This window comes from Aeromicrobium erythreum (assembly GCF_001509405.1).
GTDB lineage: Bacteria > Actinomycetota > Actinomycetes > Propionibacteriales > Nocardioidaceae > Aeromicrobium > Aeromicrobium erythreum.
Genome location: NZ_CP011502.1, coordinates 3,383,758 through 3,441,428, shown reverse-complemented (window position 1 = coordinate 3,441,428; position 57,671 = coordinate 3,383,758). Strand labels below are relative to the sequence as shown.

Genomic DNA, 57,671 nt, shown 5'->3' with positions numbered 1-57,671 from the left:
CCACCTACTCCGAGATGTGGTCCGACGTCGCCGACCCGCGCGACCTCGCCGAGCTGCGCGCCGCCACGGCCTTCACGCAGCCCGTCAACCGTGCCCTGACCTGGTGGGACTCCCTCGAGGGGGCCACCGACGAGGAGTGGCGCGAGTGGGGCGAGATGCCCGCGCACCACCTGAGCCGCGTGCTGGAGGCCTGACGTGCCCGCCGTCCCGCTGCCGCCGTCCCCCTGGGAGTTCCGGCCCGAGCTGTGGCCGCGGTCCGACTGCGTCGCGGCCGGAGCCGACCTCGAGCCGTCGACGGTGGTCGAGGCCTACCGGCACGGTGCGTTCCCGATGCCGGACGAGGGCGACCTGCTGTGGTGGTCGCCGGTCGAGCGTGGCGTGCTGGAGCCGTCGGCGCTGCGGGTCTCACGGTCGCTGCGCCAGGCGGTGCGCCGGCTGACGGTCACCGTCGACACCGCGTTCGCCGAGGTGGTCGACGCGTGCGCCGACCCCCGTCGGCCCGGCGCCTGGATCGACCGCGGTATCCGCGACGCGTACGTGCGCCTGCACGAGCTCGGCTGGGCGCACTCCGTCGAGACCCGCGACGCCGACGGGACCCTCGTCGGCGGCCTGTACGGGCTCTCGGTCGGACGCCTGTTCGCGGGGGAGTCGATGTTCCACCACGCGCGCGACGCGTCGAAGGTGGCCCTGGTGGCGCTGGTCGACGCCGTCGGGCCCGAGGGGCTCGTCGACGTGCAGTGGGCGACCCCGCACCTGGAGTCGCTGGGGGTCGTGCGATGGCCCCGGGAGAGGTACCTGGGGGCGCTGCACGGACTGGTCGACGCTCCTGGACCCGACTGGGATGCCCTCCGAGGCCCGATATCACGGGCAGAAGGCACGCCGTAGGGGCCGGGGTGCACCGGAATGTCGGGGTTTCCTGCCTAGACTGCTGAGCGCACAACATCCGAACTCTCTAGGAGTCCCCGTGGCTATCTCCCGCAGCGACCTCGTCTCGGCCCTCGCCGAGAAGGCCGACACCACCAAGTCCACCGCCGACGACGTCCTCAGCGCGCTGGCCGACGTCCTCATCGACGCCGTCAGCAAGGGCGAGAAGGTCGCCATCCCCGGCATCCTCTCGGTCGAGCGCGTCTCGCGCGCCGCTCGCACGGGCCGCAACCCCGCGACCGGTGAGACCATCGACATCCCCGCCGGCTACGGCGTGAAGGTGAGCGCCGGCTCGAAGCTCAAGGCTGCCGCCAAGTGAGCTAGGCCCGTCAGCCACGGAGAGGCCCTCCGGACCACACGGTCCAGGGGGCCTTTCCGCGTCCGGGGACGCTCAGCTCTCGGTGGGTCGGCCGGCGGCCTCCCACGCGTCCATGCCACCTGCGAGGTTGACGACGTCGTGCCCCTGCTGCCCGAGCCACGCCGTGGCCCGCGCCGAGCGACCGCCGAGGTGGCAGACGACGAGCGTGCGCGCCTGCGGGTCGAGCTCGCCGACGCGCGTCGGGAGGTCGCCGAGCGGCACGTGCACGGCGCCCGGGACGTGCCCCGCGTCCCACTCGTGGGGCTCGCGGACGTCCAGCACGACGAGGTCGTCGGGCAGCGGGTCGGGCAGGTCGGCAACGGTCGTCGTGGGCACGTCCACAGGGGGCTCCTGGAAGGTCTGGCGCCCGTGCGGAGCAGGTCTCGCGCGGCGTCCGCGGCGGGAGGTGGGCCACACGGGCTGGATTATCGGCTGCTGACTGGTTACTTTGGACTATATGCACCCGGGCGGAGAACAGGTCGACGGCAACGCCGCAGCGACCACCCGTCCGTCCGCGACCGTGCGTCTGCCGTTCGAGCCGTCGACGCCGAGCATCGCCCGCACCAAGCTCGCCGGCTTCCTCACCGTGCACCGTGCCTCGTCCAGCGTCATCGACGACGCGCTCATCGTGCTGAGCGAGATGGTCGCCAACGCCGTCGCGCACGGCCAGCCGTCCGACGACGGCACGATGGAGCTGGCGTGGACGATCGACCCTGAGCGGCAGCTGCTCGAGATCAGCGTCCACGACGACGGCCAGGGCGGGTCGCTCAAGCCGATCGACTTCGACGAGGACTCCCTCAGCGGCCGCGGGCTCTCGATCATCAACCGCGTCGCCGATCGCTGGTGGGTCGACATGTCCGCCGGCACCCGCGTGGGCGCCGAGCTGCCGCTCGCCCGCTGACTCGATCGGTCAGGAGCGACCCTGCGGCCTGCCGCCGCCCGCACCTCTGGCTAGGGTGCGACCCATGGGAAAGAAGTCGCGCCGCACCAAGGCGCCGAAGCCGGCCCGCATGCCCTTCGTCGCCCGCACCTTCGAGGGGCTGCCGCACGAGGGTGACTGGATCGCGCTGCGCGAGTTCGTGCCGTCCGCGACCGCCACGGTCACGCTCACCGACGGCGAGCGGGTGCGCGTGTGCTCGCTGCTGCCCGGTGGTGGCGCCGGCATCCGTCGCCCCGACGGCGAGATCTGGCTCGGCCTGCAGGTGCTGCACAACTACGGCGACGTGAGCCGCGACCTCGCCGGCGCCATCGAGGCCGCCCGCGAGACCGAGCCCGGCAACCCGGTGCGCCTGACCGACCCGGGCTTGGGCGACCGGCTGCAGCAGATCGTCGATCCCGCGTCGTCGTTCGACGTGGAGGTGCACGACGGCTTCGACTTCTGGGTCGAGGGCACCGACGCCGAGGGCTCCGACGCGCTGGCCGCCGCCAACGAGTCCATCGCCCCCACCGAGCGGCTGACGTCGGTCGAGGCGGCCTACTGGGTGCGCATGGGCGACAAGCGCTACCTGCGCTGGGTCGTCACGCAGAGCGAGGCCACGGTGCTCGACGGTTTCGCCCGTCTCGCGGCCGCCGGCGAGGAGACCCTCGGCGAGGGCACGAAGCTCATCGGCATGTTCCGCGCCCACGGGCTGCTGGTGCCGGTGTGGGAGATGGACCCCGCCGTCGTCGACGACGGCGCGGCCGCGCTCGAGGAGCCCGTCGCGGCCCTCGCCCAGCGGCTGGAGGCTGCGATCGCCGACGACGCGCCCCTCACCCAGGAGCAGCGCAACGCCCGCGCCAACCTCACCAGCCGTCAGCTCACCATCCGGTGACCCCGGCCCGTTTGCGTGGGGCCCCACGCAAACGGGCTCGCCCCCACGCAACGGTGCGCATGATCCGCACGTTTGCGTGGGGGAGACGCGCCGCCCCCGACGTGGGACGCTGACCCCATGAGCGAGCTGGACGCGGTCCGACGGGCCGGCATCGAGGTCACGGGCATCGAGATCGTCGACGAGGCGGAGCGCACCGCGAAGCCGTCCGACCTCTTCTGGCCGTGGTTCGCCGCGAACGTGTCGGTGTTCGGCATCTCCTACGGCAGCTTCGTGCTCGGCTTCGGGCTCTCGCTGACGCAGGCGGTGCTCGTGACCGTCCTCGGCGTCGTGGTGTCGTTCGCGGCCTGCGGCCTCGTCGCGATCGCCGGCAAGCGCGGCTCGGCGCCGACGATGATCCTCAGCCGCGCACCGTTCGGCGTCGTCGGCCAGAAGCTGCCCGGCGTCTTCAGCTGGCTGATCTCGATCGGCTGGGAGACGTTCCTGGCCATCACCGCGACCCTGGCCACCGCCACGGTCCTGCGCGAGCTCGGCTGGGGTGGCGGCACCGCCACGAAGGTCGTCGCCTGCGCCGTCATCGCCGCCCTGATCGTCGCCGCGTCGGTCGCCGGGTACCACGTGATCATGCGGATGCAGTCGGTGCTGACCTGGCTCACCGGCGCCGCCACCATCGGCTACATCCTGCTCACGTTCGACCAGATCGACCTCGACCGCGTCACGTCGCTGCCCGGCGGGTCCGGCCAGGCCGTGGTCGGGGCGTTCGTCATGGTGATGACCGGGTTCGGCTTCGGCTGGATCAACATCGCCGCGGACTGGTCGCGGTACCAGCGGCGCGACACGTCGGGCGCGCAGATCGTCGCGTGGAACACGCTGGCCGGGGCGCTCGCACCTGTCGTGCTCGTGGTCTACGGCATCCTGCTCGCGGGCTCGTCGGACACCCTCAGCGCGGGGATCGTGAACGACCCCGTCGGCACGCTCGCGTCGGTCCTGCCGACCTGGTTCCTCGTGCCGTTCCTCGTCGCGTCGGTGCTGGCGCTCGTGTCGGGCGCCGTGCTCGGCATCTACTCCTCCGGGCTGACGCTCCTCAGCCTCGGCGTGCGCATCCCGCGCCCGGCGGCGGCGCTCGTCGACGGCGTCATCCTGACGGCCGGGACGGTGTACGTCGTGTTCGTCGCGCAGACGTTCCTCGGGCCGTTCCAGAGCTTCCTCATCACGCTCGGCGTCCCCGTCGCCGCGTGGGCCGGCATCATGATCGGCGACATCGCCCTGCGGCGTCGCGACTACGACGAGGCGGCGCTGTTCGACGCGTCGGGACGCTACGGCGCGGTCGCGTGGACGTCGGTGGCGACGATGGTCGTCGCGTCGGTCGTGGGCTGGGGCCTCGTCGTCAACCAGATCTCCGGGACCGCGTGGAACGACTGGCAGGGCTACCTGATCGAGCCGTTCGGGCTCGGCACCCGCCTGCCCGACGGTGCCGGCTGGGACGGGGCGTGGCCGTACGCGAACCTCGGCGTGCTGGCCGCGTTCGCGATCGGGCTGCTCGTCACCCTCGTCGCGCGACGGTCGGCCGTGCGTCGCCAGGAGGCCGGTGCCGCGTGAGGGTCGGCGCATGACGCAGACCTGGCTGGTGGTCGTCGACCCGCAGCGGGTCTTCGCCGACGTCGGCTCGCCGTGGGGGTCGCCGATGTTCGCGGCGACCCTCGAGCCGGTGCGCGCGCTGGCGGCGACGCTGCCGACGATCGTCACGCGCTGGGTACCCGCGCCCGACGCCGAGCGAGTCGGGTCGTGGCACGCGTACTTCGACGCGTGGCCGTTCGCCGACCGACCGGCCGACGACCCGATGTTCGAGGTCGTCCCCGAGCTGGCCGACGTCGCGGCCGCGGCGACCGTGGTCGACGCGCCGACGTTCGGCAAGTGGGACGTCGTGCGGACGGTGACGGGCGAGGCGCCCGACCTCGTCGTCGCCGGCGTCTCGACCGACTGCTGCGTCCTGTCGACCGTGCTCGCCGCCGCCGACGCGGGAGCGACCGTGCGGGTGGCCGTCGACGGGTGCGCCGGCTCGACGCCCGAGAACCACCGTCGCGCCCTCGACGCCATGGCCCTCTACGCGCCCCAGGTCACCCTCGCCTGACCCGCCGTTGACGTGGGGCCCCACGTAAACCGGCTCTGCCCCACGCAAACATGCGCCGGGAGTGCGCGTTTGGGTGGGGCCCCACGTGAACCGGCTCTGCCCCACGCAAACATGCGCCGGAAGTGCGCGTTTGGGTGGGGCCCCACGTAAACCGGCTCCGCCCCACGCAAACATGCGCCGGAAGTGCGCGTTTGGGTTGGGCCCCACGTAAACGCGCAAGCGCGGCGCGGGGGGAGGGGGGTCAGTCGCGGAGGACGGGGCAGGACATGCAGCGGGGGCCGCCGCGGCCGGAGCCGAGCTCGGAGCCGCTGATGGCCACGACCTCGATGCCGTGCTCCTCGAGGCGGGCGTTGGTCTGCTCGTTGCGCTCGTAGGCGACGGCGAGGCGGGCGTCGATGGCGAGGGTGTTGTTGCCGTCGTCCCACTGCTCGCGCTCGGCGGTCACGGGGTCGAGACCGGTGTCGATGCGGTGCAGCCGTTCGATGCCCATCGCGTCGGCCGCGGCGTCGAAGAACGACCGCTCCGGCGCCACCGCGAGCGAGCCGTCCGCGTCGAGCGTGACCGCCAGCGCCCGCAGCTGGTCGGCCATGTTGGGGTAGATGACGACGGTGTCGACGTCGACCATCGTGACGATCGTGTCGAGGTGCATCGTGGCGCGCTCCTGGGCGATCGGCACCGCCAGCACCGACTCGGCTAGACCGGCACGCAGTGCGGTGGACGCGAACCGCTCGAACCCGGCCGGCGTGGTCCGCTCCCCGACGCCGACCGCGACGACACCGGGTGCGAGCAGCAGCACGTCGCCGCCCTCGAGGTGCTCCAGGTGCGGACCGTGGACGCGCTCGACGCCCGCGAAGCGCGGATGGTGGGCGTACACGAGACCGGTCAGCTGGGTCTCGCGGACGCGCGCCGGCATCGCCAGGCTCGTGACGGCCACCCGGTCGGGCAGCCACACGGAGGAGTCGCGCGTGAAGAGCAGGTTGGGCAGCGGGTCGACGAGGAAGTCGTCGGGGCGCAGCAGGCTCGTGACGATGCTGCGGTGCGCGACCTCGTCGTTGCGCAGGCCCGCCGTCACGACCGCGGCGAGGTCGGCGGGGGCGAGGTCGGACAGCGTGGCCACCAGGTAGCGACGCAGGCTGTCGCCGAGGTGCAGCGTCGACGTCGTGCTCTCGACGATCTCGGCCCGGGCGTCGGCCTGCTCGAGCGTCTCCGTGAGCAGCTCGACGAGGTACAGCACCTCGACGTCGTGGTCGCGCAGCGCCTGGGCGAACGCGTCGTGCTCGTCCTGGGCGCGCCCCAGCCAGGGGATGCCGTCGAACAGCAGTGAGTCGTTGTTGCGCGGCGTCAGCCGCGCGAGCTCCTGGCCCGGCCGGTGCAGCAGCACCGTCCGCAGGCGGCCCACCTCGCTCGAGGCACCCCACGTCGTCATGGGGCCCACCCTAGGTGGCGTCGGGCTCCAGCCAGAGCACCCCGGCCGGGGGGAGCTGGACGAGGGCCGACGCCGCGAACCCGTGGTGCGGGATCCCCTCGGCCTCGACCGAGCCCAGGTTGCCGACGCCCGAGCCGCCGTACGCCTGCGCGTCGGTGTTCAGCACCTCGCGCCACCGGCCCAGCAGCGGCAGCCCGACGCGGTAGTCGTGGTGCGGCGCGCCGGAGAAGTTCGCCAGGCACGCCAGCTGCGACCCGTCGCTGCCGATCCGCAGGAAGCACACGACGTTGCCCGCGACGTCGGACGCGTCGATCCAGCGGAACCCGTCGGGGGTGGTGTCGGCGGTGTGGAGCGCCGGCGTCGCGCGGTACGTCTGGTTCAGGTCGGCGACCAGCTCGAGGACGCCCGCGTGCAGCGGGTCGCGCAGCTCGTCCCAGTCGAGCCCGCGGGCCTCGGCCCACTCGCCCTCCTGCCCGAACTCACCGCCCATGAACAGCATCTGCTTGCCGGGGTGGGCCCACATGAACGCCAGCAGGGCGCGCACGCCGGCTGCCTTGTTCCACGCGTCGCCCGGCATCCGGCCCCACAGCGAGCCCTTGCCGTGCACGACCTCGTCGTGCGACAGCGGCAGCACGAAGTTCTCGGTCCAGGCGTAGTCGATCGCGAACGTCATCTCCCCGTGGTGGTACGAGCGGTGCACGGGGTCGTGGCCGAGGTAGGAGAGCGTGTCGTGCATCCAACCCATGTTCCACTTGAAGCCGAACCCGAGACCGCCCGCGTCGGTGGGGGCGCTGACGCCGGGCCAGGCCGTCGACTCCTCGGCCACCATCATCACGCCGGGGTGGTGCTTGTAGACCGTCGCGTTGAGCTCCTGGAGCAGCTGCACGGCCTCGAGGTTCTCGCGGCCGCCGTGCTTGTTGGGCACCCACTCGCCGTCGTTGCGGGAGTAGTCGAGGTAGAGCATCGACGCGACGGCGTCGACGCGCAGGCCGTCGAGGTGGAACTCCTCGAGCCAGAACAGCGCGTTGGCGACGAGGAAGTTGCGCACCTCCGGGCGCCCGAAGTCGAACACGTAGGTGCCCCAGTCGGGCTGCTCGCCGCGGCGCGGGTCGGGGTGCTCGTAGAGCGCGGTGCCGTCGAAGCGGGCCAGGGCCCACTCGTCCTTCGGGAAGTGCGCGGGCACCCAGTCGACGATGACGCCGAGGCCGCGCTGGTGCAGCTCGTCGACGAACCAGCGGAAGTCGTCGGGGGAGCCGAACCGCGACGTCGGCGCGTAGTACGACGTGACCTGGTAGCCCCAGGAGCCGCCGAAGGGGTGCTCGGCGACGGGCAGCAGCTCGACGTGGGTGAAGCCCATCTCGAGGAGGTAGTCGCCCAGCTCCTCGGCGAGCTCGCGGTACGTCAGCCCGGGACGCCACGACCCGAGGTGCACCTCGTAGATGCTCACGGGGGCCTCGGCCCAGCGGGTCGCGTCGCGCTGCTCGACCCAGGCGTCGTCGCGCCAGCGGTGCGTCGGTTCGACGACGACCGACGCCGTCGCGGGCGGCACCTCGGTGCCGAAGGCGAGCGGGTCGATCTTCTCGTGCCAGGCGCCGTCGGCGCCCTCGACCCGGAACTTGTAGCGCGCGCCGGCGCCGACGCCCGGGACGAAGAGGTCCCAGACGCCCGGTCCGCCGAGCGGTCGCATGGCGTGCGCGCCGCCGTCCCAGCCGTTGAAGTCGCCGACGACCTGCACGCTGCGGGCGTTCGGGGCCCAGAGCGCGAACGAGGTGCCCTCGACGGGTCCGTCGGTGCCGTCGTGGGTGCGGACGTGGGCGCCCAGCACGTCCCAGAGCCGCTCGTGGCGACCCTCGCCGATGAGGTGCAGGTCGAGCTCGCCGACCGCGACGGGCCAGCCGTCCGCCGGCTCGGCGCTCGCGGACGCGCTGGGGGTGGGGGTGTCCTCGGACGTCATGTCAGGCCTCCTCGGTGAGGATGCGGGCGATGGAGCCGAGCGGCACGTCGGTCCAGTCGGGCCGGTTGGCGTGCTCGTAGCCCACCTCGTAGACCGCCTTGTCGAGCTCGAGCCCGCGCAGCAGCACGGCCTCGTCGCGCGGGTCGTGCCCGGCCGCCTTGGCGTAGCCGTCGCAGAACGCCGTCCGGTTGTGGACGGCCCAGGCGTCGGCACGCTCGCGGCGGGCGTCGTCGTGGGGCTGGCCGACGAGCAGCTGGTGGGCGGCGTAGTCGAACGAGCGGAGCATGCCGGCGACGTCGCGCAGCGGCGACCGCAGCGCCGAGCGCTCCGCGAGGCTGGCCGCGGGCTCCCCCTCGAAGTCGAGGACGAGCCACCCGGAGACGGTGCGCAGCACCTGGCCCAGGTGCAGGTCGCCGTGGACGGGCTGCAGCGGCAGCCTGAGCTCGACGTCGACCACGGCGTGGAACGCGTCGCGGATCCCGTCGGTGTGCTCGCGCAGGGCGGGGACGGCCGCGGCCACGCGGTCGAGCCGGCGCTCCATGGCCTCGACCGTGCGGGCGAGGTCGTCGCCGGCAGCCGTCTCGGTGCCCAGGGCGCGGGCGAGGTCGGCGTGGACGTCGGCCACGGCGCGACCCAGCCGATAGGCCTCGCCCGCGAAGTCGCCACCGAGGTCGCCCGGCGGCAGCCCCGCGTCGTCGGCCATGTAGTCGCGGACGCTCGTGGTGGCCATGACCCAGCCGTCGGCCGCGTCGGGCAGGAAGCGCTGCAGCATCGCGAAGGTGACCTCGTCGTCACCGAGCGTGCCGCTGATGGCGCCGAGCGGCTCGGCGACGTGCGACGACCCGACCTCGCGCAGCGCGCGGTGCAGCACGAGGTCCTTGTTGGTGCCGGGCGTGAGCCGACGGAAGAGCTTGAGGATGTACTGGCCGCCGTAGACGAGCGAGGTGTTGCTCTGCTCCGACGTGATCGGGTGGGCACGCAGGCCGGTCACGAGCTCGGCGCCCGGCTCCGGCTCGAACCGCAGGTCGCCGACCACGTCGCCGGCGGCCACGTGGTCGAGCAGCACGCCGGTCAGGTCGGCGTCGCCGCTCGCCTCGTACCAGACGGGGCCGTCCTCGACCCCGATCGCGGCGGTCGCCGGGACGTCCGGCAGTCCGTCGCTGCGCCGGCCCAGCAGGAGCTGGTACGGCTCGGTGCGGTCGTCCTGCCCGACCTCGACGACGAGGTGCACGAGGGCGGGGTCGCCGTCCTCGACGACCGTCCAGTCCAGGGCGCGGACGGAGGTGACCTCGCGGTCCTTGCCGCCGAACCACCGCTGGGAGGGCAGCCACCCGGGCAGGGCGGCCGCGACCTGGTCGACGTCGTGCTGGGTCACGGGCTGGCTCACAGCATGCTCCTTCGTTCGCCCTCGTCGCCGAGCTCGACCAGCTGGAACCAGTAGAAGCCGTGACCCGGGAGGGTCAGCAGGTAGGGCAGCTCCCCGACGCGCGGGAAGCGCACGCTGCCGGTCAGCTCGACGGGGGTGCACCCCTCGTGCTCGCCGAGCTCGAGCTCGACGGGCTGGGGGAAGCGGGACAGGTTGTTGACGCACAGCACGACGTCGCGCTCGCCGTCGGGACGGGTCCAGACGCGCTGGTAGGCCAGGACGCTCGGGTTCGAGCCGCCCAGGTCGACGAAGTCGCCCTCGGCGAAGGCCAGGTGCTGCTTGCGGACCTCGATCATGCGCCGCGTCCACGACAGCAGCGACGCGGAGTTGCCCATCTGCGCCTCGACGTTGACCGCCTCGTAGCCGTACGTCGGGTCCATGATCGGCGGCAGGTAGACGCGACCGGGGTCGGAGCGCGAGAAGCCGGCGTTGCGGTCCGGCGACCACTGCATCGGCGTGCGGACCGCGTCGCGGTCGCCGAGCCAGATGTTGTCGCCCATGCCGATCTCGTCGCCGTAGTAGAGCACCGGGGATCCAGGCAGGCTCAGCAGCAGCGCGGTGAACAGCTCGAGCTGGTTGCGGTCGTTCTCCAGCAGCGGCGCGAGCCGGCGCCGGATGCCGATGTTGGCCTTCATCCGCGGGTCGCGCGCGTACTCGCGGTACATGTAGTCGCGCTCGTCGTCGGTGACCATCTCGAGGGTCAGCTCGTCGTGGTTGCGCAGGAAGATGCCCCACTGGGTGCCGGCCGGGATGGGCGGCGTCTGGGCCAGGATCTCCGAGATGGGGAACCGCGACTCGCGGCGCACCGCCATGAAGATGCGTGGCATGAGGGGGAAGTGGAAGGCCATGTGGCACTCGTCGCCGCCCACCTCGGGGTCGCCGAAGTACTCCACGACGTCCGACGGCCACTGGTTCGCCTCGGCGAGCAGCACCCGGCCGGGGAACTCGCGGTCGATCGTCGCGCGCACCTCCTTGAGGTACTCGTGGGTCCGCGGCAGGTTCTCGCTGCTCGTGCCCTCCTCCTCGAACAGGTAGGGCACGGCGTCGAGCCGGAAGCCGTCGATGCCGAGGTCGAGCCAGAAGCGCAGGACGTCGAGCATCGCCTCGCGCACGGCCGGGTTCTCGAAGTTGAGGTCGGGCTGGTGGCTGAAGAAGCGGTGCCAGAAGAACTGGCCGCGCACGGGGTCGTACGTCCAGTTCGACGTCTCGGTGTCGACGAAGATGATCCGCGCGTCGCTGTACTCGGTGCCGGTGTCGCTCCACACGTAGAAGTCGCCGTAGGGGCCCTCCGGGTCCTGGCGCGACGCCTGGAACCACGGGTGGGCGTCGGAGGTGTGGTTGAGCACGAGGTCGGTGATCACGCGGATGCCGCGGCGGTGCGCCTCCTCCAGGAGGTGAACGAAGTCCTCGACCGTGCCGAACTCCGGCAGGACGGCGCGGAAGTCACTGATGTCGTAGCCGCCGTCGCGCAGCGGCGACGCGTAGAACGGGGGCAGCCAGAGGCAGTCGACGCCGAGCCACTGGATGTAGTCGAGCTTGTCGGCGAGGCCGCGCAGGTCGCCCGTGCCGTCGCCGTTGGAGTCGTTGAACGCCCGGACCAGCACCTCGTAGAACACTGCGCGCTTGAACCACTCCGGGTCCGAGGGCGCCTGCTCGGCGTGGTCGAAGTCGTCGGCGCTCGGCTCGGAGAGCGTCCCGTCGGCGGCGACGTCGTCGCCGGTGTGGGGGGTCTGCTCGAGCCCGTCGAGCGCAGCGTCGGGTGCTGTCGCCTCGGGTGGTGCGTCGGCCATCTGGTCTCCTCCCGGGAGGGGGCGCGGGGTCATCGGGGGTCACGTGCAGGATGTGCGCGGGTGCGCGGGCGGGGTCGAGGCGCACGTACGTGGCCGCACCCCACGGGAAGGTCTCGCCGGTCACCTCGTCGTGCGCGACGAGCTCGGTGTCGGGCGACAGGCCGATCGCGTCGAGGTCGAGGAAGACCGTGCCCTCGCGGGCCTCGTGCGGGTCGAGCGAGAGGACCACGACGACGAGGTCGCCGGTCTCGGGGTCCTGCTTCGACCAGACGAGCAGGGCGTCGTGGTCGACGTGGTGGAAGTGCAGGGTGCGCATCTGCTGCAGGGCCGGGTGGGCCCGGCGGATCTCGTTCAGACGGGTGATCCACGGTTCCAGCGAGCGCCCCTCGGCCAGGGCCGCGGCGTAGTCGCGCGGACGCAGCTCGAACTTCTCCGAGTGCAGGTACTCCTCGGCGCCGGGGCGGAGCGCCTCGGCCTCGAACAGCTCGTAGCCGGAGTAGACGCCCCAGGTGGGGGCGAGCGTGGCCGCGAGCGCCGCGCGCAGCGCGAACATGCCCGGACCGCCGACCTGTAGGTGCTCGGGGAGGATGTCGGGCGTGTTGACGAAGAGGTTGCCGCGACCCTCGTCCCAGTGGTCGCGCAGGTCCTCGCCGAACTCGACGATCTCCTCCTTCGTCGTGCGCCACGTGAAGTAGGTGTAGCTCTGCGTGAAGCCCAGCCGCGCGAGCCCCCAGAGCCGCGCGGGACGCGTGAACGCCTCGGACAGGAACAGCACGTCGGGGTGGCGCTCCTTGACCTCGGCGATGAGCCACGCCCAGAAGCTCGGCGGCTTCGTGTGCGGGTTGTCGACGCGGAAGATGCGCACGCCGCGCTCGACCCAGTGCAGCGTCACGCGCAGCACCTCGGCGTAGATGCCGTCGGGGTCGAGGTCGAAGTTCAGGGGGTAGATGTCCTGGTACTTCTTCGGCGGGTTCTCGGCGTAGGCGATGGTGCCGTCGGGCAGCGTCGTGAAGAAGTCGGGGTGCTCGCGGACCCAGGGGTGGTCGGGCGCGGCCTGCAGGGCGAGGTCGAGAGCCACCTCGAGCCCGAGCTCCTCGGCCCGTGCCACGAAGGCGGCGAAGTCGGCGTCGTCGCCGAGCTCGGGGTGGATCGCGTCGTGCCCGCCCTCGGCGGCGCCGATGGCCCACGGCGAGCCGACGTCGTCGGGGCCGGGGGTGAGCGTGTTGTTCGGGCCCTTGCGGTTCTCGCGCCCGATCGGGTGGATCGGCGGCAGGTAGACGACGTCGAACTGCATGGCGGCCACCCGGTCGAGCGCGTCGGCGGCCGTGCGGAGCGTGCCGTGCACCGGGTGTCCGTCGGCGTCGACGCCGCCCGTGGACCGCGGGAAGAGCTCGTACCAGGACCCGAACGCCGCGCGGCGACGGTCGACCCACACGCGACGGACGGGGCCACGGGTGAGGAGCTGGCGCACGGGGTGGTCGTGCATCACCGCGCGGACGGCTGCGTCGAGCGCGGGGCCCACGCGGGCGCCGAGCGGAAGGGTGTCGTCGCGCAGCGCCGCGGCGGCACCGCTGAGCGTGCCGGCCTCGGCGCGGCGGTCGCGGCGGGCTGCGACCTCGTCGAGCAGGCGGGCCGCGATCTCGAGGTCGTTGGCCAGCTCGGCGGGGGTCTGGCCCGCCGCCAGCTTCGCCTCGAGGGCGTGCACCGCGGTGGCCCACGGGTCGCTCCAGGCGTCGACGCGGAAGGTCCACAGCCCCGGGGCGTCAGGGACGATCGTGGCGGCGAAGAGGTCGAGGCCGGTGCCCTGCTCGTGCATCCGGACGGTGCGGTCGCGCCGTTCTCCGGGACCACGCCAGGCGACGGTGGCCGCCACGGCGTCGTGGCCCTCGCGCCAGACCGTGGCCTGCACGGGGACGTGCTCGCCCACCACCGCCTTCGACGGGTAGGTCCCGTCGCCGGACAAGGGTCGGACGTCGTCGATGCCGATCCGGTCCGTCATGCGGTGCACTCCCGTCGCTCGCGTCGGACGACTGGTCCGTCGTCGTCTCGAACGTACCCAGGATCGAGGGGTTGCGCGATCCGCCGACGGCTCAGTCCTGGCGCGGGGCCTTCAGCAGCAGGAGCGACCGGCCCTGCACCGTCATGCGTCCGCCGGCCGGGAGCGGGTCGGTCGTGGCGGGCGACCCGTCGGGCGCCGTCGTGTCGAGGGTCGGCTCGAACGTCTCCCCGAACTCCGGCCCGGGCAGGACGACCTCGAGCGGGTCCGCGCCGGCGTGCAGCAGGAGCAGCCAGGAGTGGTCGGTGAGCAGCTCGCCGTCACGGGTGCGGGACTGGCTGTGGGAGCCGTCGATCCACATGCCCAGGGTGCGCCGCTCCGGGTCGAGCCAGTCGGGCTCGGTCATCTCCTGGCCGTCCGGTCGCAGCCAGATCAGGTCCGGTCGTCCGCTCGGCGTCGTACGGCCGTCGAAGAACTCCGCCTGCCGCAGCGCAGGGCTGTTGGCGCGCAGGTGCACGACGCGTCGGGCGAAGGCGAGCATCGCGTCGCTCTCGGGCGTCGACGTCCAGTCGACCCACGAGGTCGCGTCGTCGAGGCAGTAGGCGTTGTTGTTGCCGCCCTGCGTGCGCCAGCGCTCGTCGCCGGCGACGAACATCGGGGTGCCGGTCGACAACAGGAGGGTGGCCAGCAGGTTGCGCGCCTGGCGCTCCCGCAGCGCCCGCACCTCGGGGTCGTCGGTCTCGCCCTCGACGCCGTGGTTCCAGGAGCGGTTGTCGTCGGTCCCGTCGCGGTTGTCCTCGCCGTTGTCCTCGTTGTGCTTGTGGTCGTAGGAGACGAGGTCGCGCAGGGTGAAGCCGTCGTGGGCGGTGACGAAGTTGATCGACTGCCAGGGTCGGCGCAGGGTGTGGTCGTACAGGTCGGAGGAGCCGGACAGCCGGTACGCGAGCTGGTCGACCCCGCCCGACGCGCCGCGCCAGAAGTCGCGCACCGTGTCGCGGTACATGCCGTTCCACTCGGCCCACTGCGCGCCGAACGCCCCGACGCGGTAGCCCTCGCCGGTCGCGTCCCACGGCTCGGCGACGAGCTTGCACCGGGCGAGCACCGGGTCGGTCGTGATGGCGGTCAGCAGCGTGCTGTCGCGGTCGAACGCTCCGCCGCGCGGACGGCCCATCGTCGAGGCGAGGTCGAAGCGGAACCCGTCGACGCCGAGCTCGGTGGTCCAGTAGCGCAGCGAGTCGGTCACGAGCCGGACCACCGCGGGCGACCCCGCCTCCAGCGTGTTGCCGCAGCCCGTGATGTCGGCCATGTGCCCGTCGTCGTCGTGCAGGTAGTACGCCGGGGCCTCCAGCCCGCGCAGGCTGAGCGTGGGGCCGTCCGGACCGCCCTCGCAGGTGTGGTTGTAGACGACGTCGACCAGGACCTCGATGCCCGCGGCGTGCAGCGCGGCGACCATCGTCCGGAACTCCTCGACCTCGCGTCCGGGCTCGCTCGCGTAGCCGGGGTGCGGCGCGAAGTAGCCGAGCGGGGAGTAGCCCCAGTAGTTGTGCCGACCCGCGGCCACGAGCGACGGCTCGTCGGTGAAGGCCTGCACGGGCAGCAGCTCGACGGTGGTGACGCCGAGGCGCAGCAGGTGCTCGACCACGGCGGGGTGGGCGAGACCGAGGTAGGTGCCGCGCAGGTGCTCCGGGACGTCGGGGTGCTGCTGCGTGAAGCCCTTGACGTGCAGCTCGAGGACGACGGTCTCCTCGAACGGCACCTCGGGCTTCGTGCCGGTGTCGGGGCCGCCGGGGCTCGTGACGACGGCGAGGGGCACGTGGCCGAGGGAGTCGACGGTCGACATCTCGACCCCCTCGGGGTCGTCGGCCCAGCCGCGGGCAGCCTCCATGTCGGTGAGCGCGCCGGTGACGCGCCGGGCGTACGGGTCGAGGAGGATCTTGTGCGGGTTGCAGCGCAGACCGGTCTTGGGCTCGTAGGGGCCGTGCACGCGGTAGCCGTAGGTCTGCCCGGGGAGCACGCCCTGGACGAGGCCGTGCCACACGCCGAAGGTGCGCTCGGTCAGTTCCACGCGCCGCTCGCTGCCATCGGGGTCGACCAGGCACAGCTCGACCCGCTCGGCCACGCTGCTGGCGACCGCGAAGCGGACACCTCCCGCCTCAGGGTGGGCCCCCAGCGGGAACGGGCGGCCGGCGAGCACGGGCAGGTCCTGCGGGCTCGACAACGTCATGCGCCCCAGTGTCTCAGGCGGTGGGTCCGGTGCAGGCTGATTCGCCTGCGGGGCGGCGTGCGTCGGGTGGGCGTGACGGTGCTGCGCGCCGAGCCGTTGGCGGGTGGTCTCGACACGACCCTCCGGGCTCGTACGTCGCAGGAGTGTGCTCGACCAACGGGGGGAAGGCTCAGGTGTAGGGGCCCGAGAACGGGGCGGGGGCGTCGGGGTCGTCGACGTCGCCCTCGACGCCCGGGTCCTGCTTCTTGTGCTTCTGGTCGTCGTCCCAGTCCTCGCGCTTGCGCGGGTCCTCGCTCGGCATGTCGCTCATGCTTCAGTGTGCGGCGGGCGCGACGTCAGCGCTCGTCGTCCCGTGCCGATGCTGGATCGACGAGGGCCGCACCGACCTCATGCCGCAGTCAGGACGACCGGCCTGGATCTATGTTCGGAACGTGGGCACCTCAAACTTGTACGGCACCCCGCTCTGCCGAAGGAGATCGCCTATGTGGCTCGTGGCGCCGACCCGCCGCGTGAGGATGATTCCACGTCGCCCAAGGGACGCTTCGTCCAAAAGGGCTGCCAAAGTCTGAAGGCCATCGCTGGGATCGAACCGGATCCAGTCTTCCAATGCGGCGTGCGCTGCCGGCGTGGCCGGAGGAGCAGCGAGAAGGTGAAGTTGCAGTACCCAAACCTGCTGCCCGTCCCAGGCCCATTCGATGCCGACGGGTTGAGCCAACTCTTCACGGACCATCCCCAGCGTCTCCTCGACGGACCTGCGAACCTGGGCCGGGAGCTCGGTAGGGGGCTCAAGGCCCAACATGAAAGCATCTCCAAAACCACTTACACCTTCGACGGTCGTCTGATCACCGCCCAAATCCGTTGCCGCACCGCTGAAAAGCGCGGGAATTTCGCTCTGTGCGAGGATCGCCGGGATCTGAGACCCGTGCGGATCCTCTGTCTGCAGAAGTTTGAAGGGATCGATCCAACGGCGTGAAGTCGTAAACCTGCCCTGCTGCTGCACTCCCGGAGCGGTCCGGAGCCAACGCGTTGAAGAACCTGTAGGTCTTCCGAACTCAAAGGGGCTAAGGCGTCTAGTTACAACTCTGGCGTGAGCTACCGGTACGCCAATGGCATCCGCGATAAGAAGGCCACACGTCTTATCGCCCACGACGGCAGCGAAACTAGTGGGCCAAGCAGCGGGCGTAGGTTCCGCATCCTTCAGTTCGCTATCGCCTTGCTCCCAGACAATCACGTGTTCGCCGCGCGTGCCCACGGGTTGAGGATGGATACTGAACTCGACGCGACCTACATCGAGATTTCCCAGGGGCGCGGAAACCTCGTAAACTGATTCGAGGATGGAGTTAGCGACTTTTCGAGGGAGTGTTCCGAATTTGTCCGATTCGACTCCGCGAGGGGTTGCGTCGGATCCGAACTCCACCACGCCATTATCGAGCACCCCGGACACGCCCCCATCGTTGACATCGATGGTTTCGTTCACGATCGAATACAAGCCATCGTTCGCGTTCGCTTGCACGCAGTCGAGAACGGAGTCCGAGGTTTCAATTCCGTACACGAATCTCGTGCTTCTGGAGGCGCTAAGGGGATCAAATGACCTAACATTCACCGAGCCTGTCTCGATGAGTAGGTGCTCGGCAAGTTCACGGACGGTCAAAGTCTGCAAATTCTCCGTGGCCCCTATTTCTGCGAAGCGGACATGTGCTGCGCTGTCGCAACTGAAGAAGCGGGCAACGTTGAATGAGGCGGCGAGTTCCTTCAGGCGTGCGTCCTTCTTCATTGCAAATAGTTCCGTGACGGGTGTTGTTGATGTGCCGACGACGATCCTAGGGCAATGAAAGCGCTAGACCAGGCTGCCTTCAACGATTCGAAATCTGAGAATGAACTCACGCGTGTGATTGCTTCCCGACCCTTCTTCTCAATGGCAGCTGGATCAAGTTCTTGGTAAGTAGATGACAGGAGACCAATACGATTCTGTAATCCGCAGGCGAGCTCTAAAACTGCACCTGTGCTGTACTCCCAGCCGTCGACAAAGACGATCGTGCTCACGAACTCCTCTACGACGTGTGTCCAGAAGGCGTGGTAGTCGGGCTGTGTCCAACCATCAACGTCCGGCAAGGCTGTTGGATCGATCAGGGGAGCCCCGAAGTGGGAACGGGAGTTTTGTACGGTCGCTTCTGCTTCGCGGATGTTGGCCTCGACCACCCGCCTGCGGTAGTCCGAAGGATCTCCACCCTCGTTCATCCAAGCGATGTATCTCGAACCGGTCGTGATCGGCGCGCTGACATAGATCGCGGACCGCGAGCGCATCCCGGTGCACCGGAACACCTCGGCCATTGCCGATCCTCCGGGCGGGAGAGGCTTTCGGGTCCGGGTCTCAACAGATGCGGTCATCGAGTGCCTCGCTTCGGGAGATGCGCGGTGGTACTGGGTCTTCGAGCCTGATCCGCGCGAACGTGCAGGCGCCGCGTGGACCAGCTAGCTGCTGTGAGCTGCTACTCGCCTAGCCTATCGTCGCACCATCATGACTGACTCAGATTCCTCAGGGTCTGTGGACTCCCACACGGCAACCGACGAGCGACGGCGGAAGCTGCAGCTTGCTCGCGAGACCTATCTCGAAGTTCTCGATGCGACGAAGCATCAAGACGACAAGATTGGGCGCTACCTGACGGCGCTCGCGTTCCTAACGACGGGTGCCATCACGCTGTTGTTCCGGGGTGACCTTCTGCGCGTGAGGGTTGCGTTTGAGGAGCAAGGTAGCTCGTCGCCAGCGGAGTACCCACTCGTCGGCTGGCTGACCGCACTCTTCTTCGCATGCATCCTCGGCTCGGTGATTCTGCTTCTCCTAAGTTTGAGCAGTCCACTTCGGATACCAGGACGGGCGGCTGAGGCGGGGCCGAAGCTGGACGGCTCCCTGCTCTTCTATGCATATATCGGATCGGAACGAGTCTCCGCTTGGCAGGATCGATGGAAGGACGATACTGCGAAGATAGAAGAACAACTTTCGAATCAATATGTGCTCGAATCCCACAATCTGGCGGAACGGGCACGTACTAAATATCGACATACCAATGAGGCGTCGACGCTGTTCGTTCTAGCGCTCTATTTCCTGGCTTTTGCGGTTATGTTATCGATCAAGACCGCGATTGTCGGCGGAGGGGTGGGCGTCGTCACCTTCGGCCCTCGAAGTGCCTTCGTCTTCGGCGCCGTCGGTGCGGCCTTTGCGGGAGTGCAGATCTACGTCCGTTACGCACATGACGTGAGATCGTTTGAGCTGGTCTTCGCGGCTTCCCGAGAAGGCGGTAACTCGAGATCCGGCCGGGACGAGCGCGCTGCGAGGAGTATCCGCTCGCTCCTACTCACCGTGCCTGCGTTCGTCCTGGCGCACGCACTTGCCTGGGAGTACACCTGCTTGCGACAGATTGGATTCTTGGCAGCGACAGTGCTTGTGGTCTGCTCATTCGTTGCTACATGGCCACGATGGGGAGAAGCTTCCCGCCGGAACAAGGTGGTGAAGATCGCCTCGTTCGGCGTTCTGCCCACGTTCGCCAGCGCGGTGGGTTTTTACTATGGAGGTTTAGTTCAAATCGGAATGGTCATAGCGCCGGGTGCTATTTTCTCCGTGTGGGCACTCTGGGAGATTTTTCGGCGTGAACGTGGTCTCGTGCGGCGAGAACGTTTCCTCGGGCGAAGCGCGGATCGGGCGAAAGATTGATGGGCGCGCGAAGAATTTAGGCGCGGCACGACGACCAGACCACCTCATCGCCGCGCCGCACCTCCGCCCGCTCGGCGCCCAGGCCGACGTCGACGACGAACGGGCCGCGGTGCAGGAGCACGCGGCGGTCGTCGTCGGAGACCTCGACCCTCGTGTCGACGAGGGAGGGGTCGCGCAGCTCGGGGTGGGCGCGGCGCAGCGCGACCAGCGAGCGGTAGACCTCCAGCACGCCACGGTGCCGGGGCTCGTCGAGCTCGTCCCACCGCAGCGTCGAGCGCTCCAGCGTCGCCGGGTCCATCGGGTCGGGCACCTCGGACTCGCCCCAGCCGTGGCGGCCGAACTCGCGCCGCCGCCCGGTGCGCACGGCCTCGGCCAGCTCGGGGTCGGGGAACGACGCGAAGAACTGCCACGGCGTGCTCGCGGCCCACTCCTCGCCCATGAAGAGCATCGGCGTGAACGGTCCGAGCAGCACCAGCGCGGCGCCGCACGCCAGCAGGTCCGGCGAGACGGAGTCGGAGATGCGGTCGCCCGTGGCCCGGTTGCCGACCTGGTCGTGGTCCTGTAGGTAGGTCACGAACGCGTGCCCCGGCACGGCGTGGACGTTGACGGGACGACCGTGCGTGCGGCCACGGAACGACGACCACGTGCCGTCGTGGAAGAACGCGCCGCGCAGCACCTTGGCGAGCGCGCCGGGCTCGGCGAAGTCGGCGTAGTAGCCGTCGGTCTCGCCGGTGAGCGCCACGTGCAGCGCGTGGTGCACGTCGTCGGCCCACTGCGCGTCCATGCCGAGACCGTGCTGGTCGCGCGGGACGACCGTGCGCGGGTCGTTGCGGTCGGACTCCGCGACCAGCGACAGCGGACGGCCGAGCCGCTGCGACGCCCGCGCCGTCTCCAGCGACAGCTCCTCGAGGATCGTCAGCGCCCTCGCGTCGGACAGCGCGTGCACGGCGTCGAGGCGCAGCGCGTCGACATGGAAGTCCTCGAACCACGAGATCGCGTTGTCGAGCACGTAGCGACGCACCTCGTCGGAGCCCTCGCCGTCGAGGTTGAGGCCCGGGCCCCAGTCGTTCTCGCCGGCGAAGTACGGACCGAAGCGGTCGAGGTAGGCCCCTGAGGGCCCGAGGTGGTTGTAGACGACGTCGAGCACGACGCCGAGGCCCCGTGCGTGGCAGGCGTCGACGAACCGCTTGAACCCGTCGGGTCCGCCGTACGGCTCGTGCACCGCGCCCCACAGGACGCCGTCGTAGCCCCAGCCGTACGGGCCGTCGAAGCTGTTGACCGGCAGCACCTCCACGAGGTCGACGCCGAGGTCGACGAGGTGGTCGAGCCGCTCGACGGCGGCGTCGAACGTCCGGCCGGGCGTGAACGTGCCGACGTGCAGCTCGTAGACCACGGCACCGGTCAGGGCGCGGCCCTCCCAGTCGTCGTCGGTCCACGCGAACGCGTCGTGGTCGTAGGTGCGCGACGCCGCGTGCACGCCCTGCGGCTGCCAGACCGAGCGGGGGTCGGGCAGCGGGGTGTCGTCGTCGCCGAGCAGGAACGCATAGTCGGTGCCGGGCGCGACGTCGACGTCGTGCCACCACCAGCCCGAGCGCGCCTCGCCGGGCTCCCACGCCTGCATGCGGTGCTCGACGCCGTCGATCCGCACGCGGACGCGGTCGTGGTCGGGGGCCCAGAGGGTGACGGCCACGCTCAGACCACCCGCGTGGGCGGCGACGCCGTCTTGCTCGGGTCGGTCGTCGGGATGCTGCCCAGCACCTCGTCGATGGTCGCGAGCACGTCGTCGTCGAGGGTGATCCCGCTCGCGGCGGCGTTCGACTCGACCTGCTCGGGGCGCGAGGCCCCGACGATCGCGCCGGCGACGTTGTCGTTCGCCAGCACCCAGGCGATGGCGAGCTGGGCCATCGTGATGCCGAGGTCGTCGGCGACCGGACGCAGCCCCTGCACGGCGGTGAGCACCTCGTCGTCGAGGAAGCGCTTGATCATGTCGGCGCCGCCCTTCTCGTCGGTCGCACGGCTGCCTTCGGGCGGCGCGGCGCCGGGCTCGTACTTGCCGGTGAGCACGCCCTGGGCGATCGGAGACCACACGATCTGCGACAGGCCCAGCTCGCGGCTCGCGGGCACGACCTCGCCCTCGATGACGCGCCAGAGCATCGAGTACTGCGGCTGGTTCGAGACGAGCCGGAAGCCGAGGTCGCGGGCGAGCTCCTGCCCGGCGCGGATCTGGTCGGCGGTCCACTCGCTGACGCCGATGTAGTGCGCCTTGCCGGCGCGGACGACGTCGGCGAACGCCTGCATCGTCTCCTCCAGCGGCGTCTCGTGGTCGTAGCGGTGCGCCTGGTAGAGGTCGACGTAGTCGGTCTGCAGCCGCTGCAGCGAGCCGTCGATGGACTCCATGATGTGCTTGCGGGAGAGTCCGGTGTCGTTGGGTCCGCCGGGGCCGGTGGGCCAGTAGACCTTGGTGAGGATCTCCAGCGACGCGCGCCGCTCGCCCTTCAGCGCCTCGCCGAGCACGCTCTCGGCCTTGCCGTTGGCGTACACGTCGGCGGTGTCGAACGTCGTGATGCCGGCGTCGAGCGCGGCCCGCACGCATGCCGTGGCCGCCTCGTTCTCGACCTGCGACCCGTGGGTCAGCCAGTTGCCGTAGATGATCTCGCTGACCTTGAGGCCGCTGTTCCCGAGGTACCTGAACTCCATGCCCCGAGCCTAGGCGCGCTGCGCCGTCGCGCGACCCGGCCGAGCACCTCGCTGGTCGAGTAGGCGCCGCGGCGAGCGCCAGCGAGCTCGCGGTGCCGTATCGAGACCATTCCGGGCGGGTCAGCGCGGGGTGGGTCACGCGGGGCCGTTGCAGGGTGGTCTCGATACGGCCGGACGAGCTCGCTGGCGCTCGCCGTCCGACCTACTCGACCAGCGAAGGTCTCGCTGGGACTACGTCGAACCGTCGCATCGTCGCGACGGAGAGACCACGCCGAAGGCGTCAGCGGGTGAGGAGGGCGACGGGGTAGGTGGCGAGGAGGTCAGCGAGCCGGACGTCGCCGCCGTCGAGCCCCTCGCCGGTGAGGGCGTCGGTCCACGTCCCGGGGCCGAGCGGGAGGGTGGTGTCGCCCCAGCCGCCGCGGCGCTCGAGCCCGACCGGGAGACGGGTCGCGACGGCCACCAGGTCGTCGCTGCGACCGAACGCCAGCGCGTGGTCGGCGGCCTCGCCCGACGCCGCCAGCGGCGTGTACCCGCGGAACAGCTCTGGCCGGTCGCGACGCAGGGTCAGCACCCGACGCACGATCGACGTCTTCGCGGCACCCGACGCGTCGACGTGCGGCAGCCAGCCGTCGTCGAGGCGACGCAGCAGGGTGCGGAACGCCTCGTGGTCGACGGCGCGACGGTTGTCGGGGTCGACCAGCGAGAAGTCCCACCCCTCCGTGCCCTGGTAGACGTCGGGGACGCCCGGGCCGGCCAGCTGCAGCAGCTTCTGCGACAGCGACACCGTCCAGCCGGACGCCTGGACCCGCCCGACCAGCGCCTGCACCTCCTGGCCGAGCTCGGTGCGGACCCGCGCCGGCCACGCCGCGACGGACTCCTCGAACGCCTCGTCGGTCTCGGTCCACGTGGTCCGGAGCTTCGACTCGCGGGCGGCCTTCAGCAGGTAGTCCGACAGCCGCTCGTCGCTGATCGGCCAGGCGCCGAGCAGCGTCTGCCACGCGAGCAGGTCGAGCGCGGGCTCGTCGATGCCGCAGCGCGCCGACCAGTCCGCGACCGTCGACGTGACCTCCTCGCCGAGCTCGGCGAGCACCAGCATGCGCGCGCGGGTGTCCTCGGAGCGCTTCGTGTCGTGCGTCGTCAGGGCGGTCATGGCCGTCGGGTGGTCGGCCTCGCGCGCCGCGGCCAGCGCGTGGAACCCGTCGACGTCGACGCCCCAGACGTCCGGGGAGCCGCCGACCTCGTTGAGCGCCGCGAAGCGGGTGAAGCGGTAGAAGGTGGTGTCCTCGGTCCCCTTGGCGACGACCATCCCCGACGTCTGCTGGATGCGGGTGGCGAGCTCGCCGCTCGCTTCCTCGGTCACCTGCACGTCGAGGGCACGGATGGCCGGGTCGACGTCGGGCCGACGCGTGCGGGCGCGCTCGATCGCCGCGTCCCAGGCCTCGCGTCCCGCCTCGGGGAGGTAGGACCGGTACACGCCGAACGCGACCATCGTCTCGGCCACGGCGGTCCGCGCGGCGTCCTCGTGGACGTCGCGCACCAAGGCGGCGATACGACGCACCTCGGCCACGAGCACCTTCTGGGTGACCATGCGTCGGGCGTCCTCCTCGACCGCCGCGTAGTCGGCGGGCGCGCCGAGCCGCTCGGTGAGCGCCTGCCAAGGTGCCTCGCCGGCCGGGTCGAGCAGCACGCCGGCGACCTCGCGCATCGCGTCGTAGCCGGTGGTGCCGTCGACGGGCCAGGTCGTCGGCAGCTCCTCGCCCGGGTGCAGGATCTTCTCGACCACCAGCCACGCGTCGGGGGCGGCCTCGTGCAGCCGCCGCAGGTAGGCGCCCGGGTCGGAGAGCCCGTCGGGGTGGTCGATGCGCAGACCCGTGACCCGCCCTTCCTCGACCCAGCGCAGCACCTCTCGGTGCGTGTCGTCGAAGACGTCGGGGTCCTCGACCCGCACGGCGGCGAGCGTCGTGATGTCGAAGAAGCGTCGGTAGTTCAGCTCCGACCCGCCTCGCCGCCAGCCGACCAGCTCGTAGTGCTGACGGTCGTGCACCTGCTGCGGCGTCATCGAGGCGAACGACGGGTCGGCCAGCGTGCCGGCGTCGATCGGGAAGCGGTGGTCGTAGTACGTGAGCTCGTCGCCGTCGAGGGCCAGCTCGGCGACGTCGGCGTCGTCACCGAGCACCGGCACCAGCACGCGCCCGCGCGACCAGTCGACGTCGAAGTGGCCCGCCCACGGCGACGCCTTGCCCTCGGCCAGCACCGACCACCACCAGGGGTTCGTGCGGGGCACCTCGACCGACATGTGGTTCGGCACGACGTCGACGACGAGGCCGAGCCCCGCCTCGCGCACCGTCGCCGTGAACGCGTCCCAGCCCTCCGGACCGCCCAGCTCGGGACGGGCCTGCGTGGGGTCGGTGACGTCGTAGCCGTGCGTCGAGCCCGGCGTCGCGTCGAGCACGGGGGAGACGTACACCGCGCCAACCCCGAGGTCGCGCAGGTAGGGCACGAGCGCCTGCGCCTCGGCGAAGCCGAACCCCGGCCGCAGCTGCAGGCGGTAGGTCGAGCTGGGCGCGCTCACGACTCGACCCGCTGCAGCACCACGAGCGAGCGGGCCGTCACGTCGAGCGTCGCGCCGCCGGCCACGAGCTCGTCGCCCGGCTCGGCGACCGTGCCGCTCGCCGTGTCGACGACGAGGGCCCACGTGCTCGCGTACTCGCCGTCGGGGACGGTGAACGTGATGTCCTCGTGGTGGGCGTTGAAGGCGAGCAGGAAGGAGTCGTCGACGACCCGCTCACCGCGCTCGTCGCGCTCGTCGATCGCCCGGCCGTTGAGGAACACGGCGACCGCGCGGCCGAAGTCGTCGTCCCAGTTCTCGTCGGTCATCTCCTCCCCGGCCGGCGTGAACCACGCGATGTCGCGCAGCTCGTCGGCCTTGCGGACCGGCTTGCCCTGGAAGAAGCGACGCCGGCGGAACACGGGGTGCGCCGTGCGGAACGCGGCGAGCGCCGACGTGAACCCGAGCAGGGCGTGCTCGTGCTCGTCGAGGTCCCAGTCGATCCAGGACGTCTCGTTGTCCTGGCAGTAGACGTTGTTGTTGCCGCCCTGCGACCGGCCGAGCTCGTCGCCGTGCAGCACCATCGGCACGCCCTGCGAGAGCAGCAGCGTGGCCAGGAAGTTGCGACGCTGGCGCCGGCGCAGGTCGAGCACCTCGGGATCGTCGGTCGGGCCCTCGACGCCGCAGTTCCACGAGCGGTTGTCGTCGGCGCCGTCGCGGCCGTCCTCGCCGTTCGCGTCGTTGTGCTTCTGCTCGTAGGAGACGAGGTCGTCGAGCGTGAACCCGTCGTGCGCCGTGACGAAGTTGATCGACGCGTAGGGCCGGCGGCCGGTGTCCTGGTACAGGTCGGACGAGCCGCTGATGCGCGACGCGAACTCGCCGAGCGTCGCCGGCTCGCCGCGCCAGAAGTCGCGCACGGTGTCGCGGTACAGGCCGTTCCACTCGGTCCAGAGCGGCGGGAAGTTGCCCACCTGGTAGCCGCCCGGGCCGACGTCCCACGGCTCGGCGATGAGCTTGACCTGGCTGACCACCGGGTCCTGCTGCACGAGCTCGAAGAAGGTCGCGAGCTTGTCGACGTCGTAGAACTCGCGGGCGAGCGTGGCGGCAAGGTCGAAGCGGAACCCGTCGACGTGCATCTCGGTCACCCAGTAGCGCAGCGAGTCCATGATGAGCTGCAGCGGGCTGGGGTGGCGCACGTTCAGCGAGTTGCCGGTGCCCGTGTAGTCCATGTAGTGCTGCGGGTCGTCCTCGACGAGCCGGTAGTACGCCTGGTTGTCGATGCCGCGCATCGAGAGCGTCGGGCCGAGGTGGTTGCCCTCCGCCGTGTGGTTGTAGACGACGTCGAGGATGACCTCGATGCCGGCCGCGTGGAGCTCGCGCACCATGCCCTTGAACTCCTGCACCTGACGCCCGGGGTGGGAGGCGTAGGCGTCGTGCGGGGCGAAGAAGCCGATCGTGTTGTAGCCCCAGTAGTTCGTCAGGTCCTTCTCTACGAGGTAGTGGTCGGTGACGAACTGGTGCACCGGGAGCAGCTCGATCGCCGTCACCCCGAGGCCGGTCAGGTGCTCGACGATCGCCGGGTGCGCGAGGGCGGCGTAGGTGCCGCGCAGCTCCTCGGGGACGTCGGGGTGCGTCATCGTCAGGCCCCGCACGTGCGCCTCGTACACGATCGTCTCGTGGTACGGGTGGCGCGGCAGCCGGTCGTCGGCCCAGTCGAAGTACGGGTCGACGACGAGCGAGAACGGCACGTGGCCCGCGGAGTCGTCGTCGTTCGGCTCCTCGGGCGAGCCCATCTCGTAGGCGAAGAGGGACGGGTCCCAGTCGGGCTGGCCCTGGACGGCCTTGGCGTAGGGGTCGATGAGCAGCTTCTGCGGATTGCAGCGCAGGCCCTGCTCGGGGTCCCAGGGGCCGTGCACCCGGTAGCCGTAGCGCTGGCCCGGGCCGATGCCGGGCAGGAACCCGTGGTGCACGAAGCCGTCGACCTCCTCCAGGCGGACGCGGGTCTCGGTGCCGGACTCGTCGAAGAGGCAGAGCTCCACGTGCTCGGCGACCTCGGAGAACAGGGCGAAGTTGGTGCCGGTGCCGTCGTACGTGGCGCCGAGCGGGTAGGGCGATCCGGGCCAGGTGCGCACGGGGTCTCCTCGTCGTGGGGGGTGGGTGGTGCGGGTCAGGGGGTCGGCCGGGCGGCTCGCAGGGGCGCCACCGCTGCCCGTACCCGGTCGTGGTCGAAGAACGCGTCGAGGTCGACGGGCAGGCGCACCCGCCAGTTCGGGTACTCGTCGACCGTGCCGGGCAGGTTCGGCTGGCGCACCTGACCCACGGCGTCGGCGGGCGAGCTGAGCACGAGCCGCGAGGCGGCCGGTGCGATGACGGCGTGCAGCGCGACGAGCAGGTCGTCGGTGTCGATGCCCTCCTCGCGCAGCAGCGCGAGCAGCGCCTCGCGGTCGGACGCGGCGGTGGCGAGCGCGTCCTCGACGGGCTCGCCGAGGAGGTCGAGGTCAGCCTGCACGCGGATGCGCTCGTCGCGCAGCCACCCCTCGACGGTCGGGAGGTCGTGCGTGCTGATGCTCGCCATCGTCTCCGGCTCCCACGCGCGGGGCGGGACGTGCGGCTGTCCGGGCGCGTCCCAGTCGCGCTCGAACCAGAGCACGGCCGAGCTGAGCAGCCCGCGCTCGTGCATGGTCGTCGTGACGATGTCCTCGACGGTCCCGAGGTCCTCGCCGACCACGACCGCGCCGGCGCGGGTGGCCTCGAGCAGCAGCACCGCGAGCATCACGTCGGCGTCGTAGTGCACGTAGGCGCCTCGGTGGGCCGGCTCACCCGGCGGGATCCACCAGAGCCGCCACAGACCGGCGACGTGGTCGACGCGGATGCCGTCGCCGTGGCGCAGCACGCTGCGCACCACGTCGCGGAACGGGGCGTAGCCCGTCTCGAGCAGGCGGTCGGGCCGCCAGGGCGGCAGGCCCCAGTCCTGGCCGAGCGGGTTGAACGCGTCGGCGGGGCAGCCCACGCGGACGTCGGAGGCGAACACGTCCTGCAGCGCCCACGCGTCGGCGCCGCCCGGGTGCACGCCCACGGGCAGGTCGTGGACGAGGCCGACGGCCATGCCGGCGTCGTGCGCGGCGTCGCGGGCGGTGTCGAGCTGCTCGCGGCACAGGTGCTGCAGCCACGCGTGGAACGCAACGCGGTCGGCGAGGTCGGCGCGGCTGCGTGCCACGGCGTCCGACGTCGGGTCGCGCAGCTCCTCCGGCCACTCGCGCCAGTCGGCTCCGTGCCGCTCGGCGAGGGCGGAGAACGTCGCGAACGCGGCGAGGTCGGGCTCGGCCTCGAGGTCGGGGTCCTCGTCGGGCGCGGCGAAGGGTCGCAGCAGCTCGAGCGCCTGGCGCTTGGCGTCCCACACGGCGTCGTGGTCGAGCAGGTCGTCGGCCGGCTCAGGGTCGGGCGCGAGCCCCAGCACCTCCTCGCGGGTGGCGTCGTCGGCGGCGGCGAAGGCGGCCACGTCGGTGACGCGCAGGTAGAGCGGGCTCGCGAAGCGTCGGCTCGACGGCGAGTACGGCGAGCGGACGAGCGGCGTCGACGGCACGAACGCCTGCACGGGATTGACGAGCAGGACCCCCGCGCCCTGCTCGGTCGCGGCGCGCCGGGCCAGCTCGGCGAGGTCGGCGAGGTCGCCCATCTGCCACGAGCCCGACGAGTGGACGGAGTACAGCTGCAGCATCCAGCCCCAGGTCCGCGGCACCTCCGGCAGCCGCGCCGGCGCCACGACGACCGTGACCTCGTCGCGGTCGTCGGTGACGAGGCGGTGCCAGCCCAGGGGCAGGTCGGCCGGCAGCGTGCCGTCGACGTCGAGGGTGGTGCCGTCCTCCAGCTCCACCCGACCGCGCACGCCGAGGTCGCGCGCCTGGCCCTGCACCACGGCCACCGTGCCGGGCACGGGCGAGCGGGTCGACCGGACGGCGTCCAGGGCGCTCGCGACCGACTCCGGCGTGCTCGCGTCGACACCGAGCTCGGACAGCACCGCGACGACCACGTCGGGGTCGACGTCGACCGGGCTGCGGTCGGACCCCTCGTAGGACACGGCGACACCGTGGGCCGCGGCGAGGGCGGCGAGATCGTCGTCGGGGAAGGCCATGACGCCCAGCATGGTCGCGACCGGCCCCGCCCACCACTTCGGCGAGGTCCGTGTGTCCCGACGCACGCGTGGGACGGGTCGCCAGCGCCTGCGCCGACGGCACGCAAGAGTCTGCATCCGTGCTCCGACGCGAGTCGCGGCCCGCGCACCTCGACGAGCGCGAGCGCCGCCGTGTCCGCACCCGAACTCGACACCGTTCACGTGGCCGACACGAGACCCGCCTACGCTTCTCGCGTGGACTGGAGCGACTACGACGCGGCCCTCTTCGACCTCGACGGCGTGATCACGCCGACCGCCGAGGTGCACCGGCGCGCCTGGGACCAGATGTTCAACGACGTGCTGAGCGAGCGCGGTGTCAAGGAGCCGTACACCGACGCCGACTACTACCGCTACGTCGACGGCAAGCCGCGCTACGACGGCGTCCGCTCCTTCCTGGAGTCGCGCGGCATCGAGCTGCCCGAGGGCACGCCCGACGACGCGCCCGAGGAGGAGACGGTCGGCGGGCTCGGCAACCGCAAGAACGTCCTCTTCGAGGAGATCCTCGACCGCGACGGCGTCCAGGCCTACCCCGGCTCCGTCGCCCTGCTCGACGCACTCGCCGAGCGCGGCACGCGCGTGGCCGTCGTCTCCAGCTCGCGCAACGCCCCGAAGGTCCTGCGCGCCGCCGGTCTCATCGAGCGGTTCCCGATCATCGTCGACGGCGCCGTCGCCGCCGACCGGCAGCTGGCGGGCAAGCCGGCACCCGACACCTACCTGTTCGCCGGGCAACAGCTCGACGTCGAGCCGTCGCGGGCCGTGGTGCTCGAGGACGCTACGTCGGGCGTGGCGGCGGGTCGGGCCGGACGCTTCGGTCTCGTCGTCGGGGTCGACCGCGGGGCGGGCGCCGACGCGCTGCGCGAGCACGGCGCCGACGTCGTCGTCGACGACCTGCAGGAGCTCGTCTGATGTCGCCGCTGGACCAGCCCACCGAGCCCGTCGACGAGGACCGTGGCCTCGGACCGTCGCACGAGGCGCCGCCCGTGCGCGACTTCCTCGACCGCTCGCGCTGGCCCGCCGACGAGTGGCGGCTCACCGAGCGTCGCTACGACGCCGGCGACCTCGGCCTCACCGAGACGCTGTTCGCCGTCGGCAACGGCTACCTCGGGCTGCGCGGCAACGTCGAGGAGGGCCGCGACTCCCACACGCACGGCACCTTCGTGAACGGCTTCCACGAGACGTGGCCCATCCAGCACGCCGAGGAGGCCTTCGGGTTCGCGCGCGTCGGTCAGACGATCGTCAACGCCCCGGACGCGAAGATCATCCGGCTCTACGTCGACGACGAGCCGCTGCTGCTCTCGGTCGCCGACCTGCACGAGTACGAGCGCTCGCTCGACCTGCGCGACGGCGTGCTCCGACGTCGGCTGCTGTGGCGCACCCCATCGGGCAAGCGGGTGCTGGTGGAGTCGACGCGCATGGTCAGCCTCGAGCAGAAGCACCTCGCGGTGATGACGTTCGAGGTGACGCTGCTCGACGACCCCGCCCCCGTGGCGATCTCCTCGCAGATCCTCAACCGTCAGGACGGCGAGGACGAGTACCACGTCCGGCACAAGGCCATGGGCGAGGGCAGCGACCCGCGCAAGGCCGAGCAGCTCACCCGTCGGGTGCTGGAGCCGCAGACGAACGAGGGCGACAGCGACACCGGCCGGGTCGCGCTCGGCTTCCGGTGCGCCGAGAGCGGCATGACGCTCGGCGTGATGGCCGACCACGACATCGTCACCGAGAACGAGTTCACCAGCCGGGTCGTCACCGGCGACGACCTCGCGAAGACCACGTACCGGGTCGCCGCGCAGCCCGGCGTCCCCGTCCGGCTGACCAAGACGGTCGCGTACCACACGTCGCGCGGCGTGCCGTCGCGCGAGCTGCTCGACCGCTGCCGTCGCACGCTCGACCGCGCCCGCGACCTCGGCGTGCCCGAGCTGCGCGCCGAGCAGCGCACGTGGCTCGACGCGTTCTGGGCGCGCGCCGACGTCGAGGTGCCCGGTCAGCCGGAGGTGCAGCAGGCGATCCGCTGGAACCTGTTCTCGATCATGCAGGCCGCGGCCCGCGCGGAGGGCCAGGGCATCCCGGCCAAGGGCGTCACCGGCTCCGGCTACGGCGGCCACTACTTCTGGGACACCGAGGTCTACGTCATGCCGTTCCTGACGTACACCACGCCGCGGGCCGCGCGGAACGCGCTGCGCTTCCGCTACTCGCTGCTCGACGCGGCCCGCCGCCGTGCCGGCCAGCTCGCGCAGAAGGGCGCGCTGTTCCCCTGGCGCACCATCAACGGCGAGGAGGCGTCGGCGTACTACGCGGCCGGCACCGCGCAGTACCACATCGACGCCGACATCGCGTACGCGCTGAGCCAGTACGTCGGGGCCACGGGCGACGTCGAGTTCCTCGACCGCGAGGGCATCGACGTGTTCGTGGAGACCGCCCGCCTGTGGGCCGACCTCGGCTTCTGGCGCAGCGAGGAGGGCAGCACCTTCCACATCCACGGCGTCACGGGGCCGGACGAGTACACGACGGTCGTGAACGACAACCTGTACACGAACGTCATGGCGCGCTTCAACCTGCGCCGCGCGGCCGAGGCGGTGCGCACGCTGCAGCACTCGAATCCCACGGCGTACGCCGACGCGAAGGCGCGCCTCTCGCTCACCGACGAGGAGGTCGAGGAGTGGGGTCGCGCGGCCCGCAACATGAGCATCCCGTTCGACGAGCACCTCGGCATCCACCCGCAGGACTCGCACTTCCTCGAGCGCGAGATGTGGGACCTCGACCACACGCCGCTCGACAAGCGTCCCCTCCTGCTGAACTACCACCCGCTCGTCATCTATCGGTTCCAGGTGCTGAAGCAGGCCGACGTCGTGCTGGCGCTGTTCCTGCAGGGCGAGGACTTCACGCCCGAGCAGAAGCGCGCCGACTTCGAGTACTACGACCCGATCACCACGGGCGACTCGACGCTGTCGGCGGTCGTGCAGTCGATCATCGCCTCCGAGGTCGGCTACCACGACCTCGCGTACCGCTACTTCCTGTCGGCGCTGTTCGTCGACCTCGCCGACCGGCACGGGAACACGTCCGACGGCGTGCACGTCGCGTCGACCGGCGGGGTGTGGAGCGCCGTGGCCGCCGGGTTCGGCGGCTTCCGCGACCTCGGCGCCGGGCAGTGGACGATGGACCCCCGCCTGCCCGACGACTGGGAGTCGCTCACCTACCGGCTCACGCTGCGCGGCACCCGCGTGCGCGTGACCGTGCGCCCCGACGAGCTCGAGCTCGTGGTGGAGGACGGCCAGGGCCACCTGGCCTTCGAGGTGCGGGGCGCCGAGGTCGTGGTCGGGCCCGACGCGCCCGTCACCGTGCCGCTGGACGGCCAGGGTCCGCGCCTCGAGGGCGAGCCGCCCAGCCCGATCGGCACCCGCCGCTCCGACGGCACGATCATCTCCGCCATCGTCCCCGGCGCCTGACCCACCGGTCGCCCCGTGAGGCCCGTTTGCGTGGGGCCCCACGCAAACGGGCTCTCCCCATCGCAAACGTGCGGGGTTTCTGCAGGTTTGGGTGGGGCCCCACGTAACCGGGCGCAGGCGGGGCGGTCCGTCGCGCGGGCCCTGTCGGACCCGCCCTAGACTGCTGGGTGTGTTGATCGTCAGGTACGAGGTCAGTGACGGCAGGTCCGGGGAGGACGTCGTCCTCGTCGACCAGAAGTGGTCGTTCGGGCGGGTCGGCGGCGACGAGGCCCCCACCGTCGAGACCGACGACCGACGGGTCAGCCGCGGTGCGCTCGTCATCCGCGACAGCGGCCCCGGCCCCGTCGTCTTCCGCGGCCAGCGCGGCGAGCAGGCGCGGGTCGGCCTGGTCAGCGACGACGGCAGCACCGAGTGGCTCGCCGAGGGCAAGGCCGGCAACCTCACCGCGACCGCGCGGCGGGTGACCTTCGACCTGCAGGACGAGAACGTGCTCTCGCTCGAGGTCGAGTTCGCCGACCGGGGCAGCGTCGTCGAGCGGCAGCAGGCCGCGCAGCCGCACCTCACCCTGGTGCCGGACCCCGACGACACCACCGAGCAGCCGTGAGCGGGCCGCAGGACGTCGAGTCCGTCGACCTCGCGTTCCTGCAGGGCCTGCCGAAGGCCGAGCTGCACGTGCACCACGTCGGATCCGCGTCCGTCGAGGCCGTCGCCGAGCTGGCGGCCCGGCACGAGGGCAGCACCCCGGTGCCCACCAACCCCACCGCGCTCGCCGACTACTTCCGCTTCACCGACTTCGCGCACTTCGTCGAGGTGTACCTGTCGGTCGTCGACCTGCTGCGCACCCCCGACGACATCTGGACCCTCACGCACCAGGTCGGCACCGACCTCGCCGCGCAGAACGTCCGCTACGCGGAGCTGACGCTCACCCCGTACACGTCGATCGTCCGCGGCATCCCCGTCGAGGCCTACCTCGAGGCCGTCGAGGACGCGCGACGTCGGGTCGAGACCGACACCGGCCTCGTGCTGCGGTGGATCTTCGACATCCCCGGGGAGTCCGGTCTGGAGGCCGCCGACGTCACGCTCGACGTCGCCCTGAACCACGCGCCCGACGCGCTCGTCGGCTTCGGCCTCGGCGGGCCGGAGATCGGCGTGCCCCGCCCGCAGTTCGCGGAGCACTTCGCCGCGGCTCGCGCCGCCGGGCTGCACAGCGTCCCGCACGCCGGCGAGTCCACCGGGCCCCAGACGATCCGCGACGCGATCGAGCACCTGGGGGCCGAGCGGATCGGGCACGGCATCGCGGCCGCGCAGGACCCCGCGCTCATGGCACTGCTCGCCGAGCGCGGCATCGTGCTCGAGGTGTGCCCGACGTCGAACGTCTGCACCCGCTCGACGCCCTCGCTCGACGAGCATCCGCTGCCGACGCTCGTCGCCGCGGGCGTCCCGGTCACGATCAACAGCGACGACCCGCCGATGTTCGGCACGACCCTCACCCGCGAGTACGCGGTCGCGGCCGACCTGCTGTCGCTCGACCGCCCCGGCGTCGTCGACCTCGCGCGGTCGGCGATCGACGCGTCGTTCGCTCCCGACGCGGTGAAGACCTCGATCCGCGCCGAGCTCGACGCCGTCTGACCCGCTCGGGCGACGTCAGCCCTTCTGCACGGTCGGCGCCACCGGCACCCGCACCAGCAGCACGCCGGGGCGGACCTCGGCGGTGATCTCGGTGCCCTCGTCGACGGGGTCGCCGTCGAGCTGCATCGGGGTGGGGCCGGTGGCCTTCACGTGCACCCGACGTCCGGTGAACCGATCGAGACGGTCGTTGGTGCGCTTGCGGCGGGTGATCACGCGGACCGCGATCGAGACCCACCCGAAGAACCGCCGCGGCGCGATCACCACGACGTCGAGCTCGCCGTCGTCGATCTGCGCCTCCGGCAGCAGCGGGAGCCCCGCCTGCAGGTAGCCGACGTTGCCGATGACGACCGTGCGGGCGCGGAACGTGCGCGGCTCGCCGTCGTCGACGGTGATCGTGACCTTGGTGCCGGAGTAGCGCAGCGCCTTGACGCCCGAGACGACGTAGGCGACCCAGCCGACCTTCTTCTTCAGCTCGTCGTTGACGCCGGTCATGATCATCGCGTCCATGCCCAGGCCCGCCATGACGAGGAAGCTGGTCTCGACGCCGGCGTCGGTGCTGAACCGGGCGAGGTCGATCGCCTTGTCCTGGCCGCCGAACGCCACCTCGAGGGCGTCGCGCGGGTTGAGCGGGATGCCGAGGTTGCGCGCCAGCAGGTTGCCGGTGCCCTGCGGGATGATGGCCACGGCCACGCCGGTGCGGGCGGCCTCCTCGCACACCGCACGCACGGTGCCGTCGCCGCCGGCGGCGATGATGAGGTCGGCGTCGGCCTCGAGCGCCGCCTCGGTCTGGCCGTAGCCCGGGTCCTCCACCGTCGTCTCGAACCAGGCCGGCTCGTTCCAGCCGTGCTGGCCGGCGACCAGCCGCACGAGGGTCTTGAACTCCTCGACGTCGGTCAGCTTGGAGGGGTTGAGGACGACCGCCACGCGCTTGCGGCCCGTGCCCGTGACCACCGCGAGCTCGGGCGGGAGCCGGGTCGCGTCGGTCGCGACCGCGAGCCACAGCACGACCGTCACCAAGGCGCCGAGGGTCAGGCCGGCGGTGACGTCGGAGAGGTAGTGCACGCCGAGGAGCACGCGGTCGGCGGCCGTCACCAGCGCCAGCAGGACCCACAGCGTGAGCAGCAGCCGACGGCGCCACCCTCGCCCGGTCAGCACGATCGTCAGCAGCGCGAGGACCGTGAACAGCACACCGGCGCCGGCCGAGTGCCCGCTCGGGAAGGAGTAGCCGCCGATCTCGTGGATCGGCTCCTCCCACGCCGGTCGCGGACGCTGGAACACGAGCTTGACCAGGGCGTTGCCGCCGATGCCGACCACGCCGCTGAGCGCGATCCACGTGGCGATGCGCCACTCGCGCCGGGCCAGCGCCGTGCCTGCCAGCAGTGCCAGGACGATGCCGACGCCGACGTTGGACAGCACGACCGCCAGCACCTCGAGCACGTCGACCAGCCACGGTCGCGCGACGCTCACGTCGAACGCCGCCCGGGCCACGCCGTCGTCGACGTCCTGCAGCCAGGCGGCGTCGGTGCCGACGAGGAACGCGAGCAGGGCGAGCAGCGTCACGAGGACGACGAGCACGGTGGCGTACACGCCGTCGCGGCCGGGCTCGGCGCGACGCAGGTCGATCGACACAGGCGTCCTTCCGGTCGGGGTCTGGCCGGGTTCAGCGTAGTGCGGACCGGGCCCGGACGCGCCGAGGCGGTGTCGCCGGGCTCCCAGGGGGAGGACCGGGCGACACCGCCTCGGTGTCACGCAGGGTCGCGGGTCAGCGCTCCTCGGTGCCGGAGATGAAGGCCTCGAGGCGCTGGCGGCCGACGTCGTCGGGACGCTGCTCCGGCGGGCTCTTCATCAGGTAGGACGACGCGCTCAGCAGGGCGCCGCCGACGCCGCGGTCCTTGGCGATCTTCGCCGCGCGGATGGCGTCGATGATGATGCCGGCGGAGTTGGGGGAGTCCCAGACCTCGAGCTTGTACTCCAGGTTCAGCGGCACGTCGCCGAACGCGCGACCCTCGAGGCGCACGTAGGCCCACTTGCGGTCGTCGAGCCACGCCACGTAGTCCGAGGGGCCGATGTGCACGTTGCGGTCGTCGGCGCCCACGCCGGCCAGCGAGCCGGTGAGGTTGGAGGTGACGGCCTGCGTCTTCGAGACCTTCTTGGACTCCAGGCGCTCACGCTCGAGCATGTTCTTGAAGTCCATGTTGCCGCCGACGTTCAGCTGGTAGGTGCGGTCGAGCGCGACGCCGCGGTCCTCGAACAGCTTCGCCATCACGCGGTGCGTGATCGTCGCACCGACCTGGCTCTTGATGTCGTCACCGATGATCGGGACGCCCGCGTCCTCGAACTTCTTCGCCCACTCGGGGTCGGAGGCGATGAAGACGGGCAGCGCGTTGACGAACGCGACCTTCGCGTCGATCGCGCACTGCGCGTAGAACTTGTCGGCCTCCTCCGAGCCCACCGGCAGGTAGGAGACGAGCACGTCGGCCTGCGTGTCCTTGAGCACCTGGACGACGTCGACCGCGGGGGCGTCGGACTCCTCGATGGTCTGGAGGTAGTACTTGCCGAGACCGTCGAGCGTGTGACCGCGCTGCACGGTGACACCGGTCGGCGGGACGTCGGTGATGCGGATCGTGTTGTTCTCGCTGGCCGTGGTGGCGTCGGCGAGGTCGAAGCCGACCTTCTTCGCGTCGACGTCGAACGCGGCCACGAACTCGATGTCGCTCACGTGGTAGTCGCCGAACTGGACGTGCATGAGTCCGGGGACCGTGCCCGCCGGATCAGCGTCCTTGTAGTACTCGACGCCCTGGATCAGGGAGGTGGCGCAGTTGCCGACGCCGACGATGGCGACGCGGATCTGGTGGTTCGCCGAACCCATGGGTTCTCCTTCAGGTGGGTGGTTGGTTGCTCGTGCTCGGTGGAAGAGGGTCAGGGGGACCCGGGCCGCTCGGCCGGGTCGGGGTGGGGGTTGCGCTCGCGCTCGATCAGGTCGGTGAGCCAGCGCACCTCGCGCTCGACGGACTCCAGGCCGTGGCGCTGGAGCTCGCGGGTGTAGGCGTCGGCGCGGTCGCGGCCGCGCTGGTTGGCCTCGCGGACGTGCTCGAGACGCTCCTGCAGCCGGCTGCGCCGGCCCTCGAGGATGCGCACGCGGACGGCCGACTCGGTGCGGCCGAAGAACGCGAACCGCACGCTGAACGTCTCGTCGTCCCAGGTGGCCGGTCCGGAGTCCTCCATCGCGGTGGCGAAGTGCTCCTTGCCGGCGGCGGTGAGGTGGTAGACGATCCGGTTGCGGCGTCCGCGCACCTCGACGTCGCGGTCCTCGTCGGCCTCGATGAAGCCGGCGCGGACCAGCGTCTTCAGGCAGGGGTAGAGGGTGCCGTAGGAGAGCACCCGCCCGAGCCCGAGCAGGCTGATGAGCTCCTTGCGCAGCTCGTAGCCGTGCATCGGCGTGTCGTGCAGCAGGCCCATGACCGCCAGCTCGAGGGTCGCGCCACGACGTGCCATCGGACCCTCCCCGCTGCTCGGTGGGGCGTCCGGCGACGACCCGCTATATCGGGACGATACATCAGATCGGCAGTTCATGTCAGCCCATGTCAGGTGCTGGTGTCAGGTCATGTCAGGTCCTGTTGTCCGGTCATGTCCGGTCCGCGGCGGGTGTCGCGGGGATCCGTCGGAACCGCCGCCCGCTCCAGCGGAGGATCCCGCTGGTCGAGTAGCGGCACGGGCGACGAAGGAGCTCCGTGCTGCGTATCGAGACCACTCGGCAACGGCTCAGCGTGCGCCGACCCTCAGCGTCCGCTCGGCAACGGCTCGGCGGGGGCCGGTTCCCAGCGTCTGCTTGGGGTGGTCTCGATACGCCCGGAGCACGCTCCTTCGTCGCGGCTCCGCGCTACTCGACCAGCGAGACGTTCCGCTGGTCGAGTAGTCAGGACGAGCTTGCGAAGTCCTGACGTATCGAGACCACCCGGCAACGGCCCAGCGCGGGCCGACCCCCAGCGTCCGCTCGGCGACGGCTCGGCGGGGGCCGGTTCCCAGCGTCTGCTTGGGGTGGTCTCGATACGCCCGGAGCACGCTCCTTCGTCGCGGCTCCGCGCTACTCGACCAGCGAGACGTTCCGCTGGTCGAGTAGTCAGGACGAGCTTGCGAAGTCCTGACGTATCGAGACCACTCGGCAACGGCTCAGCGCGGGCCGACCCCAGCGAGACCACCCGGCAACGGCCCAGCGGGCGAATTCCCAGCGACGGCTTCGAGTGGTCTCGATACGTCTCCGCCAGCTCCTTCGTCGCGGCGTCGACTACTCGACCAACGAGACCTACCGCTGGTCGAGTAGTCAGGACGAGCTTGCGAAGTCCTGACGTATCGAGACCACTCGGCAACGGCTCAGCGCGGCCCGACGCCCAGCGAGAGGTCTTGCGGTGAGCGTCGCGGGCGGTGCCGCGGGGGATTCGACGGAACCGCTGCCGGGTCCGGCGTCGACCCGCCATCCTTGGGTTCTCAGGATGATCGGGCACACTGGAGCGATGCCGCGCCGTGTCCCGGGCGCACGCACAGCACCACGCCCTGCCCGCAGGGCCGAGACGGAGGAAGTGGTCCGTGGCCACCAGCACGCACCGAACCAAGCCGAAGAGCACGCCCCGCAAGCCCGGTCTGTTCCGCCGCATCGGCGGTGACGGACCGCGCTGGAAGCGGGTGCTCCGCTGGCTGGCGCTCCTGCTGGTGCTCGGCATCCTCGCAGCGGCGCTGCTGTTCTTCGTGCTCTACCGGATCATCTCGATCCCCGACGCGAACGCCGACTTCCAGACGCAGACGACGAAGGTCTACTACTCCGACGGCAAGAGCGAGCTCGGCACCTTCGCGATGCAGGACCGCGAGAGCATCCCGCTCGACGAGGTGCCCTCCGTCATGCAGGCGGCTGTCATCGCCGCGGAGGACCGCACGTTCTACGAGAACCAGGGCATCGACTTCAAGGGCATCCTGCGGGCCGTGCGCGACAACGCCACGAGCGGCCAGATCACCAGCGGTGGCTCGACCATCACGCAGCAGTACGTGAAGGTGCTGTACCTGAACCAGGAGCGCTCCTACAAGCGCAAGGTGCGCGAGGCGATCCTCTCGATCAAGATCCACAACCAGCTCTCCAAGCAGGAGATCCTCGAGGGCTACCTCAACACCATCTACTTCGGCAACGGCTCCTACGGCGTCCAGGTCGCCGCGCAGACGTACTTCGACCGTCCGGCCTCCCGCCTGAACTACGCCCAGGCCGCGCTGCTCGCCACCATCATCAACAGCCCGAGCTACTACGACCCGTACGCCGAGGGGGCGAAGGAGCGGATCCTCCCGCGCTACCGCTACGTGCTCGACGGCATGGTCAAGTCGGGCGCGATCACCGCCGACGAGGCCGCGAAGTACCAGGACCAGCTGCCGCGGGTCGTCCCCAAGAAGAACAGCAACCGGTTCCGGGGCACGAGCGGCTACCTGCTCGAGCTGGTCCGCACCCAGCTGCGCCAGGCGGGCTTCTCCGACAACGAGATCGACGGCGGCGGCCTGCGGGTCACGACGACGTTCGACCGTCGCCTGCAGCGCGACGCGGTGAACGCGGTGCGCACGATCATCCCGCAGAACCTGAACGAGCTCAACGTCGGACTCGTCTCCGTCGAGCCGGGAACGGGCGACGTGAAGGCCATGTACGGCGGGCGCGACTACCTCAAGAGCCAGCTGAACTGGGCGATGCAGAGCGTCCAGCCGGGCTCGACGTTCAAGGTGTTCGCCGTGATCGCCGGCCTCGAGGACGGCTACGGCCTGCGCACCACGCTCAACGGCAGCTCGCCGCTGCGTATCGGCAACAGCATCGTCGGCAACCAGGGCGACAGCGGCGGACGCTCGTTCGGCCCCGTCACGCTCGAGATGGCGACGCAGGAGTCGATCAACACCGCGTTCGTCGACCTCACGCAGCAGATGAGCGGGGGCGCCGAGGCCGACGCGAGCATCGGCGCGCGCAAGATCCTCAAGGCCGCCAACCAGGCGGGCATCCCGCGCTCGGTGACCGACAAGATCAACCCGGTCGCGGTCACGTCGCTCGGCTTCGCCGGCGTCCCCGCCGTCGACATGGCCAACGCCTACGCGACCATCGCCGCCGGTGGCGAGCGCGCCCAGTGGCACGTCCTGAAGAAGGTCACCGGCTCCGGGGGCAACGACCTCGAGCTGCCGAAGCGCGAGACGCGGCGCTCGATCCCCGAGGACGTCGCGGGCGACACGGTGGCGGCGCTGCAGAAGGTGACGTCGGTCGGCACGGGAACCAACGGCCGCACCATCTGCCCGACGATCGGCAAGACGGGTACCGCCACGGCGGGCAAGAACGACGCGGACCAGCACGTCTCGTCGTCGTGGTTCGTCGGCGCGACGCCCAAGCTGGCCACGGCCGTGACGTTGAGCCGCGGCGTGGGCAACGAGGACATCGAGGGTTACCTGGTGCCGTTCTTCGGCGGCCAGTACCCGGCGCGCACGTTCAAGGCGTTCATGGACCCTGCCCTGCAGGGCACCGAGTGCGGCAGCTTCCCGCCGCCCGGCAACATCCAGGCCGACAAGGGCCGCACCTACGTGCCGCCGGCGCCGACGGCGACCCCGTCGCCCACGCCGACGCCCACGCCGTCGCGGACCCCGCGTCCCACGCCGACGCCGACCCCGTCGCCCACGCCGTCGCCCACGCCGACGGCGACGCAGCCGACCCCGCCGACGGAGACCACGGAACCTCCGCCGTTCGGCGGCTGAGCCAGGACGACGACGCGGCGGTCACCCCGAGGGGTGGCCGCCGCGTCCGCGTCGTGGGCGGGAGGTCAGTCCAGGACGATCCGGTCGAACGTGGCCGTCGTGAACCGCACCGCGCAGCGCACGTCGTCGCCGACGGCCGGCGCCGTGGCCGACGCGGGCAGCAGCACCTGCGACGCGTGCATGTGCGGGGGCTCGGCGAACCAGCGCTGCCGGCCGTCGACCGTGAACGGGCTGAGCATCAGGCCGGCGGCCTCGAGGCTGCCCTTGGCGAGGGTCTTGCCCCGCTGCACCACGCCCGCGCTGGAGCGCGGCGCCTCGAGCCCGACGCCGTGGCTGGTGCCGCCGGAGATCACCAGCAGGTAGCCGTCGCGGGTGACCGCCCGCTGCCGGTAGCCGACCCGCTCGCCGCGGGAGATCCGGTGCACGTCGAGCACCTTCGCGCGCACGTCGAGGGCGCCGAGGTCGCCGAGCCACACCGACGTGCCGACCCGCGGGCGCACGGTGAGCCCGGGCCGGCGCTCGCGCAGCTGACCGAGCTCGCCCGGACTGAGGTGGGAGACGTAGAAGGTCGTCGTCTCGAGCTGTGACGCCTCCAGCGCCGCCGCCCACGACTCCGCCTCGGCCAGGTTGCTCCCGGTCATCGGCAGGTGGGCGGCGAAGCCGACGACCTCGAGGCCGCCGAGCGCGGCCACCGCGGCGGCGAGCTCGTGCCGGTCGAAGCCGTGGCGCGCCATCGACGTCTCGCCCTCGACGACCACCCGCGCACCCGGTGCGCGCTCGGCCAGCGCCGCCACGTCGGCCACCCGGCCCACGGTGTGCACCACGCGAGGGTCGGCGAGCGCCTGCTCGACCGCAGCACCGTCGAGGAACGGGCGCCACGGGCCGAGGACCATCACGTCGCCGTCGAAGGCCTCGAGCGCCTCCGGCACCTCCGCGTAGACACCGACCGCGACGGTGTCGGCGCCGAGCGCCGCGCTCTCCGCGGCCAGCCGGTCACGACCCAGCCCGTAGCCGTTGCCCTTGATCACGGGCACCAGCCCCGGCAGGCGCTCCGCCGCAGACTTCAGGTGACCGCGCCAGCGCTCGACGTCGACGTGCAGCTCGAAGGTCATCCTCGTCTCCTCATATATGCCGTGAAGGCGGCGTACAGGGGGCGGTTGAGGGGGAGGTCCCACTCGCCGAGGTACTCGACCGCCTCGCCCCCGGTGCCCACCTTGAACTGGATGAGGCCCACGTGCGGGTCGTCCGGGTCGAGCGTGTCGGTGATGCCGCGCAGGTCGTAGACCGTGGCGCCCGCGGCGAGCGCGTCGCGCATCATCTGCCACTGGACGGCGTTGGACCCGCGCACCTCGCGCTTCGCCGACGTCGACGCGCCGTAGGAGTACCAGGCGTGCGTGCCCACGCGCACGAGCGTGGTCGCCGCGACGAGGTCGCCCTCGTGGTGCGCGAGGTACAGGCGCATGCGGTCGGGGTCCTCGCCCGTCAGCGCGTCCCACATGGTCAGGAAGTACGACAGCGGACGCGGCGTGAAGTGGTCGCGCTCGGCCGTCTCGACGTACACGCGGTGGAACGCCTCCAGGTCGTCGCGGCCGCCGAGCGTCACGTCGACGCCCGCCTTCGCAGCCTTGCGGATGTTGCGCCGCCACAGCTGGTTCATGCCGGCCAGCACCTGCTCCTCGGTGCGGGGCGTGCCGTCGGCGTCGGCCAGGGGCAGCCAGAAGTTGTACTGCGGCTGGCCCGCGCTGAACCCGCCCTCGGTGGCGAGCCGGCGCCAGCCGAGGTCCTGGAGCCGGTCGGCGACGGCGAGCGCCGCCGCGTCGTTCACGTCGGCCGGCACCTCGCCGAGCGTGCCGAGTGCGGGGTCGGCCACGGCGGCCTTCACGGTGGCGGCGTGCCAGCGGCGGGTCACGACCGGCGGTCCCATCCGGATGCCGAACGCCTTCTTCGCCTTCAGGTGCGCGGCCAGCGGCTCCAGCCAGGCGCCCAGGTCGGCACCTGCGTCGACCCACGGCAGCACGGGCCCCTCCGGCAGGTAGGCCAGGTAGCGCCTGACCTTCGGCACCTGGCGGTAGAGGACCAGCGCGGCACCCACGACCTGGCCGGACGCGTCGATCCAGCCGACCGACTCCGACCCCCACTCGGCCTTGACCTGCGCCCACGCGGGCGTCTGCAGGAAGGAGACGGAGGGTCGGCCGGCGACGAAGTCGAGGTGCTCCTCGCGGGTGATCGTGCGGACGGTCACGGGGGAGGGGCTCACCCGGTCGAAACTACCAGCGCGACGTCCGGGGAGCAGGGTCAGTTAGGCTAGCCTAAGCATCGCCACATACCGTCGTCGTCCCGCCCGGGGAGGAGAACCATGAGCGAGGTCCCACCGGTCTGCCGGGCCACCGTCGTGCGGAAGGTGCGGCTGTCCGCGCACCTCGTCACGGTCACGCTGCGGCCGGAGGACTTCACCTCCACCGGCGTGCCCGACGAGTACGTGCGGCTGATGATCGCCCCGGAGGGGGCCGAGCTCGCGATCCCCACCTACGACGAGAACTGGGTCATGCGGGTGCCCGAGGGCGCCGTCGAGCCCGCCGCCCGCGTCTACACGATCTCCGACCACCGGGTCGTCGACGGCGTGCCCGAGGTCGACATCGACATCGCGGTGCACGACCACGGCGTCGGTGCCGACTGGGTCAGGCGCTGCGTGCCGGGCGACGAGGTCGGGATGATGGTGCCGCACGGCCTGTACGCCGCGCCGGCCGACACCGCCTGGCAGCTCCTCGTGGCCGACGTCACCGGGCTCCCCGCGCTCGCCCGCATCCTGCGCGACCTGCGCCCCGGCCAGCGGGTCGAGGCGGTCGTGGTCCTCACCGACGACGGCGACCGCATCGCCCTGCCGAGCCCGGCCGACGTCGACGTGCGCTGGGTCGTCGTCGAGCGCGAGACCGACATCTGCGGCGCGCTCGAGTCGGCCGTGACCGAGCGTGGTCTGCCCGCCGCCGGCGAGGCGACCGACGACGTGCCGCTCAGTCGGTACGTGTGGCTGGCCGGCGAGGCGCGAGCCAGCCGCGCGGCCCGCAAGCTCCTGCGACGCACGCTCGACTGGCCGCAGACGGACTTCTACACCTGCGGCTACTGGCAGATCGAGGCCGAGAAGTGGAACGCCCGCTACGAGGAGGTCGCGGCGGAGGTCGGCGAGAAGGCCCGCCAGGCCTACCTCGAGCTGGCCGAGACCGACCAGGGTGCCTACCTCGACGCCATCGAGGAGATCTACGAGAAGGCCGGCCTCTAGCCGGCCGTGCTCCTGAGGTCCTGGCCCGTCAGGCGCCGCGGCCGCGCAGCGAGCGGACAAGGTGCGTGAGCTCCTGCATGCGGGTCAGGCGCGTGCCCACCAGGTAGGCCGCGGCACCGAGACCACCGGCCACGACGAGCGTCACGAGTGCACCGACGGGCTCGCCGCGGTCGAGCCCCACGGCGTCGAGGGCGGCCACGGAGCCGAGCATCGTGCCGACGGCCAGGGCCAGCGAGATCAGCAGCCGGACCGCGAAGACGCGCGTCTCGCGGTCGACCAGGCCGCCGAGCCGGCGTGACAGCAACGTCGCCGAGACGGTCGCGCCGACGGCGTAGGCGATGCCGAACGACAGCGCGAGCATCGGTGCCACGTGCCGCGGCTCCACGTCGTGGGTGAGGACGAGGGCCGCGACGATGTTGGTCGCGGCGACGACCACCTGGACGAAGAACGGCGTCCGGGTGTCCTCGTCGGCGTAGAAGCCGCGCAGCACGAGGTAGTGGATCGTGAAGGCGACCATGGCCGGCGCGAACGCGGCGACGGCGAGGCCGATGGCGTCGGCGTTCGGGCGCAGCGTCGACACGAAGCCGAGCACGCCGGCCGCCGACCAGCCGAGACACCCGACGGCGGCGGCGAGCGGCGCGATGATGGCGAGCGTGACCCGCAGCGTGCGCTGCAGCTCCAGCGCCATGCGGTCGTAGCGGCGCTCCGAGGCCAGGGCCGAGAGGGTGGGGATGATGGCGGTCGCCAGCGACACGGTGATGACGCCGTGCGGCATCTGGCTCACCAGGAAACCGATCTCGTAGACGGCCGAACCGGTGGCCGCGGTCCCCTCGCGCTCTCCGGCGAGCGTGCCCGCCACACCGAGCCGCTGGATGACGATGAACGCGACCTGGTTGGCGGCGATGAAGCCGAGCGTCCAGGCGCCGAGGCGCAGCGTGTGGCCGAGGCCCACGCCGCGGAAGTCGAAGCGTGGCGCGTACCGGAAGCCGGCCTGCCGCAGGAACGGCACGAGCACCAGTGTCTGCACGGCGATGCCGAGGGTCGCGCCGCCGCCGAGCAGCAGCGCCTGCCCGGTGGAGAATCCCCCCGTGCCGCTGGAGGCGCCGTAGAGCACCAGGTACACGGCGAGGGAGCCGATGGCCACCAGGTTGTTGACGATGGGCGCCCACATCATCGGCCCGAACTTCTGCCGAGCGTTGAGCACCTGCCCGACGAGCACGAAGGCGCCGTAGAAGAACACCTGCGGCATGCACAGGTACATCAGCAGCTGCGCCGACTCGCGCTGCGCCTCGTTCCGGGCGGAGAACAGCTCCCCGTCGAACACCACGTGCATGATCAGGGGCACGAGGAGGGTGAGGGCCACTGCCGCGACACCCAGGACCAGCAGTCCGAGCGTGATGACGCGGTTGGCGTACGCGTCGCCACCGTCGGCGTCGTTGCGCATCGCCCGGACGAGCTGGGGCACGAGCACGACGTTGAACACGCCCCCGGCCACCAGGATGTAGAGCGCGTTCGGCACCGTGTTGGCGTTGTTGAAGAGGTCGGCGTTCAGCGCGGTGCCGATGGTCGCCGCGAGCATGAGCAGGCGGCCGAAGCCCGTGACCCTCGACACGACCGTGCCGATCGCCATGCCGGCACTCGCGCGGGCGACGTTGCGCTCAGCCATCGGTCGGGGTCTCCTCGGGGGTCGTGGCGGCGGCCCGTCGGCCACGCAGGAAGCGTCGGCCGAGCGCGAACAGGACGAACAGCCCCGCGGCGCCCATCAGCGCCCACAGGGCCACGCCCACCCGGCTCGACCGCACGTTGAAGGAGTCGGCGCGGCCCACCGCGGTCCCGTCGGGCGAGATCAGCTGCGCCGTCAACGTCGACGAGGTCTGGTCGCCGACGTCGACCTGCACCGTGACCGTGCGTCGCTCGCCGGCCTCCACCTGCACCGGGGCGACGTCGGGGATGCGCAGCGCGGGGTTGCTCGCGCTGATGCGCACGCCGACCCGTACGGCGGTGTCGGTGTCGTTGCTGACCGTGAGCGGGAAGCTCCCCTCGGCGCTGGAGAGCGTGATGGCGGGCGGACCCTCGACGGCGAGCCGGCCCAGCTCCGAGCGCACCCGACCGAGCGCGCCCGTGGCTGCGCGCAGGCCCTCGGCTCGGTCCGAGCGCCAGGCGGTCGACAGCAGACCCGCCGAGGTGCGGTCGGTGCGGGCGGCGAGGTCGTCGCCCTCGACGGCGAGGCCCGCCAGCACGCCACCCTCGCGCGCCAGCTGCTCGACGGCCGTCACCTGCGCCTGCGAGAGCGGCCGCGCCTCCGCGGTGCTCGCGACGTCGCCTCCGTACGCGGCACGACGGGTCGTCATGAGGTCCTCGAGGTCCTCCGGCGAGACGAAGTCGGGGTCGAAGGCGCCCGCGAAGGCGTCGTCGTCGGTGTCGCCGGGGTTCCAGCGCGGGTCGACGAGCACGAACGCGTCCGCCTTGGACTCCGCGTCGCCGCTGCGCTCGAGCGACGCCAGCGCAGCCTCGCTGAGCAGCCGCTGGCGCAGCGTCGCCACCGTCGCGCCGCCGGGCACCCCGACGTCGAGCCCGGCGTCGACGAAGAGCGGTACCGGCCCGCTCTCGGACCGGAGGGTGACGACGGAGCCGAGCCGCGGCTCCCAGTCGGGCACGGCGTCGCGGGTGACGATGACGGGTCGGTCGCCGCTGCCGCGCACCTGGTCGATCAGCTCCGCCGTCGTGCCCCCTCGCGTCGGCCACGTGACGCGGCGACCCGACACCTGGAACTGCGCGAGGGCCGACGACGTCGCCCGCTCGATGGTGCCCATCAGCCGGTCGTGGGCGTCGGAGCGGCTGAGCGCCAGCCAGTCGGGCCGGGCGTAGCCGAGCGTCCACGTGGCGACCCGTCGCGACAGGCCGGTGAGGTCCTCGACGAACGTGCGCGCGGCCTCCCGCTGAGCGTCGTCGAGACGCACGTCGCGCGGCAGGCGCCGACCCTCGGCCAGGTCGTCGACGGCCACCAGCAGGGCGGGGTCGAGCACGAGCGACGTGCCGCCCGAGGGCGCGGAGAGGGCCTGGTCGAGCAGGTTGCGGAGCTGGCCGCCCGGCGCGACGCGCTCGGCCAGACCGGGGGCGTCCATCCACGTGCCGGACGGGCCGAGGCGGTCGGGCAGCACGAACGGCCACACCAGGCCGCCCGGCACGCGCGTCGAGTCGCGGTCGAGGCGCGGCAGGAAGGTGGTGGCGCGGGCGATCGCGGCGTTGTCGCGCGTGCCGTCCTCGGCCGTCGCGAGCACCTGGACGCCCACCGGGTAGACGCCCTCGGCGTCGGAGACGCGCAGCTGCGCGTAGGGCACCCGCACGCGGAACGGTCGGGTGCTGCCGGGGGCGAGGGTGCCGACCTCGTCGATCGAGTCGAGCTCGACGACGCGCTCGCCCGTGTAGCTGGCCTGGCTCTCGACCGCGTCGCTCACCTGCTGGCGCGTGGTGAACGGCGTCCGCGCGATCACGAGGTAGGCCTGCGCCTTCGTCCAGCGCTCCTTGCCGCGGTTGGTGATCGTGCCGGTGAGCGTGACGGTGGCGCCGTCGCGCAGCTCCGTGGGGCTCACGCCGGTGATCCGCACGGCCACGTCAGGGTCGACGGCGGCCTGGGCGGGCGCGGCGACGGCGACCGTCAACGAGCCGCCGAGCAGCATCGCAAGGGCGCACGCGACCAGGCGCACCAGAGCTCCCGGGCCCGGACGCACACGTCGGGCCGGGTTCATCACCCGCCCATCGTAGTGGTCGGGCCCCACCGGTCCGGCCACCTCGACCGCGCGCGCTGCGGTCGTCGCAGCACGGCCCCGGGCCGCGCGGGTGCGGCGCACTACACTCGGGGCCCGTGTCCGCCCCCTCCTCGTCCTACGACGCCTCCGCCGTGCGCGCCGCCGCCGACGCGGTGCTGCGCGACCACCCCGTGCTCGCCGAGCTGGGCGGTCTGTTCGCGACAGCGGGTCACGAGCTGGCGCTCGTGGGCGGACCGGTGCGCGACGCGCTGCTCGGACGTCGGGTCAGCGACCTCGACCTGACGACGTCGGCCCGACCCGACGACGTCGAGCGTCTCGTCGCCGGCTGGGCGGACGCCGTGTGGGACGTGGGCCGGGAGTTCGGCACGCTCGGCCTGCGCAAGGGCGACGACCAGATCGAGATCACGACCTACCGCACCGACGCCTACGACCCGACGTCGCGCAAGCCGCAGGTGGCCTTCGGCGACACGCTCCAGGGCGACCTGTCGCGCCGCGACTTCACGGTCAACGCCCTCGCGCTGCGGCTGCCGTCGGCGGAGTTCGTCGACGAGTTCGGTGGACTCGGCGACCTCGCCGCCGGGGTGCTGCGCACGCCGGTGACGCCCGAGCAGTCCTTCAGCGACGACCCGCTGCGCATGATGCGGGCGGCCCGGTTCGTCGCGCAGCTCGGCTTCGAGGCCGACGCGGCCACGACGGCGGCGATGACCGCGATGGCCGAGCGGATCGAGATCGTGTCGGCCGAGCGGGTGCGTGACGAGCTGGTCAAGCTCGTGTGCGGGCGCGAGCCCGTGGCCGGGCTGCGGCTGCTCGTCGACACCGGCCTCGCCGAGCACGTGCTGCCCGAGCTGCCGGCACTGCGACTGACCGCCGACGAGCACCACCGCCACAAGGACGTCTACGAGCACTCGCTGACCGTGCTGGAGCAGGCCGTCGAGCTGGAGCACCGGCTCGAGCAGCGTCCCGACTTCGTCGTCCGGTTCGCCGCGCTGGTGCACGACATCGGCAAGCCGCGCACGCGTCGCTTCCTCGACGACGGCACGGTGACGTTCCACCACCACGACGTGGTGGGCGCCAAGATGACGCGCAAGCGCATGAAGGCGCTGCGCTTCAGCAACGAGCAGATCGCGCAGGTCGGCCTGCTCGTGGAGCTGCACCTGCGCTTCCACGGCTACGGCTCGGGGGAGTGGACCGACGCCGCCGTGCGCCGCTACGTCCGCGACGCCGGCGACCAGCTGGAGCGGCTGCACATCCTCACCCGCGCCGACTGCACCACCCGCAACCGGCGCAAGGCCCAGCGGCTGCAGCGCACGTACGACGACCTCGAGCGCCGCATCGAGCAGCTGGCCGCGCAGGAGGAGCTCGACGCCATCCGGCCCGACCTCGACGGCAACCAGATCCAGCAGCTCCTCGGCATCGGCCCGGGCCGCGAGGTCGGCGAGGCGTACCGGTTCCTGCTCGACCTGCGCCTCGACCGCGGACCGCTGGGCGAGGACCTCGCCGCCGAGGCGCTGCGCGCCTGGTGGTCGGCCCGGTCCTGACCTCCCCTCCCCAGCGGGGCGACGATCGGTCAGGACGCGCCGACCCGGCGGGCCTACCCTTGACCCCATGACTGCAGCGGGAGCCCTCTGATGGCCGGCGGACTGGTCGCCCTCCTCGACGACGTCGCCGCGCTCGCGCGCCTGGCGGCCGCGTCGGTCGACGACGTCGGTGCCGCGGCAGGCCGGGCGAGCGCCAAGGCAGCGGGCGTGGTGGTCGACGACGCCGCCGTCACACCGCGTTACGTGCAGGGCCTCGACCCGAGGCGTGAGCTGTCGGTCATCGGCCGCATCGCACGGGGCTCGCTGGTCAACAAGCTCGCGATCATCCTTCCCGCGCTGCTGCTGCTCAGCCAGTTCGTGCCGTGGCTGCTCACGCCGCTGCTCATGCTCGGCGGCGCCTACCTCTGCTTCGAGGGTGCCGAGAAGCTCTGGGAGAAGGTGGCGGGTCACGCGACGACCGAGGAGCCGCGCTCCGTCGGCGGCGCCGACCAGGAGAAGGCCGTCGTGAGCAGCGCCGTGCGCACCGACTTCATCCTCTCCGCGGAGATCATGGTCATCGCGCTCAAGGAGGTCACCGACGAGCCGTTCGTGTCGCGGGCGGTCATCCTCGCCGTCGTCGGCGTCGGCATCACCGCGCTGGTGTACGGCGTGGTCGCGCTGATCGTGAAGATGGACGACGTCGGTCTCGCCCTCACCGAGCGGTCGTCGTCGGCAGCACAGTCCCTCGGGCGGGGGCTCGTGAAGGCGATGCCGAAGGTTCTGGCCACGCTGGCCGCCGTGGGTGTCGTGGCCATGCTGTGGGTCGGCGGGCACATCCTGCTGGTCGGCACCGACGACCTCGGGTGGCACGCGCTCTACGACCTGGTCCACCACGCCGAGGAGGCCGTGCACGACGCGGTCGCCGGCGGCCTCGGGTCCGTCCTGGCGTGGCTGACGAACACGTTCTTCTCCGCCCTGCTCGGGCTCGCGGTCGGCGCGGTGGTGGTCACCGCGCTGCACCTCGTGCCCCGCCGCAGGCGGCACTGAACGGCATGGTCGCGGTCGGCACTGAACGGCACGAACGTCCAGGTCTGACCCCCTCCGGTGGTCGAGGCGTCTTCCGACGTCGCTAGGGTCCCGTCTGGGAAGATCCACCAACATTCGGGAGACCATCGTGACCATCCGTCGCACGTGCACCGCCGCCGTCGCCACCCTCGCCCTGCTGGGCCTCGCTGCCTGCGGGTCCGACGACGAGCCGCAGGCCGAGTCGAGCAGCTCGGCCTCCGCGAGCTCCTCGCCCAGCGCCGAGGCGACCGAGGAGTCGACGTCGACCGAGGGTGCGCCCGCCTGGGCCAAGCCCGTCACCACGCCCGGCACGAAGATCGGCACCGTGAAGGCCGGCGACGTGACCGTCGACGTCTACCAGGTCGGTACCACCAAGGCCACGAAGACCGGCAACTTCGTGGACCCGAAGGACAACAAGCCGATCATCGCCGTGGGTGACGAGATCGTGTTCGTCAACTACGTCGTCACCAACACCGGCGACCCCGTCGACCTCGGCTCCTCGCTCGTCGACGTCTCGGCGCGCTACGTCGACTGGCCGTACCTGCAGGGCATGGACGGCATCACCGACAACGACCTCTACGAGGCGCAGGACGTCCAGACCTCCGGCGTCGCCCCCGGCGCCTTCGCCGAGCCCTCCGTCTACACCCTCGGGAAGGGTGAGACGTTCTCCTACGGCGAGAACTTCCGCTACGAGAAGGGCACGAAGCTCGAGGTCAAGGTCACCTACACCCCCGTCGACGCCGAGGGCGAGCTGCTCCACGACGACCGCGTCGAGGGCGAGGGCTCGGCGACGATCTCCTGACCCCCCAAGCGGTAGGTAGCGCGCGGAATGCGGACCAGCGGTAGGTGGCGCGTGCCACGAGGGACGCAGACCGCGCGCCACCTACCGCCTGGCCGGGGGAAGAGGGCGGGGACCGGCCGGCGAGAGCCGAGGCGCCAAGGTCATGGCACGAGCCACGGGAAGCGTGAGGGAGTCGGTCGCTGCGCCGAACGTGGGCGCAGGACCGTCGTAGCCGCGCTCGACCAGAGCCTCGTGGATCCGACGGATCATCGTCCGGGGCATGGCGTACAGCTCGCGGGTGATCTGCACGTAGGCGGCGTCGAACGAACGGATCCGTCGGTACCGGTCGATGTCGGCCACGTACTGGTGTCGGTCGACCTGGTGGTGCAGGCCCTCGTACTCCGCGGCCAGACGCCAGGTGCGCCACCACCAGTCGACGATCGCCACGAGTCGATCCCTGTCGCGTACCTCGGCGTTCGACTCGGGGCGGGGCAGGCCTGCGGCGTGCATCCAGGTACGGATCCTCGACTCCTGCGGTGATCTCGAGCCCGGGTCCAGCAGCGGCCACACCCACCACGCCTCCGGCACGCCCTCGCGCCAGTGGTCCCTCGTGCAGAACTGCCGGAACCGCTCGGTATCCACTCCGTGCTCACGCCGCAGCCAGTCGCCGGCCGCCACGGCGTCGAGCAACGAGAGCGTGCGACACGCCTCCACCCAGGCCGCCAGCGGGGAGACGAGGCGACCGCGATGCTCCGGCATCACGTCCGTGCGATGGATGAAGACGTCCGGAGACGTGCGGTGCAGGTCGTGGGCCACGACGAGCTGCAACGGCCGATGCGGTCCGATGTCGAGTCCGAGCTGTTGCAGCCGGGTGACTCCGGTGAGGCAGGCATCGTCCGGTGCGTACAGGAGGGCAGCCTGGTGCCAGTCGGGTTCGGACATGACGTGCGTGCGCACGACCCACACGCGCGGCAGGAGTCGGCGGTAGGCAGCGCCGCGCAGTCGGTCGTGGGTGACGCCGACGGCGGCCGCGTCGTCGACGTGGAACGGTCCGCGGAGGAGGGCCTCGGGAATCTGGGCTGGTCTGGGCATGCGTCCACTCGACCGCGCGGCGAGCGGCAGGCACAGGCTGCGACGGCTGGCTGTGGACGGCGGGTCCGCAAGCACGGGCCGGCGTCATCGGCGGTGGATGAAGCGCGGTGTCGCAGCCTTGGAGCGCGCGAGACCTACCGGAGCGCGGAGTTCCGCGTCCTACCTACCGCTGAGGGGGAGAGCGCGGCCGGCACGGATAGGCTGACGGGGTGATCGACGCCAGGCTCCTGCGAGACGACCCCGAGTCCCTCCGAGAGGCGCAGCGGCGCCGCGGGGAGGACCCCTCCCTCGTCGACGCGCTCGTCGCCGCCGACGAGCGACGTCGCTCGACCATCGCCGCGTTCGAGGCGCTGCGCAGCGAGCAGAAGTCGATGGGCAAGCAGGTCGCGCAGGCGCAGGGCGAGGAGAAGCAGGCGCTCCTCGCGCGCACCAAGGAGCTCAGCGCGCAGGTCAAGGCCGCCGACGCCGACCAGACCGCGGCCGGCGAGGAGTTCACGACGCTGCTCAAGGCGCTGCCCAACCCGGCACCCGACGCCCCGCCCGGTGGCGAGGACGACTTCGTGGTCCTCGAGGAGGTCGGAACCCCCCGCGACTTCGCGGCGGAGGGCTTCGAGCCGCGCGACCACCTCGAGCTCGGCACGCTGCTCGGCGCGATCGACGTCGAGCGCGGCGCGAAGGTGAGCGGCTCGCGCTTCTACTTCCTCACGGGCGTCGGCGCGCAGCTCGAGCTCGCGCTCACCCAGCTGGCCATGTCGAAGGCCGCCGAGTGGGGCTTCACCCCCATCATCCCGCCCGCGCTCGTCAAGCCGCATGCCATGGAGGGCACCGGGTTCCTCGGCCAGGCAGCCGACGACGTCTACCACCTCGAGAAGGACGACCTCTACCTCGTGGGCACGTCGGAGGTGCCGCTCGCGGCGTACCACTCCGACGAGATCCTCGACGGCCCGCGCCACTACGCCGCGTTCAGCCCCTGCTTCCGGCGCGAGGCCGGCTCGCACGGCCGCGACACGCGCGGCATCGTGCGCGTGCACTGGTTCGACAAGGTCGAGATGTTCGTCTACACCTCGCTCGAGGAGTCCTACGCCCAGCACGAGCGCATCCTCGGCTTCGAGAAGCAGTGGCTCGACCTGCTCGAGCTGCCCTACCGGGTCATCGACGTCGCCGCCGGCGACCTCGGCCTCTCGGCGGTCCGCAAGTTCGACTGCGAGGCGTGGATCCCCACGCAGGGCAAGTACCGCGAGGTCAGCTCCGCGTCGAACTGCACGCAGTTCCAGGCCCGGCGCCTCGACATCCGCAACCGGCTCGACGACGGCGGCACGGAGCCGACCGCCACCCTCAACGGCACGCTCTGCGCCATGCCGCGCATCATCGTCGCGCTGCTCGAGAACGGGCAGCAGGCCGACGGCTCGGTGCGTCTCCCCGCGGCGCTGCACCCCTTCCTCGGCGAGGTCCTGCAGCCGGTCGGGGCGCGCGCATGACGAGCTGGCGTCCGAAGATCGTCGCGCTCGACGTCGACGGCACGATGGTCGACTGGGAGAACCGGATGACCGACACGGTGCGCGAGGCCGTGCACGCCATCAAGGACTCCGGCGTCCACGTCGTCATCTCCACCGGTCGGGCCATCCCCGGCGTGCTCGACGCGGCCCGCAACCTACGCCTCGACGACGGCATTGCCGTGGCCAGCAACGGGGCCGTCGTGCACACCTACTCGCCCGTCGAGGTCGTGCACACGGTCACCTTCGACGCCAGCGAGGCCGTGCGCCGCGTGCTCGAGCACATCCCCGACGCGCTCGTCGCCGTCGAGGAGGTCGGCACGGGGTACCGGATCAGTGCGCCGTTCCCGGAGTGGGAGATCGACGGCACCGTCACCATCCAGACGGTCGACGAGCTCGTGGCCGAGCCGGTCACCCGCGTCATCATCCGCGCCCCCGAGCACGACGTCGAGGAGTTCGGCCGGCTCGTGCACGGGCTCGGCCTCAACGAGGTGAACTACAACATCGGCTACACGGCGTGGCTCGACATCGCCCCTGACGGCGTCTCGAAGGCGTCCGGCCTCGAGGTCGTCTGCGAGCGGCTCGGCGTCGACCGGGCCGACGTGCTCGCCGTCGGTGACGGCATGAACGACTACGAGATGCTGCGCTGGGCCGGACGCGGTGTCGCGATGGGCCAGGGCTCGGACGAGCTGAAGGCCGTCGCCGACGACGTCACCGGCACGGTGCTCGAGGACGGACTGGCCACCGAGCTGCGCCGCTGGCTGTAGGTCGTCTCAGGCGAGGCGCGCGGCGTCGAGCGTGTCGAACGCGTCGAGGACGTCGTCGACCGTCGGCACCCGGCGGGGGCTGGGCGCGACCTGCACGTCGGCCTGGGCGGCCTCGGCGCGGGCCCGGCGCAGGTGACGCTTGATGGTCGACGTCGAGCAGCCCAGCCGCTCGGCGAGCTGCTGGCAGGTGTCCTTCGGGTGCGTGGTGCGCGCCGTGAGCACCGCCTCGTGGCTCACGGGGCCGGCGCCGCTGCGGGCGGGGCCGTACGAGCCGGTGGGTGTGGCGTCGACGACGATGCCGAGGCTGTCGCGGATGGCGGCGCGGTCGGCCTCGGTGGTGCAGGCGACGAAGCCGGACACGTCGACCTCGACGACCGCGCGGTAGAGGCAGTCGACGAGCATGGGGCAGCCTGCGCAGCGGCGGTGCGCCTGCGCCAGCACCTCGCCCATCCCGGCGCGGCTGGCCGCGTCGAGCTCGTGCGCGCCGAGGTACAGGCGCTCGTCACGGAAGACGGGCTCCCGGGTGCACGGAGGCGCGTCGATGTCGGTCACGATGGTCATGGGTCCCTCTCCCGTTCGCATCCTTTGGCGACACCCTAGAGGTACATGCCTCCCGTGGGAGCCGATTGCGACGAATCGGTACTTTGGTCACCTTCGGTGCCGTTTGACTGCGGAAGTGCCAGCCTCATGTTCTGGAACTGCGCCTGGGCCTGCACCTGCTGCGCGTAGAGCGCGGCCTGGATGCCGTGGAACAGCCCCTCGAGCCAGCCGACCAGCTGCGCCTGGGCGATCCGCAGCTCCGCGTCGGAGGGCGCCTCGTCCTCGAACGGCAGGCTGAGCCGCTGCAGCTCGGCCACCAGCTCCGGCGCGAGCCCGTCCTCGAGCTCCTTCACCGACTGGCGGTGGATCTCGCGCAGACGGACCCGGCTGGCGTCGTCGAGCGGGGCCGCCTTCACCTCCTCGAGAAGCTGACGGATCATGCCGCCGATGCGCATGACCTTCGCCGGCTGCTCCACCAGGTCGCCCAGCGCGGTGCCACGCTGCTGCGGCTCGACGTCGCCTCCGGGCGCGGCCGAGCCGTGCACGGGGGAACCGTCGGGGCCGATCACCTGGGGCGGGATCGCGGACTCACGGGGAGCATCAGTCATGTCTCCACCCTAGGAGAGCACGCCGACACGCACCCCTCGGCCGCGTCGCTCAGAGCGTCAGCAGCACCTTGCCGGTGTGCGAGGAGTCCTCGAGCAGCTGGTGGGCGTCGCGCACCTGCTCCAACGGCAGGCGGGCGTGGATGATCGGGCGCACGGTGCCCTCGGCCACCAGGGGCCACACCTGCGCGACCATCGCCGACACGATCGCCGCCTTCTCCTGCGTCGGCCGTGCCCGCAGCGACGTCGCCATGACCGCTGCACGCTTCATGAGGAGCCGGTTGAGGTTCAGCTCGCCCTTGACGCCGCCCTGCAGGCCGATGACGACCAGCCGGCCGGCCGTGTTCAGGGCGCGGACGTTCTGGTCGAGGTACTTCGCGCCGATGATGTCGAGGATGACGTCGGCCTTGAGCCCCGCCTCGTCGAGTGCGTCGACGAAGTCGGTCTCGCGGTAGTTGACGACCAGGTCGGCGCCGAGGTCGCGGCAGAAGGCCGCCTTCTCCTCGCTGCCGACGGTGACCACGACCCGCGCGCCGAACGCCTTCGCCAGCTGGATCGCCATCGTGCCGATGCCGCTCGCGCCACCGTGCACCAGCAGCGTCTCGCCGTGCTGCAGCTTGGCCATCATGAACACGTTCGACCAGACGGTGGCCGCGACCTCCATGAGTCCGGCCGCGTCGACGAGGTCGATGTCGCGCGGCGCCATCGCGACCTGCCCGACCGGCACCGCCACGTACTCCGCGTAGCCACCACCGGACAGCAGCGCCACGACGTGCTCGCCGACCGTGTACTCGCTGACCCCCTCGCCCAGCGCGACCACGTCGCCCGAGCACTCCAGGCCCAGCACGTGCGTCGCGCCCTCCGGCGGGTCGTAGAACCCCTGCCGCTGCATCAGGTCGGCCCGGTTGACGCCGGCCGCGGTGACCCGCACCAGCACCTCACCGGGCCCCGGCTCAGGCGTCTCGACGTCGACGACCTGCAGGGCCTCGACCCCACCCGGCTCCGGAACCACGACAGCACGCATGCGTCCGAGGCTAGCCGCGCCCTTCCGCGTCCGCCTCGGCGGTCACGAGGTGGACGGGCGTGGGGTTCCTCGACCTGCGGCTGCATGGGTGCGGCTCCTCGGTCGGTGGAGCTGCGCTGGCGCGGCTCTGACTCGTCCTGCGCTCCGAAAGGGCCTCGACCGGGCGGCTGGGTGGGGGCCGGCTTCGGGTCTCGGGCTGTGGCTCGCGTGGGCGCAAGGATCTGCGTTCGCGTGCTGAATGGCCAAGGATGCTGCGTTTGCTACGGGATCCCGTCGTGAACGCAGAAGCGTTCGGTCTCGATCACGCGGAGGCAGAATCTTGGCTGCCCTTCACACCCCTCGCCCCCCAGCGGTGGATCAGCCACCTGAACAGGCCTCAGAAGGTGGCAGATCCACCGCCCAAGACGCGCGAACGCAGAATCTTGCGTCCACCCCGTGCCGAAGACACAGCCCGAGACCCCAGACCAGTGCCGTCGCCAGCCGCCCCGTCGAGGCCCTTTCGGAGCGCAGGTCCACGAGAAGCCGCGCCGACGCAGCCCCACCCGAGCACGAAGCCGCGCCAGCGCAGCCCCACCCGAGCGAGAACCCACACCGACGCAGCCGCAGGACGAGATCTCGCGCGGAGAGCCACCCCCACCCCACTGGACAGGCGGACCCCCGCACCCCGCCCTAGCGTGGACGTCGTGAGTCGACGCGTCCGTCTGGTGCTGCCCCACCAGCTGTTCCTGGAGCACCTGGAGGCGCCGTCGG

Annotated in this window: 45 protein-coding genes and 1 pseudogene (2 of these 46 only partly in view); 20 read left to right on the top strand and 26 right to left on the bottom strand. The window is 71.6% G+C overall.

Annotation, left to right across the window (positions count from 1 at the left end; all coding sequences use genetic code 11):
- From Aeryth_RS16210 to Aeryth_RS16200, 3 genes are all read left to right on the top strand, one after another.
- Positions 1-194: the end of a phosphotransferase family protein gene (locus Aeryth_RS16210; protein WP_067860780.1), read on the top strand. 766 nt of this gene lie to the left of the window's left edge; 194 of the gene's 960 nt are visible here — the last part of the coding sequence; the start codon falls outside the window, past its left edge; its stop codon occupies positions 192-194.
- 1 nt (position 195) lies between these two features.
- A complete protein-coding gene (aat, locus tag Aeryth_RS16205; RefSeq protein WP_067860778.1) occupies positions 196-885 on the top strand; it encodes a leucyl/phenylalanyl-tRNA--protein transferase in 690 nt (229 codons plus the stop codon).
- A gap of 79 nt (positions 886-964) precedes the next feature.
- Complete coding sequence (locus Aeryth_RS16200; protein WP_067860776.1) at positions 965-1,243, top strand: HU family DNA-binding protein; 279 nt, start codon at positions 965-967, stop codon at positions 1,241-1,243.
- A 72-nt stretch (positions 1,244-1,315) separates the two neighbouring features.
- Here Aeryth_RS16200 and Aeryth_RS16195 read toward each other — a convergent pair whose 3' ends face one another.
- Positions 1,316-1,624 (bottom strand): rhodanese-like domain-containing protein, encoded by a 309-nt coding sequence (locus Aeryth_RS16195; RefSeq protein WP_067860774.1) that lies wholly within the window; start codon positions 1,622-1,624, stop codon positions 1,316-1,318.
- Positions 1,625-1,739: 115 nt separating this feature from the next.
- Between Aeryth_RS16195 and Aeryth_RS16190 the strand changes: the two genes are divergently transcribed.
- The 4 genes from Aeryth_RS16190 (at position 1,740) to Aeryth_RS16175 (ending at position 5,221) form a co-directional block, all read left to right on the top strand.
- Complete coding sequence (locus Aeryth_RS16190; RefSeq protein WP_067860772.1) at positions 1,740-2,183, top strand: ATP-binding protein; 444 nt, start codon at positions 1,740-1,742, stop codon at positions 2,181-2,183.
- Between the two features lie 64 nt (positions 2,184-2,247).
- The gene (locus tag Aeryth_RS16185; protein ID WP_067860770.1) at positions 2,248-3,093 is read left to right on the top strand and encodes a DUF5926 family protein; all 846 of its coding nucleotides are present in this window, start codon (positions 2,248-2,250) and stop codon (positions 3,091-3,093) included.
- A 117-nt stretch (positions 3,094-3,210) separates the two neighbouring features.
- Positions 3,211-4,689 (top strand): purine-cytosine permease family protein, encoded by a 1,479-nt coding sequence (locus Aeryth_RS16180; protein ID WP_067860768.1) that lies wholly within the window; start codon positions 3,211-3,213, stop codon positions 4,687-4,689.
- Positions 4,690-4,699: 10 nt separating this feature from the next.
- Positions 4,700-5,221: a cysteine hydrolase family protein gene (locus Aeryth_RS16175; RefSeq protein WP_067861956.1), complete on the top strand. Its 522-nt coding sequence runs from the start codon at positions 4,700-4,702 to the stop codon at positions 5,219-5,221.
- Positions 5,222-5,462: 241 nt separating this feature from the next.
- Here Aeryth_RS16175 and Aeryth_RS16170 read toward each other — a convergent pair whose 3' ends face one another.
- The 9 genes and pseudogenes from Aeryth_RS16170 to Aeryth_RS17740 all read right to left on the bottom strand — a co-directional run bounded on the left by Aeryth_RS16170 (position 5,463) and on the right by Aeryth_RS17740 (position 18,368).
- Positions 5,463-6,647 (bottom strand): arginine deiminase, encoded by a 1,185-nt coding sequence (locus tag Aeryth_RS16170; protein ID WP_067860766.1) that lies wholly within the window; start codon positions 6,645-6,647, stop codon positions 5,463-5,465.
- 10 nt (positions 6,648-6,657) lie between these two features.
- On the bottom strand, positions 6,658-8,601 hold the full coding sequence (gene glgB / locus Aeryth_RS16165; protein WP_083516513.1) for a 1,4-alpha-glucan branching protein GlgB: 1,944 nt from the start codon (positions 8,599-8,601) through the stop codon (positions 6,658-6,660).
- 1 nt (position 8,602) lies between these two features.
- Entirely contained in the window at positions 8,603-9,988 is a 1,386-nt protein-coding gene (locus Aeryth_RS16160; protein WP_067860764.1) for a maltokinase N-terminal cap-like domain-containing protein, read from the bottom strand.
- A complete protein-coding gene (treS, locus tag Aeryth_RS16155) occupies positions 9,985-11,817 on the bottom strand; it encodes a maltose alpha-D-glucosyltransferase (protein ID WP_067860762.1) in 1,833 nt (610 codons plus the stop codon). Before treS ends, Aeryth_RS16160 begins: the two co-directional genes overlap by 4 nt.
- A 100-nt stretch (positions 11,818-11,917) precedes the next feature.
- A pseudogene (locus tag Aeryth_RS18525) lies at positions 11,918-13,816 on the bottom strand (maltotransferase domain-containing protein); the annotation flags it as partial.
- A 91-nt stretch (positions 13,817-13,907) separates the two neighbouring features.
- On the bottom strand, positions 13,908-16,037 hold the full coding sequence (glgX, locus tag Aeryth_RS16145) for a glycogen debranching protein GlgX (protein WP_067860760.1): 2,130 nt from the start codon (positions 16,035-16,037) through the stop codon (positions 13,908-13,910).
- 169 nt (positions 16,038-16,206) lie between these two features.
- Positions 16,207-16,347 (bottom strand): hypothetical protein, encoded by a 141-nt coding sequence (locus Aeryth_RS18025; RefSeq protein ID WP_158509223.1) that lies wholly within the window; start codon positions 16,345-16,347, stop codon positions 16,207-16,209.
- Positions 16,348-16,455: 108 nt separating this feature from the next.
- On the bottom strand, positions 16,456-17,811 hold the full coding sequence (locus Aeryth_RS17745; protein WP_144433831.1) for a hypothetical protein: 1,356 nt from the start codon (positions 17,809-17,811) through the stop codon (positions 16,456-16,458).
- Entirely contained in the window at positions 17,808-18,368 is a 561-nt protein-coding gene (locus tag Aeryth_RS17740; RefSeq protein WP_144433830.1) for a hypothetical protein, read from the bottom strand. The genes Aeryth_RS17745 and Aeryth_RS17740 overlap by 4 nt, the downstream gene beginning before the upstream one ends.
- Positions 18,369-18,555: 187 nt before the next feature.
- Between Aeryth_RS17740 and Aeryth_RS17735 the strand changes: the two genes are divergently transcribed.
- Entirely contained in the window at positions 18,556-19,746 is a 1,191-nt protein-coding gene (locus Aeryth_RS17735) for a Pycsar system effector family protein (RefSeq protein ID WP_144433829.1), read from the top strand.
- Between the two features lie 16 nt (positions 19,747-19,762).
- Here Aeryth_RS17735 and treZ read toward each other — a convergent pair whose 3' ends face one another.
- The 5 genes from treZ to malQ form a co-directional block, all read right to left on the bottom strand.
- On the bottom strand, positions 19,763-21,436 hold the full coding sequence (gene treZ / locus Aeryth_RS16135; protein WP_067860756.1) for a malto-oligosyltrehalose trehalohydrolase: 1,674 nt from the start codon (positions 21,434-21,436) through the stop codon (positions 19,763-19,765).
- A 2-nt stretch (positions 21,437-21,438) separates the two neighbouring features.
- Positions 21,439-22,443 carry an aldo/keto reductase family protein gene (locus Aeryth_RS16130; RefSeq protein ID WP_067860754.1) on the bottom strand — a complete coding sequence of 335 codons (1,005 nt, stop codon included), beginning with the start codon at positions 22,441-22,443 and terminating at the stop codon, positions 21,439-21,441.
- Between the two features lie 280 nt (positions 22,444-22,723).
- Complete coding sequence (gene treY, locus Aeryth_RS16125; protein ID WP_067860752.1) at positions 22,724-25,015, bottom strand: malto-oligosyltrehalose synthase; 2,292 nt, start codon at positions 25,013-25,015, stop codon at positions 22,724-22,726.
- Positions 25,012-27,123, bottom strand: coding sequence for a glycogen debranching protein GlgX (glgX, locus tag Aeryth_RS16120; RefSeq protein ID WP_067860750.1), 2,112 nt, complete (start codon positions 27,121-27,123; stop codon positions 25,012-25,014). The genes treY and glgX (Aeryth_RS16120) overlap by 4 nt, the downstream gene beginning before the upstream one ends.
- 35 nt (positions 27,124-27,158) lie before the next feature.
- Positions 27,159-29,123, bottom strand: a complete 1,965-nt coding sequence (malQ, locus tag Aeryth_RS16115) for a 4-alpha-glucanotransferase (protein ID WP_067861954.1) — start codon at positions 29,121-29,123, stop codon at positions 27,159-27,161.
- Positions 29,124-29,357: 234 nt separating this feature from the next.
- Here malQ and Aeryth_RS16110 point away from each other — a divergent pair, with 234 nt between their 5' ends.
- The 4 genes from Aeryth_RS16110 to Aeryth_RS16095 all read left to right on the top strand — a co-directional run bounded on the left by Aeryth_RS16110 (position 29,358) and on the right by Aeryth_RS16095 (position 34,234).
- Positions 29,358-30,068: an HAD family hydrolase gene (locus Aeryth_RS16110; protein WP_067860748.1), complete on the top strand. Its 711-nt coding sequence runs from the start codon at positions 29,358-29,360 to the stop codon at positions 30,066-30,068.
- Entirely contained in the window at positions 30,068-32,605 is a 2,538-nt protein-coding gene (locus tag Aeryth_RS16105; protein ID WP_083516512.1) for a glycoside hydrolase family 65 protein, read from the top strand. The genes Aeryth_RS16110 and Aeryth_RS16105 overlap by 1 nt, the downstream gene beginning before the upstream one ends.
- 169 nt (positions 32,606-32,774) lie before the next feature.
- Positions 32,775-33,209, top strand: a complete 435-nt coding sequence (locus Aeryth_RS16100) for a hypothetical protein (protein WP_067860746.1) — start codon at positions 32,775-32,777, stop codon at positions 33,207-33,209.
- Complete coding sequence (locus Aeryth_RS16095; RefSeq protein WP_067860744.1) at positions 33,206-34,234, top strand: adenosine deaminase; 1,029 nt, start codon at positions 33,206-33,208, stop codon at positions 34,232-34,234. The genes Aeryth_RS16100 and Aeryth_RS16095 overlap by 4 nt, the downstream gene beginning before the upstream one ends.
- 15 nt (positions 34,235-34,249) lie before the next feature.
- On the opposite strand, the gene Aeryth_RS16090 is transcribed toward Aeryth_RS16095, so the two are convergent.
- The 3 genes from Aeryth_RS16090 to Aeryth_RS16080 form a co-directional block, all read right to left on the bottom strand.
- The gene (locus Aeryth_RS16090; RefSeq protein WP_067860742.1) at positions 34,250-35,863 is read right to left on the bottom strand and encodes a bifunctional phosphatase PAP2/diacylglycerol kinase family protein; all 1,614 of its coding nucleotides are present in this window, start codon (positions 35,861-35,863) and stop codon (positions 34,250-34,252) included.
- A gap of 133 nt (positions 35,864-35,996) precedes the next feature.
- Positions 35,997-37,103, bottom strand: coding sequence for an inositol-3-phosphate synthase (locus tag Aeryth_RS16085; protein WP_067860740.1), 1,107 nt, complete (start codon positions 37,101-37,103; stop codon positions 35,997-35,999).
- Between the two features lie 50 nt (positions 37,104-37,153).
- The gene (locus tag Aeryth_RS16080) at positions 37,154-37,729 is read right to left on the bottom strand and encodes a PadR family transcriptional regulator (RefSeq protein WP_067860738.1); all 576 of its coding nucleotides are present in this window, start codon (positions 37,727-37,729) and stop codon (positions 37,154-37,156) included.
- Between the two features lie 1,089 nt (positions 37,730-38,818).
- On the opposite strand from Aeryth_RS16080, the gene Aeryth_RS16075 reads away from it, so the two are divergent.
- Positions 38,819-40,990, top strand: coding sequence for a transglycosylase domain-containing protein (locus tag Aeryth_RS16075; protein WP_067860736.1), 2,172 nt, complete (start codon positions 38,819-38,821; stop codon positions 40,988-40,990).
- Between the two features lie 65 nt (positions 40,991-41,055).
- Here the strand turns inward: Aeryth_RS16075 and Aeryth_RS16070 are convergent, their stop codons facing one another.
- Together Aeryth_RS16070 and Aeryth_RS16065 are read right to left on the bottom strand one after the other, a co-directional pair.
- Positions 41,056-42,102: an alanine racemase gene (locus Aeryth_RS16070; protein WP_067860734.1), complete on the bottom strand. Its 1,047-nt coding sequence runs from the start codon at positions 42,100-42,102 to the stop codon at positions 41,056-41,058.
- On the bottom strand, positions 42,099-43,247 hold the full coding sequence (locus Aeryth_RS16065; RefSeq protein WP_067860733.1) for a lipid II:glycine glycyltransferase FemX: 1,149 nt from the start codon (positions 43,245-43,247) through the stop codon (positions 42,099-42,101). The genes Aeryth_RS16070 and Aeryth_RS16065 overlap by 4 nt, the downstream gene beginning before the upstream one ends.
- Positions 43,248-43,346: 99 nt before the next feature.
- Here Aeryth_RS16065 and Aeryth_RS16060 point away from each other — a divergent pair, with 99 nt between their 5' ends.
- A complete protein-coding gene (locus Aeryth_RS16060; protein ID WP_067860731.1) occupies positions 43,347-44,267 on the top strand; it encodes a siderophore-interacting protein in 921 nt (306 codons plus the stop codon).
- A 28-nt stretch (positions 44,268-44,295) separates the two neighbouring features.
- Here the strand turns inward: Aeryth_RS16060 and murJ are convergent, their stop codons facing one another.
- A complete protein-coding gene (gene murJ, locus Aeryth_RS16055; protein ID WP_067860729.1) occupies positions 44,296-45,933 on the bottom strand; it encodes a murein biosynthesis integral membrane protein MurJ in 1,638 nt (545 codons plus the stop codon).
- Positions 45,926-48,016 (bottom strand): DUF6049 family protein, encoded by a 2,091-nt coding sequence (locus Aeryth_RS16050; protein ID WP_236749895.1) that lies wholly within the window; start codon positions 48,014-48,016, stop codon positions 45,926-45,928. Before Aeryth_RS16050 ends, murJ begins: the two co-directional genes overlap by 8 nt.
- Positions 48,017-48,132: 116 nt before the next feature.
- Here Aeryth_RS16050 and Aeryth_RS16045 point away from each other — a divergent pair, with 116 nt between their 5' ends.
- From Aeryth_RS16045 to Aeryth_RS16035, 3 genes are all read left to right on the top strand, one after another.
- Entirely contained in the window at positions 48,133-49,575 is a 1,443-nt protein-coding gene (locus Aeryth_RS16045) for a CCA tRNA nucleotidyltransferase (protein WP_067860725.1), read from the top strand.
- A 90-nt stretch (positions 49,576-49,665) separates the two neighbouring features.
- Positions 49,666-50,601 (top strand): DUF808 domain-containing protein, encoded by a 936-nt coding sequence (locus Aeryth_RS16040; RefSeq protein WP_067860723.1) that lies wholly within the window; start codon positions 49,666-49,668, stop codon positions 50,599-50,601.
- A gap of 127 nt (positions 50,602-50,728) precedes the next feature.
- Complete coding sequence (locus Aeryth_RS16035) at positions 50,729-51,421, top strand: hypothetical protein (protein WP_067860721.1); 693 nt, start codon at positions 50,729-50,731, stop codon at positions 51,419-51,421.
- An 81-nt stretch (positions 51,422-51,502) separates the two neighbouring features.
- On the opposite strand, the gene Aeryth_RS16030 is transcribed toward Aeryth_RS16035, so the two are convergent.
- On the bottom strand, positions 51,503-52,492 hold the full coding sequence (locus Aeryth_RS16030; RefSeq protein WP_067860719.1) for a hypothetical protein: 990 nt from the start codon (positions 52,490-52,492) through the stop codon (positions 51,503-51,505).
- A 209-nt stretch (positions 52,493-52,701) separates the two neighbouring features.
- Between Aeryth_RS16030 and serS the strand changes: the two genes are divergently transcribed.
- Both serS and Aeryth_RS16020 read left to right on the top strand, forming a co-directional pair.
- Positions 52,702-53,970, top strand: a complete 1,269-nt coding sequence (serS, locus tag Aeryth_RS16025; RefSeq protein WP_067860717.1) for a serine--tRNA ligase — start codon at positions 52,702-52,704, stop codon at positions 53,968-53,970.
- Positions 53,967-54,752 carry an HAD family hydrolase gene (locus tag Aeryth_RS16020; RefSeq protein ID WP_083516508.1) on the top strand — a complete coding sequence of 262 codons (786 nt, stop codon included), beginning with the start codon at positions 53,967-53,969 and terminating at the stop codon, positions 54,750-54,752. Before serS ends, Aeryth_RS16020 begins: the two co-directional genes overlap by 4 nt.
- Positions 54,753-54,758: 6 nt before the next feature.
- On the opposite strand, the gene Aeryth_RS16015 is transcribed toward Aeryth_RS16020, so the two are convergent.
- From Aeryth_RS16015 to Aeryth_RS16005, 3 genes are read right to left on the bottom strand one after another with little or no spacing between them, the layout of a single operon-like run.
- On the bottom strand, positions 54,759-55,313 hold the full coding sequence (locus Aeryth_RS16015) for an HTH domain-containing protein (protein WP_067860715.1): 555 nt from the start codon (positions 55,311-55,313) through the stop codon (positions 54,759-54,761).
- Positions 55,314-55,348: 35 nt separating this feature from the next.
- Positions 55,349-55,900 (bottom strand): bacterial proteasome activator family protein, encoded by a 552-nt coding sequence (locus Aeryth_RS16010; RefSeq protein ID WP_067860713.1) that lies wholly within the window; start codon positions 55,898-55,900, stop codon positions 55,349-55,351.
- 49 nt (positions 55,901-55,949) lie between these two features.
- Positions 55,950-56,921, bottom strand: coding sequence for an NAD(P)H-quinone oxidoreductase (locus Aeryth_RS16005; RefSeq protein ID WP_067860711.1), 972 nt, complete (start codon positions 56,919-56,921; stop codon positions 55,950-55,952).
- A gap of 683 nt (positions 56,922-57,604) precedes the next feature.
- Here Aeryth_RS16005 and Aeryth_RS16000 point away from each other — a divergent pair.
- Positions 57,605-57,671, top strand: the beginning of a protein-coding gene (locus Aeryth_RS16000; protein WP_067861945.1) for a cryptochrome/photolyase family protein. 1,394 nt of this gene lie beyond the right edge of the window; only the first 67 of its 1,461 coding nucleotides appear in the window; its start codon is at positions 57,605-57,607; the stop codon falls past the right edge of the window.

Excerpts from the sequence above, each read along its gene's own strand:
- glgX (WP_067860760.1), bottom strand. The coding sequence starts at position 16,037 with ATGACGTTGTCGAGCCCGCAGGACCTGCCCGTGCTCGCCGGCCGCCCG.
- Aeryth_RS16050 (WP_236749895.1), bottom strand. The coding sequence starts at position 48,016 with ATGAACCCGGCCCGACGTGTGCGTCCGGGCCCGGGAGCTCTGGTGCGC.
- Aeryth_RS16190 (WP_067860772.1), top strand. The coding sequence starts at position 1,740 with ATGCACCCGGGCGGAGAACAGGTCGACGGCAACGCCGCAGCGACCACC.
- Aeryth_RS16015 (WP_067860715.1), bottom strand. The coding sequence starts at position 55,313 with ATGACCATCGTGACCGACATCGACGCGCCTCCGTGCACCCGGGAGCCC.
- Aeryth_RS17745 (WP_144433831.1), bottom strand. The coding sequence starts at position 17,811 with ATGAAGAAGGACGCACGCCTGAAGGAACTCGCCGCCTCATTCAACGTT.
- Aeryth_RS16105 (WP_083516512.1), top strand. The coding sequence starts at position 30,068 with ATGTCGCCGCTGGACCAGCCCACCGAGCCCGTCGACGAGGACCGTGGC.
- treS (WP_067860762.1), bottom strand. The coding sequence starts at position 11,817 with ATGGCCGACGCACCACCCGAGGCGACAGCACCCGACGCTGCGCTCGAC.
- Aeryth_RS16185 (WP_067860770.1), top strand. The coding sequence starts at position 2,248 with ATGGGAAAGAAGTCGCGCCGCACCAAGGCGCCGAAGCCGGCCCGCATG.
- Aeryth_RS16175 (WP_067861956.1), top strand. The coding sequence starts at position 4,700 with ATGACGCAGACCTGGCTGGTGGTCGTCGACCCGCAGCGGGTCTTCGCC.
- Aeryth_RS16170 (WP_067860766.1), bottom strand. The coding sequence starts at position 6,647 with ATGACGACGTGGGGTGCCTCGAGCGAGGTGGGCCGCCTGCGGACGGTG.
- Aeryth_RS17735 (WP_144433829.1), top strand. The coding sequence starts at position 18,556 with ATGACTGACTCAGATTCCTCAGGGTCTGTGGACTCCCACACGGCAACC.
- malQ (WP_067861954.1), bottom strand. The coding sequence starts at position 29,123 with ATGGCCTTCCCCGACGACGATCTCGCCGCCCTCGCCGCGGCCCACGGT.
- murJ (WP_067860729.1), bottom strand. The coding sequence starts at position 45,933 with ATGGCTGAGCGCAACGTCGCCCGCGCGAGTGCCGGCATGGCGATCGGC.
- Aeryth_RS16070 (WP_067860734.1), bottom strand. The coding sequence starts at position 42,102 with ATGACCTTCGAGCTGCACGTCGACGTCGAGCGCTGGCGCGGTCACCTG.
- Aeryth_RS16030 (WP_067860719.1), bottom strand. The coding sequence starts at position 52,492 with ATGCCCAGACCAGCCCAGATTCCCGAGGCCCTCCTCCGCGGACCGTTC.
- Aeryth_RS16005 (WP_067860711.1), bottom strand. The coding sequence starts at position 56,921 with ATGCGTGCTGTCGTGGTTCCGGAGCCGGGTGGGGTCGAGGCCCTGCAG.
- Aeryth_RS17740 (WP_144433830.1), bottom strand. The coding sequence starts at position 18,368 with ATGGCCGAGGTGTTCCGGTGCACCGGGATGCGCTCGCGGTCCGCGATC.
- Aeryth_RS16130 (WP_067860754.1), bottom strand. The coding sequence starts at position 22,443 with ATGGAGTTCAGGTACCTCGGGAACAGCGGCCTCAAGGTCAGCGAGATC.
- Aeryth_RS16040 (WP_067860723.1), top strand. The coding sequence starts at position 49,666 with ATGGCCGGCGGACTGGTCGCCCTCCTCGACGACGTCGCCGCGCTCGCG.
- Aeryth_RS16020 (WP_083516508.1), top strand. The coding sequence starts at position 53,967 with ATGACGAGCTGGCGTCCGAAGATCGTCGCGCTCGACGTCGACGGCACG.
- Aeryth_RS16085 (WP_067860740.1), bottom strand. The coding sequence starts at position 37,103 with ATGGGTTCGGCGAACCACCAGATCCGCGTCGCCATCGTCGGCGTCGGC.
- Aeryth_RS18025 (WP_158509223.1), bottom strand. The coding sequence starts at position 16,347 with ATGAGCGACATGCCGAGCGAGGACCCGCGCAAGCGCGAGGACTGGGAC.
- Aeryth_RS16180 (WP_067860768.1), top strand. The coding sequence starts at position 3,211 with ATGAGCGAGCTGGACGCGGTCCGACGGGCCGGCATCGAGGTCACGGGC.
- Aeryth_RS16060 (WP_067860731.1), top strand. The coding sequence starts at position 43,347 with ATGAGCGAGGTCCCACCGGTCTGCCGGGCCACCGTCGTGCGGAAGGTG.
- glgB (WP_083516513.1), bottom strand. The coding sequence starts at position 8,601 with ATGACGTCCGAGGACACCCCCACCCCCAGCGCGTCCGCGAGCGCCGAG.
- Aeryth_RS16080 (WP_067860738.1), bottom strand. The coding sequence starts at position 37,729 with ATGGCACGTCGTGGCGCGACCCTCGAGCTGGCGGTCATGGGCCTGCTG.
- Aeryth_RS16010 (WP_067860713.1), bottom strand. The coding sequence starts at position 55,900 with ATGACTGATGCTCCCCGTGAGTCCGCGATCCCGCCCCAGGTGATCGGC.